43 protein-coding genes are annotated in these 45,584 nt (G+C 69.3%); 22 read left to right on the top strand and 21 right to left on the bottom strand.

Features of this window, described 5'->3' with window-relative positions; all coding sequences use genetic code 11:
* The first annotated feature begins 161 nt into the window (after positions 1-161).
* Complete coding sequence (locus ACZ6D7_RS11540; protein WP_469487418.1) at positions 162-890, top strand: aggregation-promoting factor C-terminal-like domain-containing protein; 729 nt, start codon at positions 162-164, stop codon at positions 888-890.
* 132 nt (positions 891-1,022) lie between these two features.
* Positions 1,023-2,384 (top strand): AI-2E family transporter, encoded by a 1,362-nt coding sequence (locus ACZ6D7_RS11535; RefSeq protein WP_469487415.1) that lies wholly within the window; start codon positions 1,023-1,025, stop codon positions 2,382-2,384.
* 54 nt (positions 2,385-2,438) lie between these two features.
* Here ACZ6D7_RS11535 and ACZ6D7_RS11530 read toward each other — a convergent pair whose 3' ends face one another.
* Both ACZ6D7_RS11530 and ACZ6D7_RS11525 read right to left on the bottom strand, forming a co-directional pair.
* A complete protein-coding gene (locus ACZ6D7_RS11530) occupies positions 2,439-2,972 on the bottom strand; it encodes an alkyl hydroperoxide reductase (RefSeq protein WP_469487412.1) in 534 nt (177 codons plus the stop codon).
* 6 nt (positions 2,973-2,978) lie between these two features.
* A complete protein-coding gene (locus ACZ6D7_RS11525; protein WP_469487409.1) occupies positions 2,979-3,533 on the bottom strand; it encodes a peroxiredoxin in 555 nt (184 codons plus the stop codon).
* Between the two features lie 163 nt (positions 3,534-3,696).
* Between ACZ6D7_RS11525 and ACZ6D7_RS11520 the strand changes: the two genes are divergently transcribed.
* From ACZ6D7_RS11520 to ACZ6D7_RS11505, 4 genes are all read left to right on the top strand, one after another.
* A complete protein-coding gene (locus ACZ6D7_RS11520; protein WP_469487952.1) occupies positions 3,697-4,641 on the top strand; it encodes a LysR substrate-binding domain-containing protein in 945 nt (314 codons plus the stop codon).
* A 189-nt stretch (positions 4,642-4,830) separates the two neighbouring features.
* The gene (locus ACZ6D7_RS11515) at positions 4,831-5,787 is read left to right on the top strand and encodes a MarR family transcriptional regulator (RefSeq protein WP_469487407.1); all 957 of its coding nucleotides are present in this window, start codon (positions 4,831-4,833) and stop codon (positions 5,785-5,787) included.
* 113 nt (positions 5,788-5,900) lie between these two features.
* A complete protein-coding gene (locus ACZ6D7_RS11510) occupies positions 5,901-6,296 on the top strand; it encodes a roadblock/LC7 domain-containing protein (protein WP_469487402.1) in 396 nt (131 codons plus the stop codon).
* A 4-nt stretch (positions 6,297-6,300) separates the two neighbouring features.
* Positions 6,301-6,729, top strand: a complete 429-nt coding sequence (locus tag ACZ6D7_RS11505) for a hypothetical protein (protein WP_469487399.1) — start codon at positions 6,301-6,303, stop codon at positions 6,727-6,729.
* A 78-nt stretch (positions 6,730-6,807) separates the two neighbouring features.
* On the opposite strand, the gene ACZ6D7_RS11500 is transcribed toward ACZ6D7_RS11505, so the two are convergent.
* The 5 genes from ACZ6D7_RS11500 to ACZ6D7_RS11480 all read right to left on the bottom strand — a co-directional run bounded on the left by ACZ6D7_RS11500 (position 6,808) and on the right by ACZ6D7_RS11480 (position 11,728).
* Positions 6,808-9,147: an ABC transporter permease gene (locus tag ACZ6D7_RS11500; protein ID WP_469487396.1), complete on the bottom strand. Its 2,340-nt coding sequence runs from the start codon at positions 9,145-9,147 to the stop codon at positions 6,808-6,810.
* Positions 9,144-9,833: an ABC transporter ATP-binding protein gene (locus ACZ6D7_RS11495; protein WP_469487394.1), complete on the bottom strand. Its 690-nt coding sequence runs from the start codon at positions 9,831-9,833 to the stop codon at positions 9,144-9,146. The genes ACZ6D7_RS11500 and ACZ6D7_RS11495 overlap by 4 nt, the downstream gene beginning before the upstream one ends.
* Positions 9,830-10,354, bottom strand: coding sequence for a PadR family transcriptional regulator (locus ACZ6D7_RS11490; RefSeq protein WP_469487392.1), 525 nt, complete (start codon positions 10,352-10,354; stop codon positions 9,830-9,832). Before ACZ6D7_RS11490 ends, ACZ6D7_RS11495 begins: the two co-directional genes overlap by 4 nt.
* A gap of 193 nt (positions 10,355-10,547) precedes the next feature.
* Positions 10,548-10,802: a type II toxin-antitoxin system antitoxin gene (locus ACZ6D7_RS11485; RefSeq protein WP_469487388.1), complete on the bottom strand. Its 255-nt coding sequence runs from the start codon at positions 10,800-10,802 to the stop codon at positions 10,548-10,550.
* A complete protein-coding gene (locus ACZ6D7_RS11480) occupies positions 10,799-11,728 on the bottom strand; it encodes an SPFH domain-containing protein (protein ID WP_469487385.1) in 930 nt (309 codons plus the stop codon). The genes ACZ6D7_RS11485 and ACZ6D7_RS11480 overlap by 4 nt, the downstream gene beginning before the upstream one ends.
* Before the next feature lie 290 nt (positions 11,729-12,018).
* Between ACZ6D7_RS11480 and ACZ6D7_RS11475 the strand changes: the two genes are divergently transcribed.
* Positions 12,019-14,466, top strand: a complete 2,448-nt coding sequence (locus ACZ6D7_RS11475) for a transglycosylase domain-containing protein (RefSeq protein WP_469487383.1) — start codon at positions 12,019-12,021, stop codon at positions 14,464-14,466.
* Between the two features lie 101 nt (positions 14,467-14,567).
* Here the strand turns inward: ACZ6D7_RS11475 and ACZ6D7_RS11470 are convergent, their stop codons facing one another.
* The 4 genes from ACZ6D7_RS11470 to ACZ6D7_RS11455 form a co-directional block, all read right to left on the bottom strand.
* Positions 14,568-16,658, bottom strand: coding sequence for a SpoIIE family protein phosphatase (locus ACZ6D7_RS11470; RefSeq protein ID WP_469487380.1), 2,091 nt, complete (start codon positions 16,656-16,658; stop codon positions 14,568-14,570).
* Between the two features lie 286 nt (positions 16,659-16,944).
* Positions 16,945-17,637 carry a cytidylyl-2-hydroxypropylphosphonate hydrolase gene (gene fomD, locus ACZ6D7_RS11465; RefSeq protein WP_469487376.1) on the bottom strand — a complete coding sequence of 231 codons (693 nt, stop codon included), beginning with the start codon at positions 17,635-17,637 and terminating at the stop codon, positions 16,945-16,947.
* Between the two features lie 73 nt (positions 17,638-17,710).
* Positions 17,711-19,096, bottom strand: a complete 1,386-nt coding sequence (locus ACZ6D7_RS11460; protein WP_469487372.1) for a class II fumarate hydratase — start codon at positions 19,094-19,096, stop codon at positions 17,711-17,713.
* Between the two features lie 254 nt (positions 19,097-19,350).
* The gene (locus ACZ6D7_RS11455) at positions 19,351-21,018 is read right to left on the bottom strand and encodes a fumarate hydratase (protein ID WP_469487369.1); all 1,668 of its coding nucleotides are present in this window, start codon (positions 21,016-21,018) and stop codon (positions 19,351-19,353) included.
* A gap of 167 nt (positions 21,019-21,185) precedes the next feature.
* Here ACZ6D7_RS11455 and ACZ6D7_RS11450 point away from each other — a divergent pair, with 167 nt between their 5' ends.
* Together ACZ6D7_RS11450 and ACZ6D7_RS11445 are read left to right on the top strand one after the other, a co-directional pair.
* A complete protein-coding gene (locus tag ACZ6D7_RS11450) occupies positions 21,186-21,875 on the top strand; it encodes a DUF1707 SHOCT-like domain-containing protein (RefSeq protein WP_469487365.1) in 690 nt (229 codons plus the stop codon).
* Positions 21,876-22,038: 163 nt separating this feature from the next.
* Positions 22,039-22,416 (top strand): WhiB family transcriptional regulator, encoded by a 378-nt coding sequence (locus ACZ6D7_RS11445; protein ID WP_469487360.1) that lies wholly within the window; start codon positions 22,039-22,041, stop codon positions 22,414-22,416.
* Between the two features lie 133 nt (positions 22,417-22,549).
* Here ACZ6D7_RS11445 and glpX read toward each other — a convergent pair whose 3' ends face one another.
* Entirely contained in the window at positions 22,550-23,584 is a 1,035-nt protein-coding gene (gene glpX / locus ACZ6D7_RS11440) for a class II fructose-bisphosphatase (protein WP_469487357.1), read from the bottom strand.
* 127 nt (positions 23,585-23,711) lie between these two features.
* On the opposite strand from glpX, the gene ACZ6D7_RS11435 reads away from it, so the two are divergent.
* Positions 23,712-24,236 (top strand): DUF4245 domain-containing protein, encoded by a 525-nt coding sequence (locus ACZ6D7_RS11435; RefSeq protein ID WP_469487354.1) that lies wholly within the window; start codon positions 23,712-23,714, stop codon positions 24,234-24,236.
* 80 nt (positions 24,237-24,316) lie between these two features.
* On the opposite strand, the gene ACZ6D7_RS11430 is transcribed toward ACZ6D7_RS11435, so the two are convergent.
* The 3 genes from ACZ6D7_RS11430 to xseA form a co-directional block, all read right to left on the bottom strand.
* The gene (locus ACZ6D7_RS11430) at positions 24,317-24,907 is read right to left on the bottom strand and encodes a malonic semialdehyde reductase (protein ID WP_469487352.1); all 591 of its coding nucleotides are present in this window, start codon (positions 24,905-24,907) and stop codon (positions 24,317-24,319) included.
* A 133-nt stretch (positions 24,908-25,040) separates the two neighbouring features.
* Complete coding sequence (locus ACZ6D7_RS11425) at positions 25,041-25,259, bottom strand: exodeoxyribonuclease VII small subunit (protein WP_469487350.1); 219 nt, start codon at positions 25,257-25,259, stop codon at positions 25,041-25,043.
* A 10-nt stretch (positions 25,260-25,269) separates the two neighbouring features.
* Positions 25,270-26,478, bottom strand: coding sequence for an exodeoxyribonuclease VII large subunit (xseA, locus tag ACZ6D7_RS11420; protein ID WP_469487347.1), 1,209 nt, complete (start codon positions 26,476-26,478; stop codon positions 25,270-25,272).
* A gap of 103 nt (positions 26,479-26,581) precedes the next feature.
* Between xseA and ACZ6D7_RS11415 the strand changes: the two genes are divergently transcribed.
* Both ACZ6D7_RS11415 and ppgK read left to right on the top strand, forming a co-directional pair.
* A complete protein-coding gene (locus ACZ6D7_RS11415; protein WP_469487344.1) occupies positions 26,582-27,610 on the top strand; it encodes a 4-hydroxy-3-methylbut-2-enyl diphosphate reductase in 1,029 nt (342 codons plus the stop codon).
* Positions 27,611-27,639: 29 nt separating this feature from the next.
* Entirely contained in the window at positions 27,640-28,386 is a 747-nt protein-coding gene (gene ppgK, locus ACZ6D7_RS11410; RefSeq protein ID WP_469487340.1) for a polyphosphate--glucose phosphotransferase, read from the top strand.
* Between the two features lie 81 nt (positions 28,387-28,467).
* On the opposite strand, the gene ACZ6D7_RS11405 is transcribed toward ppgK, so the two are convergent.
* A complete protein-coding gene (locus tag ACZ6D7_RS11405) occupies positions 28,468-29,025 on the bottom strand; it encodes a DUF6542 domain-containing protein (protein WP_469487338.1) in 558 nt (185 codons plus the stop codon).
* Between the two features lie 268 nt (positions 29,026-29,293).
* Here ACZ6D7_RS11405 and ychF point away from each other — a divergent pair, with 268 nt between their 5' ends.
* From ychF to ACZ6D7_RS11370, 7 genes are all read left to right on the top strand, one after another.
* Positions 29,294-30,382, top strand: a complete 1,089-nt coding sequence (gene ychF / locus ACZ6D7_RS11400; RefSeq protein WP_469487334.1) for a redox-regulated ATPase YchF — start codon at positions 29,294-29,296, stop codon at positions 30,380-30,382.
* Between the two features lie 369 nt (positions 30,383-30,751).
* Complete coding sequence (locus ACZ6D7_RS11395; protein WP_469487331.1) at positions 30,752-30,967, top strand: hypothetical protein; 216 nt, start codon at positions 30,752-30,754, stop codon at positions 30,965-30,967.
* On the top strand, positions 30,954-31,463 hold the full coding sequence (locus ACZ6D7_RS11390; protein WP_469487328.1) for a DUF6879 family protein: 510 nt from the start codon (positions 30,954-30,956) through the stop codon (positions 31,461-31,463). The genes ACZ6D7_RS11395 and ACZ6D7_RS11390 overlap by 14 nt, the downstream gene beginning before the upstream one ends.
* Positions 31,445-32,293, top strand: coding sequence for a helix-turn-helix domain-containing protein (locus ACZ6D7_RS11385; RefSeq protein WP_469487949.1), 849 nt, complete (start codon positions 31,445-31,447; stop codon positions 32,291-32,293). Before ACZ6D7_RS11390 ends, ACZ6D7_RS11385 begins: the two co-directional genes overlap by 19 nt.
* 260 nt (positions 32,294-32,553) lie before the next feature.
* The gene (locus ACZ6D7_RS11380; RefSeq protein ID WP_469487325.1) at positions 32,554-32,775 is read left to right on the top strand and encodes a hypothetical protein; all 222 of its coding nucleotides are present in this window, start codon (positions 32,554-32,556) and stop codon (positions 32,773-32,775) included.
* On the top strand, positions 32,772-33,014 hold the full coding sequence (locus ACZ6D7_RS11375; protein WP_469487322.1) for a DUF7848 domain-containing protein: 243 nt from the start codon (positions 32,772-32,774) through the stop codon (positions 33,012-33,014). The genes ACZ6D7_RS11380 and ACZ6D7_RS11375 overlap by 4 nt, the downstream gene beginning before the upstream one ends.
* 75 nt (positions 33,015-33,089) lie before the next feature.
* A complete protein-coding gene (locus tag ACZ6D7_RS11370; RefSeq protein ID WP_469487318.1) occupies positions 33,090-33,278 on the top strand; it encodes a hypothetical protein in 189 nt (62 codons plus the stop codon).
* A gap of 304 nt (positions 33,279-33,582) precedes the next feature.
* Here the strand turns inward: ACZ6D7_RS11370 and ACZ6D7_RS11365 are convergent, their stop codons facing one another.
* Positions 33,583-33,771, bottom strand: a complete 189-nt coding sequence (locus ACZ6D7_RS11365) for a hypothetical protein (RefSeq protein WP_469487316.1) — start codon at positions 33,769-33,771, stop codon at positions 33,583-33,585.
* A 214-nt stretch (positions 33,772-33,985) separates the two neighbouring features.
* Here ACZ6D7_RS11365 and ACZ6D7_RS11360 point away from each other — a divergent pair, with 214 nt between their 5' ends.
* Positions 33,986-38,851, top strand: a complete 4,866-nt coding sequence (locus ACZ6D7_RS11360) for a DEAD/DEAH box helicase (RefSeq protein ID WP_469487309.1) — start codon at positions 33,986-33,988, stop codon at positions 38,849-38,851.
* 471 nt (positions 38,852-39,322) lie between these two features.
* On the opposite strand, the gene ACZ6D7_RS11355 is transcribed toward ACZ6D7_RS11360, so the two are convergent.
* On the bottom strand, positions 39,323-40,270 hold the full coding sequence (locus ACZ6D7_RS11355; protein ID WP_469487306.1) for an AAA family ATPase: 948 nt from the start codon (positions 40,268-40,270) through the stop codon (positions 39,323-39,325).
* Positions 40,271-40,380: 110 nt separating this feature from the next.
* A complete protein-coding gene (locus tag ACZ6D7_RS11350) occupies positions 40,381-40,563 on the bottom strand; it encodes a helix-turn-helix domain-containing protein (protein WP_469487303.1) in 183 nt (60 codons plus the stop codon).
* Between the two features lie 126 nt (positions 40,564-40,689).
* On the opposite strand from ACZ6D7_RS11350, the gene ACZ6D7_RS11345 reads away from it, so the two are divergent.
* A complete protein-coding gene (locus ACZ6D7_RS11345; RefSeq protein ID WP_469487300.1) occupies positions 40,690-41,256 on the top strand; it encodes a hypothetical protein in 567 nt (188 codons plus the stop codon).
* The gene (locus tag ACZ6D7_RS11340; RefSeq protein WP_469487296.1) at positions 41,231-42,418 is read left to right on the top strand and encodes a tyrosine-type recombinase/integrase; all 1,188 of its coding nucleotides are present in this window, start codon (positions 41,231-41,233) and stop codon (positions 42,416-42,418) included. Before ACZ6D7_RS11345 ends, ACZ6D7_RS11340 begins: the two co-directional genes overlap by 26 nt.
* A gap of 220 nt (positions 42,419-42,638) precedes the next feature.
* Here ACZ6D7_RS11340 and ACZ6D7_RS11335 read toward each other — a convergent pair whose 3' ends face one another.
* Positions 42,639-43,220, bottom strand: coding sequence for a Uma2 family endonuclease (locus tag ACZ6D7_RS11335; RefSeq protein ID WP_469487293.1), 582 nt, complete (start codon positions 43,218-43,220; stop codon positions 42,639-42,641).
* Positions 43,221-43,303: 83 nt separating this feature from the next.
* Positions 43,304-45,388 (bottom strand): N-6 DNA methylase, encoded by a 2,085-nt coding sequence (locus ACZ6D7_RS11330; protein ID WP_469487288.1) that lies wholly within the window; start codon positions 45,386-45,388, stop codon positions 43,304-43,306.
* Between the last annotated feature and the right edge of the window lie 196 nt (positions 45,389-45,584).

Below are 45,584 nucleotides of genomic sequence, written 5' to 3'. Positions count from 1 at the left end.
GAAGGGGGGCCCGAAATAAAGGAAAGAATCGGGCGGGCTCGCGTGGGGCGTCTTGTTGTTGTGGAAGGAAAAACCGTGGGGGCGGGGAACCTTGAGGGCGGGCCCCCCCCCCCCCCCCCCCGCGCCTCCTTTTTCCCGACGACGGAACAGAAGGTATCGGTGTGAGCCGGAACTCGGCCCGGGGACTCGCGGTGGTCTCGGCCACCGCGGTCACCGCTGTCGGCAGTGTGGTGGGAGTCGCCCAGGCCGGCACCGCTCAGCCCGGTGACGCCCCTAGGGCGGCCGCGGGCGACTCGACCCTCCTCGCCGACTTACCCGTAGGCCAGCAGGCCCAGGTGCAGTCGGCCACCGTGGGGCAGCAGGCCGACGTCCAGGCCGTGGCCGCGGACGCCACCGCCAAGAAGTCCGCGGAGGAAGCCGCCCGGGTGCAGGCGGCCAAGGACGCCGTGGCCAAGCAGAAGGCCGCCGTGGACCGGGCCAAGGCCCGCCAGGAGGCAGCGGACCGCGCGAAGGCCGAGACCGAGGCGGAGACCAAGAGCGCCACGGCCGACAGCGGCCCGGTCGCGGGCGCCTCCGACTTCCCCCAGCAGGCGTCGTACACCGTCGCCGAGGTCCAGGCCATCGCACGGCAGATGGTGCCCAGCGGCCAGTTCCAGTGCTTCAGCAACATCGTGGACCACGAGTCCACCTGGAACTACCGGGCCGTCAACCCCACGTCGGGCGCCTACGGTCTGGTGCAGGCCTACCCCGGCTCGAAGATGTCGTCCGCCGGTGCCGACTGGCGCACCAACCCGGCGACGCAGATCAAGTGGGGTCTGAACTACATGAACGAACGGTACGGCAGCCCCTGCGACGCCTGGGCCTACTGGCAGGCCAACGGCTCCTACTGAGCGGCGCCGCCGCCGTCTCTCAACCCCGCGAGGCCCCTCCCCGTCCTTAGGTGAGGGGCTGTCGCCCTGTACGGTCGTAAGCCGACGACTCCAGGGGGAGTGGTGGGGAGAGACGGGGGAAGAGGACGGATCATGTCGCGAGTGCCAGGGTGGCTCGGCCGGCTCGGTGCCGGACTGACCGAGATGGGTGAGCGGCTCGACGAGCGCCGCGCCGAGGTCGAGCGGGAGAGCGCCACCCCCGAGCCGGAGTCGGCGCCGCCCGAGGTCGTCGTGGCGCCCCCGCGGGAGCTGTCACCGCCCGCCCCGCGCCCCGATCCCGCGCAGGTGGTGCCGTGGGGCGTCCGGGTGGCCGCGGAGGCCGGCTGGCGGCTGCTGGTGCTCGCCGGGACCGTCTGGGTGCTGATGCGGGTCATCAGCGCCGTCCAACTCGTCGTCCTCGCCTTCGTGGTGGCGCTGCTCCTGACCGCGCTCCTCGAACCCACCGTGGCCCGGCTCAAGCGGCTCGGGGTGCCCCGGGGGCCCGCGACCGCGCTGACCGCGATCCTCGGGTTCGTGGTCATCGGCCTGATGGGCTGGTTCGTGACCTGGCAGGTCATGGAGAACATCGACGACCTCTCCGACCAGGTCCAGGACGGTATCGAGGACCTGCGCCGCTGGCTGCTCAACAGCCCCTTCCACGTCACCGACAAGCAGATCAACGGCATCGCCAAGAACCTGCGCGAGGCGGTCGGCGCCAACACCGACTCGATCACCTCGGCGGGTCTGGAGGGCGTCACCGTCGTCGTCGAGGCGCTCACCGGCATCCTGCTGTCGTTCTTCTCGACGCTGTTCCTGCTCTACGACGGCAAGCGGATCTGGGAGTGGACCCTCAAGCTGGTCCCGGCCGCCGCCCGGCCCGGTGTGGCGGGCGCGGGGCCGCGGGCCTGGGCGACGCTCACGGCGTATGTGCGGGGCACGGTGGTGGTCGCGCTGATCGACGCGACCTTCATCGGCCTCGGCATCTACTTCCTCGACGTGCCGATGGCCGTCCCGCTCGCCGTCTTCATCTTCCTGTTCTCCTTCATCCCGCTCGTCGGCGCGGTGGCCTCCGGCGCGCTGGCCGTGGTGGTCGCGCTGGTGACGCAGGGCGTGTTCACGGCCGTGATGACCCTGGTGGTCGTGCTGGCCGTGCAGCAGATCGAGGGCCACATCCTCCAGCCCTTCATCCTCGGCCGCGCGGTTCGCGTCCACCCGCTCGCGGTGGTCCTGGCGGTGGCCTGCGGCGGCATGGTCGCGGGCATCGGCGGCGCGGTGGTCGCCGTACCGCTGGTCGCCGTCACGAACACGGTCGTCGGCTATCTGCGGGCGTACGCCCAGGAACCGGCCCTGCTGACGTCCCCGAAGCCGAGGGGGGCCACGGCGCTGGAGGTGGCGCCGGTCGCACCGGCGCCGGCCGGGAACGCCGGGGGAGCCGGGAATGCGGGGGGAGCCGGGGGAGACGACTCCTCCGCATAGCCGAAGGCCCCGTCCACCGGAAGGTGAACGGGGCCCGCTGCCGTACGGCGTGACCTACTCGGCGAGGATCGCCTCCGCGTCCAGCGTGACGCCCACGGCCTGGATCACCGAGGCGATCTTGAAGGCCTCCTGGACGACCTCGCGGTCGACGCCGGCCTTGCGCAGGACCTGCTCGTGGGAGTCGAGGCACAGCCCGCAGCCGTTGATGGCGGAGACCGCGAACGACCACAGCTCGAAGTCGACCTTGTCGACGCCGGGGTTGCCGATGACGTTCATCCGCAGACCGGCCCGCAGGCTGCCGTACTCGTGGTCGGACAGCAGGTGCCGGGTGCGGTAGAAGACGTTGTTCATCGCCATGACGGCCGCCGCGGACTTCGCCGCGGTGTACGCCTCGGGCGACAGGTTCGCCTTCGCCTCCGGGGCCAGCTCGCGCAGCACGATCGGGGAGCGCGAGGCGATCGCGGTCGCCAGGACCGTGCCCCACAGCTGCTGCGCCGGCAGGTCGGAGTTGCCGATGACCGAGCCCAGGTTGAGCCGCAGGTCCTTGGCGTAGTCCGGTATGGCGGACTTCAGGGTGTCCAGGGACATCTCAGGTCACTCCCCGGCCAGCAGCTTGACCGCGTCGAGGGTGTCCTCGCCCTTGGTCCAGTTGCAGGGGCACAGCTCGTCGGTCTGCAGGGCGTCCAGCACCCGCAGGACCTCCTTGGGGTTACGGCCGACGGAGCCCGCGGTGACCATCGTGAACTGGATCTCGTGGTTCGGGTCGACGATGAAGACGGCGCGCTGCGCGAAGCCGTCCTCGCCCTCGATGCCGAGGTCCCGCATCAGCTCGTGCCGGGAGTCGGCCAGCATCGGGAACGGCAGGTCCGTCAGGTCCGGGTGGTCCTTGCGCCAGGCGTGGTGGACGAACTCGGAGTCGCCGGAGAAGCCGAGGATCTGCGCGTCACGGTCGGCGAACTCGTCGTTCAGCTTGCCGAACGCGGCGATCTCGGTGGGGCAGACGAAGGTGAAGTCCTTGGGCCATGCGAAGACCACCAGCCACTTGCCCTCGTAGGACTTGTGGTGGATCCGCTCGAACTCCTTGCCCTTCTCCAGCGAGACACAGGCGGTCAGTTCGAAGGCGGGGAACTTGTCACCAACAGTGAGCACACGCTCTCCTTGCAGCGAGGGGGTGTCCGGATCGCGGACACCTCCCTTGGGTCGGACGGCTTCGATCGTGGCACAAGGTGCATTGATTCAGGAAATGGATACACTCGATTGTGTTGATCGGAGGGGTCTATCAGTGACCGTGAGTAATTCGGGCCCCAAGGGTCTGGGTGCCAAGCGGCGCCAGCCCAGTCTGGCCCAGCTGCGGGCCTTCGCGGCCGTCGCGGAGCATCTGCACTTCCGGGACGCGGCCGCCGCCATCGGCATGAGCCAGCCCGCCCTCTCCGGCGCCGTCTCCGCCCTGGAGGAGACCCTCGGCGTCACCCTGCTGGAGCGCACCACCCGCAAGGTGCTGCTCTCCCCGGCCGGCGAGCGCCTCGCCGTCCGGGCCCGGGCGGTGCTGGCCGAGGTCGGGGCGCTGCTGGAGGAGGCCGAGGCGGTCCGGGCGCCGTTCACCGGGGCGCTGCGCCTCGGCGTCATCCCGACCGTCGCGCCGTATCTGCTGCCCGCCGTGCTGCGGCTGGTCCACGACCGCTATCCGCTCCTCGACCTCCAGGTGCACGAGGAGCAGACCGCCACCCTGATCGACGGCCTGGCCAGCGGCCGGCTCGACCTGCTGCTGCTCGCCGTGCCCCTCGGTGTCCCCGGCGTCGTCGAACTCCCGCTGTTCGACGAGGACTTCGTGCTCGTCACGCCCCCCGATCACGCGCTCGGCGGCCGGACCGGCGTCCCGCGCGAGGCCCTCAGGGAACTGAACCTGCTCCTCCTGGACGAGGGGCACTGCCTGCGCGACCAGGCTCTCGACATCTGCCGCGAGGCCGGCCGCGCGGACGCCCCGGTGACCACCACGGCCGCCGGGCTGGCCACCCTCGTCCAGCTCGTCGCCGGCGGCCTCGGCTGCACCCTGCTGCCACGCACCGCCGTCACGGTCGAGACCAGCCGCAGCACCCAGCTGCGCACCGCCTCCTTCGCCGAACCCGCGCCCACCCGCCGGATCGCCTTCGCCCGGCGCACCGGCGCGGCGCGCGGCGCGGAGTACGAGGAGCTCGCGGGCGCGCTGCGGGAGGCGCTGCGACCGCTTCCGGTACGGGTCCTCGGAGGTGACGACTGACGTTCGCCAACCGGTCAAATGAGCACCCTGTAAAGAGAATTCGGCCCACCCGCGGAGCAAGTTCCGTCAGCTGAGAGCAGCTCGGAAATCCGTCGTTGGTATATGCGCCCCGGCTGATACACATTCCCTCCTCAGCGCTACGCGTCAGGCGTTTGTGCGATCCACGAGGACGACCTGCCAAGGGGAGTGATGTCGGGCTACGAGCTGCTGGCGCGCGACCTCGCCGCGTGCGGGCGTGACGGCTTCACGGGGGAGGTGCGGGTCTCGGGCACACCCGGCGGCACCTTCCACTTCCGGGGCGGGCTCGTCGTCGCCGTCGAGTCGCCGGGCGCGCCCGGACCGGAGGCCCTGCTGCTGCGCTCCGGGCGGATCGGGGGCGAGGAGTGGGCCGCCCTGGTGCGCGCGTCCGGCGGGGCGCGCTGGCCGGCCGAGGGGCTGATCGCCCATGGCTTCGCGGGGGCCGCACAGCTCCGGGTGGTCTGCGCGATGGCCCTCCAGGACGCCGTGTTCGCGATGGTCGCGGGCAGCGTCGACGGCTGTGAACGCGGTCCGTCCGTCGGGCCGCCGCCCGCCGCGGTCGCCGTCGGCGAACCCCCGAGCCGGCTGCTCCGGGAGGCCTCCCGCAAGCTCGCCGCGCTGCTCGCGCTGGACTTCCCGGTACGGCCGGAGCGCGAGCGTCCGGTGCCCGCCTCCCTCTCCTACGCGGCCGGCCGGCTCGGCCCGCTCCAGCGGGAGGTGCTCACCCACGCCGACGGCCGGCGCACCTCCCGCGACCTCGCCTTCCGCACCGGGCGCGGGGTCTACACCGTCACGGTCGAGGTGGCGCGGATGCTCGGCGACGGGCTCCTGGAGTGCGCGGGCGCGCCCGCCCCGATCCCGGTCCGGCTGCCGCCCGACGGACACGGCGTCCGCCCCCGGGAACCTGCCCCGCCCCCGCCCCCCGTCCCCGTCCCGCCGGCCGGCCCGCCCCCGCTGCCGGCGGCCCTGCCCCGCCGCCGCCCCGGGGCCAGCGGCATCAACGAGGCGCTCGCCCCGGATCACGGAAACAGTGCCGAGAACGGTGTCGACGTGATCCCCGGCGAGAACTCCGGAAGCCCGACCGGCTGGAAGGAGTTCTTCCGCCTGCGGAACCCGACGACGAAATAGAGATCACCGAAACCCTCGCCGAAGACCCCACCGAAACCCTCACCGATTAACCCATCGATACCCCCACGGACACCAGACGGTCATATGCGATCAGAAATAGGGGAGTTGCATTCATGGACCATAAAGCCCTCGCACGGGAGATGCGCGGCCTGCGCGAGCAGGTGAGCGGCATCACCGACACCGCGGTCGCCGCCGCGGACGGGCTGCTCATCGCCGCCGACACCGCCGATTCCATCGACCCGGAGGGCCTCGCCGCCCTCGCCGCGGCCGGCCTCGGCCTCGCCCGCCGCACAGCCGAGGCGACCGCCCGCGGCGCCCTGCACCGCACGGTGGCCTACGGCAGCCACGGCTGCGCCGCGTTCTACGCGGTCGGCGACACCGCGCTGATGGTCGTACTCGGAGACGAGGGCATGGACGTCGAGCGGCTGCACACGGCGACCCAGCCGGCCCTGCGCCGCATCGACCTGATCCTCACCGAGAAGACCGCGAAGACCGTCGAAGGAGTCTGAAGGGATGGCGACGAAGCGTATGACCCCAGGTTTCTCCGACCAGGTGATGGGCCTGGTCAAGTCACTGCGAACGGATGCCCCCGACTGCGTCGCCTCCGGCGTCGTCGACATGTCCACGGGCATGCTGCTCTCCTACGAGACCGTCGACAACCATCCGCCCGAGGTCCTCGACCTGCTGGCGGGCGCGACCCTCGACCTGTTCCAGGGCCGGACGGTCGTGATGATCGAGGACGTCTTCAAGGAGCGGCGCGGGATCCAGAGCGAGAACCACTTCTTCCAGGAGATCCTCGTCAACAGCGACAACCTCACTCACCTGTTCGTGAGGATGACCGAGCAGCAGGACGTCGTCGCGGTGGTCGTCTGCCGCAAGTCCGTCAACGTGGGCATGCTGTTCGCGCAGGTGCGGAGGGTGGTGCGGGAGTACCAGCTGTGAACACGGACGGTCCCTCCCCGAAGCGGGGAGGGACCGTGCGCCGTGCTCAGGGGACCGTGCGCCCAGGACGCGTGACGGCTATTCCGTGCGCAGCCCGTCCGGCCGCATCAGCCGGGCCAGAGGCGGCAGGCTCGCCACCGTCACCAGCAGGACGATCGCCCCGCCGATGCCGGTCATGGCCAGGACGCTCCACCAGTCCACGCCCACCGGGGTGTCCGTCATCTTCAGCAGCACCGCGCCCAGCGTGATGCCGACCACCGAGGCCAGCAGCAGACCCAGCGCGATCGGGATGGCCGTCTGCCACAGCACCGACATGCCCAGCGTCCGCCGCCGCGTGCCGAAGGCGACCAGGGACGACAGCAGCTTGCGGCGGTCGCGCAGCTGCTCCAGCTGGGTGACCAGCAGGCTCGCCCCGATCAGTGCCAGTACACAGAAGGCGCCGACGAGCAGTCCGGTGCGGATGGAGTCGTACTTCTCGGACGTCTGGGTGGACGACCACATCGACGTGCCGGCGAGTGGATCCACCTCAGCGGTGGTGTTGCGGGCGTACTCGTAGGCGTCCGGCACGGACTCGTCGATGGAGAGGTACAGCTGACCGCTGACCGTCTTCTCGAGGTTCTCGGGCATCGCACCCGGTGTCATCAGGAAGCCGCCGCGCATGCTGCCCGTCGGGTCCTTGATCGACCGGGCCTTGACGGCGCCCGCCGGGACCGTCCAGACGGCCTCCGTGCTGGTCCCCGAGGCGGACGACTCGATGTACAGCTTCTTGCCGGGCTTGTTCAGCTTCTGCCCGTCCGTGGAGTAGTCGGAGCCGTCGACGGCGAACAGGTCGCCGTCCTTGCAGGAGGGCAGCCTCGCCACCTCGCGCAGGGCCGCGCAGTCGCCGACGGTCAGCTCGGTGACGAGGCTCGGGCCGTTCTCTGCGCTCCAGGTGGAGTCACCGAAGTAGCCCTCCCACAGGGCCGTGACCTTCCCTACGCCCTTGGTGTCCTCGAACTTCTGCGCGGTCGCCGCCAGCGGGGCGCCGTCCGGCACGTTGACCGTCATCTGGGCCCGGGTGAGGTCCAGGCCGGTGTCCTTCGTGTACTGGCCGTCGACCCCGGCGAACAGCATCTGGAGCGCGATCGCCCCGGCCACCGCCACCGCGATGCCGTTGACCATCCGGGCCGCCGTACCGCTGCTCAGCTGGAGGCGTCGCACGGCCAGTTGCCAGGCGACCCCGCCCGCGCCGAGCCGGGCCACGGCCGTCTCGACGAGCCACGGCAGCAGCGCCGTGACGCCGACCAGCAGCAGCAGGACGCCGCCGACCACCAGGTACTGGTTGAAGTCCCCGTTGTCCCGCCCCTGGCCGATCATCGGGTAGAGCATGGCGAGGCCGGCCACCGGCAGCAGCAGCCGCCACCACAGACGGCGCCGCGAGGGCTTGGCCGTGCGCACCACGCCGAGCGGCTCGATCACCACACCGCGCAGCGCGAGCAGGGTGACCCCGACGGCGGCGGTGGGTACCGCCAGCGCGACCAGCGCGGCCAGCGCCGGGGAGGGGTCCAGGTAGCTGGGCCACACACTCACTCCCACCACCTCGACCGAGCCCGCGATCTGCCGCCCGATCAGGAAGAACCCGGTGCCGAGGACCAGGCCGAGCAGCGCGCCGGCCATCGCCTCGCCCGCCGCGATCCGCCGGGCCGTCCGGCCGTCGGCGCCGACCAGCCGCAGCGCCGCGAGCCGGCGGTCGCGCCGTTCGCCGCCGAACCGCACGGCCGCCGCGATGAACACCGCGACCGGCATCAGCAGCACCACGATCACGACGATGTTCAGCAGGATCAGGACCGGGTCGGCCCGCTCGGTCGTCGGGTTCACGTCCCCGAACCGGTCCAGCCGGGACACCCTCCCGCCGTCGACGCCGGCGGCGAGCCCGCTGCCGCCCGCGTAGTAGGCGAGTTCCTGCGAGCCGATCAGCCCGCTCTCCCCGATGGTCCCGACGATCCGGTACGGCAGCCGCTCACGCAGCAGCGCCGCCCCGTCCGAGGCGAGCAGCCGCTTCAGCGCGGGCGACACCAGCATCTCGCCCTTCGCCGGGTACGCGCTCACCCCGGGCGGCAGCGGTGCGCGCGGCCCCTCCGGCTCCACCAGCCGGCCGCGCACGTCCTTGTCGCGGAACGTGGTGTCGACGTGGGCGATCACCAGGGTGTCGTCGGCCTTGCGCAGCGGTTCAGCGCTGAACGAGTAGTCCATGCGGGCCTGTTCGCGCTCGTGCCGCACCGAGAGCGCGTTCGGCAGCGCGGTCGACAGCAGCAGCAGGGCCACACCGAGCCCGACGCCCACCGCCGTCAGCACGGCCCGGACCCAGCCCTCCCGCCCGCCGGCGAAGGCGAACCGGACCCCCATGGCCAGGTCTTTCGCCCATTGACGCAGGTTCATACGACCCGCTCCATGTCCCGCGACTTCCCGTCCCGTACGACGATCTCGCGGTCGGAGTACGCGGCCACCCGGGCCTCGTGCGTCACCAGCACCACGGCCGCGTTGGCCGAGCGGGCCGCCTCGGTGAGCAGCTCCATCACGCGCTCGCCGTTGAGCGAGTCCAGCGCGCCGGTCGGCTCGTCGGCGAAGACGACCCGGGGGCTGGTCACCAGCGAGCGGGCCACCGCCACCCGCTGCCCCTGCCCGCCGGAGACCTCCCCGGGCCGCTTCTTCGCGAGGTCGTCGACCTCCAGCCGGGCCATCCACCCGAGGGCGGTGTGCTCGGCCTGCTTGCGCGAGGTGCCGTTCAGCCGCAGCGGCAGGGCCACGTTCTCCACGCAGGTCAGCTCCGGCACCAGCTGCCCGAACTGGAACACGAACCCGAACTCCGAGCGCCGCAGGCGGCTGCGCCCGGCGTCGTTCATCGTCGCCAGCTCCCGCCCGTCGTAGGTGATCGAGCCGGAGTCGGGCGTCACGATGCCGGCGAGGCAGTGCAGCAGCGTCGACTTGCCGGAGCCGGACGGGCCCATCACGGCGACGACCTCGCCGGGGTGGATGGAGAACTCGGCGCCGTCCAGCGCCATCGTCGGGCCGTACGCCTTGCGCAGGTTCTCGGCGACGAGCAGGGATCCCCCGGGAGCGTTCATGCGGTCACCGTGGCCTTCAGCTTGTCGAGGCGCGCGGCGGCCAGCTCCAGCCAGCGCAGGTCGGCCTCGAGATGGAACAGGGCGTGGTCGCAGATCAGCTGGTCCGCCAGATCACCCTTGCGTTTGCGGTCGGTCAGGATCCGCATGCTGCGCAGGTGCTCCGCGCGCTGGGTGTCGAGGACGTCGGCTGCGTCGCGGTGCGTGAGCAGCGCCAGGACGACCTTGGTGTAGAGGGTCGACTGGAGGTACGGCTCGGGCTTCTCGGGCGTGGCGAGCCAGCGCTCGACGTCGGTGATCCCGGCGTCGGTGATCGCGTACCGCTTGCGCTCGGGCCCGCCGCCCGCCTCGATGCCGTCGACCTCGACGAGACCGTTCTTCAGCAGACGGGACATCGTCGAGTAGACCTGGCCGTAGTGCAGGGGCCGGTCGTGACCGAACTTCTCGTCGAAGGCCCGCTTCAGGTCGTAACCGTGTCGGGGCCCGGACTCCAGGAGTCCCAGGAGGGTGTGGCCGATGGACATGGGGAGGACTGTACATGCGGTGTATACGCCGTGTGTATACGCGGAGTGTGCAGTGGTCTGCGAGGGGTGGGAGTGCGCAGGTGGGCGCCCATTGTCACTGTTCTGCTACAGGCGACCGGCCCTGTCCGACCGGCTCTGTCCGACCGGTCCTGTCCGACGGCTCTGTCCGACCGGTCCTGTCCTGCCGAGCCCTTCAGGCCGGCGGGGGTCCCGAGGCGGAGCCCCCGGGGGGCCGGCCGCGGCGGGGCAGCGGCCCCGTGTCGCCGGGCAGTCGCCCCGCGTCCTTCAGGGCCTTCCGAAGCAGGAACTCGATCTGCGCGTTCGCGGACCGCAGCTCGTCCCCGGCCCACCGGGCCAGCGCCTCGTACACCGCGGGGTCCAGCCGCAGCAGCACCTGTTTGCGCTGCGGCCGGCCCTGAGGGGCTGCGCCCCCGGAGGGAACCGTCACTGGTAGAGGGTCCCGGTGTTGAGTACGGGCTGGGGTGCGCGGTCCCCGCAGAGGACCACCATCAGGTTGGACACCATCGCCGCCTTCCGCTCCTCGTCCAGTTCCACGATGTCCTGCTCGGCGATCCGGCTGAGCGCCGCCTCGACCATCCCGACGGCGCCGTCCACGATCTCCCGGCGGGCCGCGACGACGGCGCCCGCCTGCTGGCGCTGGAGCATCGCCGAGGCGATCTCCGGAGCGTACGCGAGATGCGTGAAGCGGGACTCGATGATCCGGACGCCGGCCGCCTCCACGCGCGCGTGCAGCTCAACCGCGAGCTTCTCGGTGATCTCCTCGGCGTTGCCGCGCAGCGAGAGCCCGTCCTCGTCGTGGGAGTCGTAGGGGTACTCGATGGCTATGTGCCGGACGGCGGCCTCGGTCTGGGTGGAGACGAACTCCAGGAAGTCGTCCACCTCGAAGCTGGCCTGCGCGGTGTCCTGCACCTTCCACACCACGACCGCGGCCAGTTCTATCGGGTTGCCGTAGGCGTCGTTGACCTTCAGGACGGCCGTCTCGTGGTTGCGCACGCGGGTGGAGATCTTCTCGCGGGAGGTGAAGGGGTTCACCCAGCGCAGGCCGTCCTCGCGGATCGTGCCCCGGTAGCGCCCGAAGAGCTGCACCACGCGCGCCTCGCCCGGCGCCACCGTGTTCAGCCCGCACATCGACAGGAACGCGGCGAGCCCGACGAGGATGCCGCCGGTGATCAGCCCGGCCTTGGCGCCGGTCGCGTCCGACCCGGCGCCCAGCGCGATCATCCCGGCGCCGGCCAGGAGTCCGACCAGGCCGAACAGCAGGGCGAGGCCGCCGCCGACGCTGTGCGCGGGGAACTCCTTCACGCGTGGGGAGGGCATCTCGGGCGCGGTCGCCGCGATGGTGTCTGCGGACATGGGTGGTTCCCCCGTTTCGTATCGGCTCGGGCCGTTTCGTACGGCCCTCGCGCTCACTTCGTTCTAGCTAAGTGATATCACTTTACGGCAGGACCGCAACCCCTGGCGTCTTCCGGACGTCGGTACTGGTGGAGAGGTGCGCCGGTTCCACCGGGCGGGGTGCTGATTCTCACCCCCTCCGAACGCCGGAGAGAGAACCCTTCGCCACAGCCGACGGTGTTAGCTTTCTGAGCTGACCTGCCTCCGGGCACTGGTGTGACTGCCGAGTAGGAAGCGGAGCGAGCGGACTCATGGGACGAGCGGAAGAGAGACGAGCGCGACAGCGCGGTGGCCGCCGCGCGGCGCCCAGGAACCGCTCGACGCGGGCGGAGGCACCGGCGTCGGAGAACGAGTCGGCGGCGACCCCCACCGAGACCGCCGACGGCGTCGCGGCCGGCGGGCGCGCCGCCGCCCGCCGCAGCGCCAAGGGCAAGGGAGCCGGCGCCAAGGGGGGGAAGAATGCCAAGGACGGGAAGAAGGAGAAGAGCCTCATACGCCGGATCTTCACCTGGAAGAAGGTCCTCGGCACCGTCCTCGGGCTGACCGTCGCCGTCTTCGGCGCCCTCCTCTGGCTCTACATGAGCACGCCGATCCCGGTCGGGAACCCCGACGCCAAACTCCAGAGCAACGTCTACAAGTACAAGGGCGGCGCGATCCTCGCCCGCGACGGTGAGGTCAACCGGGAGGTGGTCGACCTCGCGACCGTCCCCAAGCCGGTCCAGCGCACCTTCGTCGCCGCCGAGAACAAGTCCTTCTACAACGACGCCGGCGTCGACCTCAAGGGCACCACCCGCGGCATCCTCAACACCCTCATGGGCAAGGGCGCGCAGGGCGGTTCGACGATCACCCAGCAGTACGTCAAGAACTACTACCTGAGCCAGGAACAGACCGTCACGCGCAAGCTGAAGGAACTGGTCATCTCGATCAAGCTGGACCGTGAGGAGTCCAAGGAGTACATCCTGGCCGGCTACATCAACACCAGCTACTACGGCCGCGGCGCCTACGGCATCCAGGCCGCGGCCCAGGCCTACTACCGCGTCGACGCCGACAAGCTCAGCGTCGAACAGGGCGCCTACCTCGCCGCGCTGCTCCAGGCACCCAGCCAGTACGACTGGGCCGTCGCCTCCAAGACCGGCAAGAAGCTGGTGCAGAACCGCTGGAACTACGTCCTGGACAACATGGTCGAGCAGGACTGGCTGGACAAGTCCGAGCGCGAGACCATGAAGTTCCCGGTGCCCGAGGAGCCCAAGGCCGACCCGAGCCAGGAGGGCCAGATCGGCTACCTGGTCGACGCGGCCAACGCCGAACTGGCCCGCCAGCTCGTCTCCCAGGGGGTCGCCGACGACTACGAGTCGGCCGCGGCCCTGGTCAAGCGCGGCGGCTGGAACATCGAGCTGAACATCGACAAGAAGAAGCAGAAGGCGCTGGAGAAGTCGGTCAAGGACCAGCTGACCAGCAAGCTCGACAAGAAGAAGCGGTCCGTCGACGCCGACGTCCAGGCCGGCGCGGTCTCGGTGAACCCGCACACGGGCGCGGTCGAGGCGATGTACGGCGGTACGAGCTACACCGAGCACTACCTGAACAACGCGACCCGCACCGACTACCAGCCGGCCTCCACCTTCAAGCCCGTCATCCTCGCCGCGGCCCTCGACGAGGACGCCAGGACGCAGGACGGCGACCCGATCACCGCCAACACGATCTACGACGGCACCAGCGAGCGCCCGGTCGTCGGCAGCGACATCGCCTTCGCCCCGGAGAACGAGGACGACGGGAACTACGGCGACGTCACCGTCCAGACGGCGATGAACAAGTCCGTCAACTCCGTCTTCGCGCAGCTGGGCGTCGACGTCGGGATGGACGAGGTGCTGAAGGTCGCGGGCAACCTCGGCATGGACACCGAGGACCTCAAGGCCGTACCCGCGCAGACCCTGGGCACCATGGGCGCGAGCCCGCTCCAGATGGCCGGTGTCTACGCCACGCTCGACAACCACGGCAAGAAGGTCACCCCGGCGATCATCAAGTCGGCCGAGAACAGCGCCCACCCGGCGTTCAAGCCCACCAGCCCGATCGGCGAAGAGGTCATCAGCCGCGAGGCCGCCGACTCGGTCACCTCGGTCCTCACCGGCGTGGTCGACGACGGTACGGCCAAGACCTCCGTGCGGGACAACCCGCTGCGCAAGGGCCAGAAGGTCGCGGGCAAGACGGGTACCTCCGACGACAACAAGTCGGCCTGGTTCACCGCCTACACACCCGACCTGGTCACCTCGGTCGGCCTGTTCGGCGAGTCCGCGAAGGCCCCGCACCCCCAGGTCACCCTGACCGGCGCGACGACCGGCCTGTCCGGCGACGCGGGCCGGATCAACGGTGGTGGCTACCCGGCGCAGATCTGGGCGGCGTACACCTTCGGCGTCTCCACCGAGGTCACCAAGTTCGACCTGGAGACCGACCAGGGCGCGGCGGTCCAGACGTCGTCCCCGTCCCCGTCCACCTCGCCGTCGCCGCAGGACTCCCCGTCCCAGAGCCCGTCCGCCTCGACGACCCCGTCGCAGGAGCCGACCACGGACGAACCGACGACCGACGAACCGACCACGGACGAACCGACCACCGACGAACCGACGACCAGCACCCCGACGGCGCCGAGCACGGAGGAGCCGTCCACCGATCCGGAGAACCCACTGGACCCACAGAGCGGCCAGTAGGGGGACGGCACGAAGGGCGCCCGGTGATCACACCGGGCGCCCTTCGCGTGTCATCCGCCAGACCACGGGCCGGCGGTCAGCGGCAACCGCGGGTCAGCCGCTCACCCGCGGTTCAGCTCGAACCACACCACCTTGCCGGTGCTCAGCCGGGTGGCTCCCCACCGCCGGGCGAGACGGTTCACCAGATACAGGCCGCGCCCGCCCTCGTCGGTGTGCCGGGCCTGCCGCAGCCGGGGCAGCTGCGGCACGTCGTCGCCGACCTCGCAGCGCAGCACATCGGTCCGCAGCAGCCGCAGCGTGACGGGCCGCGAGGCGTACCGCACCGCGTTGGTCACGACCTCGCTGACCAGCAGCTCGACCGAGTCGGTCATGTCCTCCATGCCCCAGCGGGACAGCGCCCGCCGGGCCAGCCGCCGGGCCCGGCCCGGTGCCGCGTCCTCCGGTTCCAGGAACCAGTACGCCACATCGCTCGGCGCGATCCCTTCGAAGCGGGCGGCGAGCAGCGCGATGTCGTCGTCCCGGTCGCCCGGCCCGAGCATGTCGAGCACCTCGTCGCACAGGGCCTCCAGCGGCGGCGGGTGATCGGGCCCGGTGAGCTGCGCGGTCGCGGCCAGCTTCTCGCGGAGCTGCTCTATGCCGGTCGCCACGTCCCGCAGCCGGGACTCGACCAGGCCGTCGGTGTACAGGAGCAGGGTGGCGCCCGCCGGCGCGTCCAGCTCCACCGCCTCGAAGTCGACGCCGCCGACGCCGATCGGCGCGCCCGGCGGCACCCGCAGCACCTCGGCCCGGCCGCCCAGGTGCAGCAGGACGGGCGGGGGATGGCCGGCGTTGGCGATGGTGATGCGGTGCGAGACCGGGTCGTAGACGGCGTACAGGCACGTCGCCATGCGGTCGGTGCCCAGGCGCTGGGCCTGCTCGTCGAGGTGGTGCAGGACCTCCTGCGGGGGCAGGTCGAGCCCGGCCAGGGTCTGGGCGGTGGTGCGCAGCTGGCCCATGATCGCGGCCGAGGTCATGGAGTGCCCCATGACGTCGCCCACCACCAGCGCCACCCGGCTGCCGGGCAGCGGGATCGCGTCGTACCAGTCGCCGCCGACCCGGGCGGTCTCCGCGGCGGGCAGATAGCGGGACGCCAGCCGGACGCCCGTGGGGCGGGGCAGGGTCTCGGGGAGCATGGTGCGCTGCAACTCGTCGGCGATGTACGCCTCACGGTCGTACAGGACCGCCTTGTCGATGCCGAGGGCGCTGTGCGTGGCGAGCTGGGCGGCCACGAGCAGGTCGTCGCTCTCGAACGGGATACGCTCCGGGCGGCGCAGGAAGACCGCCGCGCCGATCACCCGCCGCCGGCCCCGCAGCGGGGCCAGGATGGCCCGCTGAGCGCCCGGAACCACCAACGTGCTGTCCTCGCCCAGGAGTTCGGGCAGCGCGGCGCGGGCCGCCGGATTGTCGGCGAACACCGGACGCACCCCGCGCAGCACCTCCGCGAGCGCCCCGCCGGGCCGCACCTCGCAGAGTTCGGCCACGGCGGCCGACAACTCGGCGTTCAGTTCGGCCGGTTCGGGCGGCGGCAGGGCCAGCGCGGCGAATCCGGTCTCGGTGTCCCGTTCGTCCGGGATGCGGTCGGTGCGCCGCAGCCGCAGCATGACGCGGTCGGCCACCGGCCGCTCGTCGCCGACCGGCAGCGGGTCGCGCAGATAGACCAGGATCGCGTCGGAGAAGGTGGGCACGGTGGCCCGGCACAGCCCCATCACGATCTCGTCGAGGTCCAGACCGCGGGCGATCCGCCGGGTCGCGGCACCCACGAAACGCAGCCGGTCGCCGTCCCGGCGCATCGGCGTGGGCCGGCCGGGCGTCACGCCCTGTCCCGTACGGCGCTCCGCGCGCGCCTCGCCGCCCGGCTGGGCCGGGATGGACTCGGGCGCCGGACGCGGCCGGTGGGCGTCCGGTTCGGCGCCCGCCGACGGCTGGGAGTGCTCGGGGTCCGAACCGGCCGGATCCTTTCCCTTGCCGCCCGTCTCATGGGGCGTCGTGGTCCCGGAGTTGTCCTCGGTGCGGCCCTGGGCCACGGCGGGGGGAGGTAAGGCGGCCGAGCCCGGTACCGGGGAACGCAGGAGCGCCCCGCGGGGGTCCGTGGGGTCGGCGCCCTGGGGGCGTTCGTAGCTGGTGGGCTGCTCCGTCACGCGTGTCGCATCCATCCGTCCGGGGCTGCGCGCCGCGCGCGCAGTTCGTCCCGCAGAAAACCCGATACCCGGAATACCTGTCCCCGGAACGGAATTCCCGCGTGGTCAGAGGCTGTTCCTGTGCCACCGGGGAACCGGGCGCGGCCCGCGGCCCCGCCGGTGGTGCGTTCGTACCCCTCGCTCACGTCCTGCCGCCCCTCGGTGACGTTCGGTCAGACCCGGCGCCTGCCCCGGGAGTTGCTGTTGCATGCTCTTGCGGAGGACGATCCTACGTTTCCCGCCCGGGGGTGCATCAAGGGTCTCATGTGGACACGTGCGCGGGCGTACGGTCCCAGTCCTCCGGAAGCAACGGTACGGCCCAGGACGGCTCCGGGCGCCAGTGCTGCCAGCCCTCGTCGAACGGCGGTCCCCAAGCGCGGATCACGTCCACCGCCGCCCGTCCCGCCGCCCGCACCCGTTCGGCGGGGGCCGCGTCCATCAGGCCGTCCTGCTGGGCCTGCGCGAACTCGTCCTCGTCGCGCCAGTCCCAAGTGCGGTCCGGATACACGCAGATGTCCAGGAAGTGGTCCTCCGAGTCCACTCCGCCGTCCCAACGGGCCAGCGGAGTCTCCAGGTTGACGTACCAGTTCTTGAACTGCCAGCCCGGTTCCCAGAACAGCCACACCGACCAGGGCTGACCGGGCCGGGCCAACTTCAGCACACCGGTGCCGAACCAGCGGTCGAGCTGGACGGTCCGCGGGCGGGTGTAGCGGGTGCGCAGCGGTTCCTGGTGCAAAGGGGTGCCGTCCGCGAGCACGGGCTTGACGACCTGGGTTCCCGGGGCGAGCCAGACGGCGAGCACGTCCTCGTCGTCACGGACCACGGTCACCGGGCGGGCGATGTGGAAGCCCGCGCCGCCATTCTCCCGGTACCGCCACAGGATCTGGTGCCCGGGCTCCCAGTAGGCCGCCGTACCACCCGTTCCCACGCGACTCACCACTCCACCGTCTGCCATGAACAGATATTAGGTGCCATGGGCATACGACGCTGTCGTCCCCGTCACGGTTCTCGCCGGGTGGCCCGAATGGTTACGGGTGCGTCATGCGCAGGACATCCAGCGCCTCGTCGAGCTGTTCGACCGTCAGATCGCCCCGCGCCACGTACCCGCCCTCCAGGACGACCTGCCGGATCGTCCTGCGCTCCGCCAGCGCCTTCTTGGCGACCTTCGCGGCCTCCTCGTAGCCGATGTACTTGTTGAGCGGGGTGACCACGGACGGGGAGGACTCGGCGTACTCGCGGGCGCGTTCGCGGTGCGCGACGATGCCGTCCACGGTCCGGTCGGCGAGCAGCCGGGACACGTTGGCGAGGAGCCGGACGGACTCGAGGACGTTCCTGGCGATGACCGGCAGCATGACGTTCAGCTCGAAGTTGCCGGCGGCGCCGGCCGTGGCGACGGTCGCGTCGTTCCCCACGACCTGCGCGGCGACCATCAGCACGGCCTCCGGGATCACCGGGTTGACCTTGCCGGGCATGATCGAGGAACCGGGCTGGAGGTCGGGCAGCGAGATCTCGGCGAGACCGGTGCGCGGCCCCGAGGCCATCCACCGCAGATCGTTGGCGATCTTGGTCAGCCCGACCGCGATGGTTCGCAGTTGCCCGCTGGTCTCGACGATCCCGTCCCGCGCGCCCTGCGCCTCGAAGTGGTCGCGCGCCTCGGTCAGCGGCAGCCCGGTGGTGCGGGCGACCTCCTCGATCACGGCGGCGGAGAACCCGGGCGGGGTGTTGATCCCGGTCCCCACCGCGGTGCCGCCCAGCGGCAGCTCGGCGAGCCGGGGCAGGGACGCCCGCAGCCGCTCGACGCCGTACCGCACCTGGGCGGCGTACCCGCCGAACTCCTGTCCCAGGGTGACGGGCGTGGCGTCCATCAGATGGGTCCGCCCCGACTTCACCACGTCGGCGAACTCCTCCGCCTTGCGGCCGAGGGAGCCGGCCAGGTGCTCCAGAGCGGGGATCAGGTCACGGGTGACGGCGGCGGTGGCGGCGATGTGGATCGAGGACGGGAAGACGTCGTTGGAGGACTGCGAGGCGTTGACGTGGTCGTTGGGGTGCACGTCCCGGCCCAGCCGCTCGGTGGCCAGGGTGGCGATGACCTCGTTGGCGTTCATGTTGGACGAGGTCCCGGAGCCCGTCTGGAACACGTCCACGGGGAAGTGCGCGTCCCATGTCCCGTCGGCCACCTCCCGGGCCGCCTCCTGGATCGCCTCGGCGATGTCCTTGTCGAGCACCCCGAGCCCGGCGTTGACCTTCGCCGCGGCCCCCTTGATCCGGGCCAGCGCCTCGATGTGCGCCCGCTCGATGCGCTGGCCGGAGACGGGGAAGTTCTCGACGGCACGCTGGGTCTGCGCCCGCCACTTGGCCTCGGCGGGGACCCGGACCTCGCCCATGGAGTCGTGCTCGATGCGGTAGTCGCTCATGCCCGGTACAGCGAACGGGATGCCGCGGATGTTCCGCGCACTGGGCCATCCGGATGCTCGTGAGCGTCGGCGCCGCTCAGCCCGTCCGGCGTTCGAGGGCGAGGCCGTTCAGGCCGAAGGGGGTCTGGGGCGCGGCCCTGCGGGGGCCGGGGGCGGAGCCTCTGGGACGGGAGGGGGCGGGAAGGGACGGGAAGGGACGGGAAGGGACGGGCAGAAGCGGCGGGGGCGCAATCCGTCCCCGCCGCCCCGAAGCACTACGCGAGCCCAGGGCCCCGCACCGGGATCGACGTGAACGTCGGCGCGGGTGCCGGGTCCTTGAAGAAGTCGTTGCCCTTGTCGTCGACGACGATGAACGCCGGGAAGTCCTCGACCTCGATCTTCCAGACGGCCTCCATGCCGAGTTCCTCGTACTCGACGACCTCGACCTTCTTGATGCAGTCCTGGGCGAGGCGGGCGGCCGGGCCGCCGATGGAGCCGAGGTAGAAGCCGCCGTGGCTGCCGCAGGCGTCCGTGACCTGCTGCGAGCGGTTGCCCTTGGCGAGCATCACCTTGGAGCCGCCCGCGGCCTGGAACTGCTCGACGTAGGAGTCCATCCGGCCGGCCGTGGTCGGGCCGAAGGAGCCGGAGGCGTAGCCCTCGGGGGTCTTCGCCGGGCCGGCGTAGTACACCGGGTGGTCCTTCAGGTACTGCGGCATCTCCTCGCCCGCGTCCAGCCGCTCCTTGATCTTGGCGTGCGCGATGTCACGGGCCACGACCAGGGGGCCGGACAGCGAGAGGCGGGTCTTCACCGGGTACTTCGTCAGCTCGGCGAGGATCGCGTCCATCGGCTGGTTCAGGTCGATCTTCACGACGTCCGACGACTCGTCGAGGTGCTCGTCCGTCGTGTCGGGCAGGAACCGCGCCGGGTCCGTCTCCAGCTGCTCCAGGAAGACGCCCTCCGCCGTGATCTTCGCGACGGCCTGACGGTCCGCCGAGCAGGAGACGGCGATGGCGACCGGGCAGGACGCGCCGTGCCGGGGCAGACGGACCACGCGCACGTCGTGGCAGAAGTACTTGCCGCCGAACTGCGCGCCGATGCCGATCTTCTGCGTCAGCTCGAAGACCTTCTCCTCCAGCTCCTTGTCCCGGAAGCCGTGCCCGAGCGGGGAGCCTTCGGCCGGGATCTCGTCCAGGTAGTGCGCGGAGGCGTACTTGGCGGTCTTCAGCGCGTACTCGGCGGACGTACCGCCGACGACGATCGCCAGGTGGTACGGCGGGCAGGCGGCCGTACCGAGCGAACGGATCTTCTCCTCCAGGAACTTCATCATGGAGGCCTCGTTGAGGACCGCCTTCGTCTCCTGGTAGAGGAACGACTTGTTGGCCGAGCCGCCGCCCTTCGCCATGAACAGGAACTTGTAGGCGCCGCCGTCGGTCGCGTACAGCTCGATCTGGGCCGGGAGGTTGGAGCCGGTGTTCTTCTCCTCCCACATGGTGAGCGGAGCCATCTGCGAGTAGCGCAGGTTGAGGTTCAGGTACGCGTCGTAGATGCCGCGGCTGAGGGCCGCCTCGTCGCCGCCCTCGGTGAGCACGTTCTGCCCGCGCTTGCCCATGACGATCGCGGTGCCCGTGTCCTGGCACATCGGCAGCACGCCCGCCGCCGCGATGTTCGCGTTCTTCAGCAGGTCCAGCGCCACGAACTTGTCGTTGCTCGACGCCTCGGGGTCGTCGATGATCCGGCGCAGCTGCGCGAGGTGGGCCGGGCGCAGATAGTGCTGGATGTCGTGGATGGCCTCCGCGGCGAGTTGGCGCAGCGCCTCCGGCTCGACCTTGAGGAACGTCCGCCCGTCGGCCTCGAAGGTGGAGACACCCTCGGAGGTCACCAGCCGGTAGGGGGTGGTGTCCTCTCCCATGGGGAGCAGATCGGTGTACGCGAACTCAGGCATCGTCGCCCATTCCTCACTCGACAGACTGCGGCCTGCCGACAGAGGCAGGCTTCACCAGCGTAGAACCTGCCTCTGACGGCGAGCTTGTGAGGTAAGGCTCAGTTCGGCCTCGCCCGTCACTCCTGCGGGGGCTATCGCGATCTATCGTGTTTGGGTACGCTGCTCCCGTGGACCTTCAGAAGCAGACCGCTGCCGCCCCCACGCCCCCCGCCGAGCTGCGCGCCTCGGACGCGGACCGGGACCGGGTCGCCGACATCCTGCGCGAGGCCCTGGCCGAGGGCCGGCTCACCGCCGAGGAGCACGCCGAGCGCGTCGAGGGCGTCCTGGCCGCCAAGACGGTGGGCGAGCTGGAGCTCTTCATACGGGATCTGCCGGCCGCGCACGAGCGGCGCGCGAGCCCCCTGTCCGCCCCGCCGCGCCCCACCGCCGGAGCGATCCCCGCCGACCCCGACGACAATGTGGTCGCGGTGTTCAGCAGCGCCGTCCGCCGGGGCCGCTGGCGCGCGGGCCGCCGGATCCACGCGTACGCGATCTTCGGCAGCGTCGAGATCGACCTCAGCGAGGCGCTCTTCGAGTACCAGCAGGTCGTCGTCAAGGCCTTCGCGGTCTTCGGGAACGTCGAGATCCGCGTCCCGGAGAACGTGTCGCTGCACGGCACCGGCGCCGGAGTCCTCGGCAACTTCGAGGTGCACACGCTCGAGGCGACCTCCCCCGAGGCGCCCGTGGTCTACGTCGACGGCTGGGCGGTGCTGGGCAACATCGAGGGCCGGCCGAAGCGCGGCAAGCTCGTCGAGGACATCCTCGACCGGGTGCAGCGCAAGGTCGACAGAGGTTTGCGCAAGCATCTGGACCGTTGACGGTCGTGAATCCGCCCGGGTCGAAACGAACCGATCCGCGCACGGTGGCGCACCGGAGTCCCCGAAAGCCGGTGGTTCGGAACTCAGTGCATAGGCGCGCGCACAGCGGGTAGGCCTTGCTGCATCGCCTCTCGCTCGCGAAGCCGTCGTCAGGAGTAGACCCGTGCTGCAACCGCCGCATTCGTCCCTGAAGGTCGCCGCCGTTCCGGCCCAGCGGGTGCCAGCGCGTGACAGGGACCAAGACGCTCCCTGGCACACCGAGGCGGTGTGCCGGCGCGACGAGGCAGGACTGTTCTTCGCACCGTCCAAGGAACCCACCGCCGCCCGCCTCTCCCGCGAGGAGGCCGCCAAGCGGGTCTGCGCGCGCTGTCCGGTGATGGTCGAGTGCCGCGAGCACGCACTGGTCCAGCCCGAGCCCTACGGCGTCTGGGGCGGCCTCACCGCCGCCGAGCGCCGCGTGGTCCTGGCCCGGCGCCGGCGCCGGGACATGGAACTGAAGAAGGCGACGCGGACGGCCGACCGCATAGCGCAGGCGGGCTGACGGGCCCGCCGACCGGCCTGGGGACGGGCTTCTCGACGCCTTTCGACGGGCCCTTCACGCAAGAACGGCGGGCCCTTCACGCAGGAATGGGGCGCCCCCTCCGCACCGGGGACGCCCCACCTGCCCGTAGGGGCTACTTCGCGCGGTCGAAGTCGATCGCGCTGTACGCCCGCAGCTTGCTCAGCCGGTGCTCGGAGTCGATGCGCCGCACCGTCCCGGACTTCGACCGCATCACGATCGAGTCGGTGGTCGCGGTCTCCGGCCGGTAGCGCACCCCGCGCAGCAGCTCACCGTCGGTGATCCCGGTGGCGACGAAGAACACGTTCTCGCCCTTGACCAGGTCCTCGGTGGTCAGCACCCGGTCCAGGTCGTGGCCCGCGTCGAGCGCCCGCTGCCGCTCCTCGTCGTCCTTGGGCCACAGCTTGCCCTGGATGGTGCCGCCCAGGCACTTCACCGCGCAGGCCGAGATGATGCCCTCGGGCGTGCCGCCGACGCCGAGCAGCAGGTCGATGCCGGTGCCCTCGCGCAGCGCCAGGATCGAGCCGGCCACATCGCCGTCGGAGATCAGCTTGATGCGTGCCCCGGTCGCCCGGATCTCCTCGATGAGGCCTTCGTGACGCGGCCGGTCCAGGATGACGACGGTGACGTCCTCCGGGGTGACCCGCTTGGCCTTGGCGACCCGGCGGATGTTGACCTCGACGGGCGCGTCGATGTCGACGAACTCGGCGGCTTCGGGGCCGGTGACCAGCTTGTCCATGTAGAACACGGCGGACGGGTCGAACATCGCGCCCCGCTCGGTCGCCGCGAGGACGGCGATCGCGTTCGGCATGCCCTTGGCCGTCAGCGTGGTGCCGTCGATCGGGTCCACGGCGATGTCGACCTCGGGACCGGTCCCGTCGCCGACGCGCTCGCCGTTGAAGAGCATCGGCGCCTCGTCCTTCTCGCCCTCGCCGATGACGACGACGCCGTTCATCGAGACGGTGGAGACGAGGGTCCGCATGGCGCGCACCGCGGCACCGTCGGCGCCGTTCTTGTCACCGCGCCCCACCCAGCGGCCCGCGGCCATCGCGGCGGCTTCGGTCACCCGGACCAGTTCCAGGGCGAGGTTGCGGTCGGGGGCCTCGGAGGGGACATCGAGTTCGGACGGCAGATGATGATTCTCGGTCATCGGAGCGCACCTTTCTGATACGACGACGGCCGGATGAGGGTTCGATCCCCGACTCTATCGTCAGTCCGACAAAATGAGCAGGGGACCCCACGGATGAGCGGCCCGGGCACCTGCGACGATAGGGGACGTGGCAGGTTCGAACGGCAAGCAGAAGTCGGCCCGGGACATGATCCTCTCCCTGGGCCTCATCGTGATCGCGGCGTGGGTGATCTACCTCTTCGTGCCGCACGACGATCACGCTCCCGACATCAAGCGGGTCGACTACCGGGTCGAACTGCTCACCGCACGCCGTGCGGCGTCCTACCCGGTGGCCGCGCCCGAGGGCCTGCCCGAGACATGGAAGGCGACGTCCGTACGGTTCGACGGCGCCGACTTCGACTCCTGGCACCTCGGCTTCCACGCCCCCGACGGGGAGTACGTCACCGTCGAGCAGTCCACTCAGAAGCGCTCGGAGTTCATCGACGAGGCCAGCCAGGGCTCGACGGCGACCAAGTCCACCGAGGAGCTCGACGGCCGTACCTGGACCCGCTACACCGGCGGCCGCTACGACGCGCTCGTGCTGGAGGGCACCGACGGTTCGACGACGGTCGTGGCGGGGACGGCGTCCTTCGAGCGTCTCACGGAGATGGCGAAGGCGCTCAAGACGGCGTGAGGGTCCCGCCCCCACACGCCCCACACGCACGAGAGAGGCCCCCGGCGTATGCCGGGGGCCTCTCTCGTGCGTCACCGCTCTCAGACGGTGGTGACGACCTCGTCGTACGCCAGCCGCGGGGAGCGCGGGAACCAGGCGTCCTCGCCGGGCCTGCCGATGTTGACGACCATCAGCGGGGTGTGGTCGTCGTCCAGGAACTCCTTGCGGACGCCCTCGAAGTCCAGGCCGGTCATCGGGCCGGCGGCCAGACCGGCGGCGCGCACGCCGATGATGAAGTACGCGGCCTGGAGGGCGGCGTTCAGCGTGGCGGCGCTCTCGCGGACCGGGCGCTCGGCGAAGAACATGTCCTTGGCCTGCGGGAAGTGCGGGAGCAGCTGCGGCAGCTCCTCGTGGAACTCGTTGTCCGCGGAGAGGATCGCGACCAGCGGGGCGGCGGCCGTCTTGGCCTGGTTGCCCTCGGCCAGGTGCCGCACCAGGCGCTCGCGGGCCTCGGCCGAGCGGACCAGGGTGATGCGCAGCGGGGTCTGGTTGAAGGCGGTCGGGCCGAACTTGACCAGGTCGTAGATGGCCTGGACCTGCTCGTCGGTCACCGGCTCGTCGGTGAAGGTGTTCGCGGTGCGGGCCTCGCGGAACAGCAGGTCCTGGGCGGCGGGGTCAAGAACGAGAGACATCGTCGGACTTTCTCGGGTACGCGTCCGGATCCGGAACGCCGGACCGGCTGACGTCCATGACCGTACGCCAATGAAGTTCAAGGTTCAACAAAACGCGGAGTGTGGTGATCCGCTTCACAGCCTCTCGTTTCTTCTAGCCCTCCCCCTTCTCCTCCTCGGCCAGCGCCGCGTCCAGCCGTGCCCGCGCGCCCTCCAGCCAGCGCCGGCACACCTTGGCCAGCTCCTCGCCCCGCTCCCACAGGGCGAGGGACTCCTCCAGCGTCGTACCCCCCGCCTCCAGGCGGCGGACGACCTCGACCAGCTCGTCGCGGGCCTGCTCGTACCCCAGGGCTTCCTCGGTCTTGCTCGTCATGCGTCCAGTCCTAGTTGTCGACTCGAACAGTGAACTCGCCCTCGGCGACCCGCGCGCGCAGCGCCTCGTCCGCCGCCACCTCGGCCGGATCCCGGACCACGTGCCCGTCGGCCCGCTGGAGCACCGCGTACCCCCGCTTCAGCGTGGCGGCCGGCGAGAGGGCCACCACCCGCGCGTGCGTGTGCGTCAGCTCGGAGTCCGCGCGGTCCAGGAGATGCCGCAGACAGCGCCGGGAACGATCGGTCAGCGAGGCGACCTGGTCGGCGCGCTCGTCGATCATCCGGTGCGGATCCTGGATCACCGGCCGCGCGAGCGCGTGGGCCAGCCCGCGCTCCTCCCGCTCCATGAACGCCTCCACGCACCGCCGCGCCCGCCCGCGCAGCATCCGCACCCGCTCCAGCTCCTCGCCCACGTCCGGGACGACCTTCTTCGCGGCGTCGGTCGGGGTGGAGGCCCGCAGGTCGGCCACATGGTCCAGCAGCGGGTTGTCCGGCTCGTGCCCGATCGCCGAGACCACCGGCGTACGGCAGGCCGCGACCGCGCGGACCAGCTGCTCGTCGGAGAACGGCAGCAGATCCTCCACGCTGCCGCCGCCCCGGGCGACGATGATCACGTCGACCTCGTCGAGCGCGTCCAGCTCCTTCACGGCCTGGACGACCTGGGTCACCGCGTGCACCCCCTGCACCGCGACGTTGCGCACCTCGAAGCGGACGGCGGGCCAGCGGTGCCGGGCGTTCTCCAGGACGTCCCGCTCGGCGGCCGAGGCCCGGCCGCACACCAGCCCGATGAGCTGCGGCAGGAAGGGCAGCGGCTGCTTGCGCCCGGGAGCGAAGAGGCCCTCCGCCGCCAGGGACTTCTTCAGCTGCTCCAGCCGCGCCAGCAGCTCCCCGACCCCCACCGGCCGTATCTCCACGGCCCGCAGCGACAGCTGCCCGCGCGGCGCGTACCACTCCGGTTTCGCGTGGACGACGACCCGGGCGCCCTCCCCGACGACGTCCGCCACCGCGTCGAACACCTGCCGGTAGCACGTCACGCCCACGGAGATGTCGTGCGAGGGATCGCGCAGGGTCAGAAAGACGACGCCCGCACCCGGGCGCCGCGACAACTGGGTGATCTGACCCTCGACCCACACGGCGCCGAGCCGGTCGATCCACCCCCCGATGAGCCGCGACACCTCGCCGACGGGCAGCGGGGCGTCCGCGGACGTGTTCACAGCCATGCGACCGAGCGTAACGGCCGCCACCGACAATGCCGCTCAGCCCGACTCGGACCGTCCGCTCCACCCCGGAGGGGAACTCCGGCGCTCAGGGCACGGCCTTACGATGGGACGCATGACTGCTTCGTCTGGCCGCCGCCGTGTCCTGCTCGCCGCTCCCCGGGGCTACTGCGCGGGCGTCGACCGCGCCGTGATCGCCGTGGAGAAGGCCCTGGAGCAGTACGGGGCCCCGGTCTACGTCCGGCACGAGATCGTCCACAACAAGTACGTCGTGCAGACCCTGGAGAAGAAGGGCGCCATCTTCGTCGAACGCACGGAGGAGGTGCCGCCGGGCAACATCGTGATGTTCTCGGCGCACGGCGTCGCGCCGGTCGTCCACGAGGAGGCCGCGCGCGGGCGGCTCGCCACCATCGACGCGACCTGCCCGCTGGTCACCAAGGTCCACAAGGAAGCCGTCCGTTTCGCGAACGACGACTACGACATCCTCCTGATCGGTCACGAGGGCCACGAGGAGGTCATCGGCACCTCCGGCGAGGCACCGGACCACATCCAGCTGGTCGACGGCCCGGCCGACGTCGCCAAGGTCGAGGTCCGTGACGAGTCGAAGGTCGTCTGGCTCTCCCAGACCACCCTCTCCGTCGACGAGACCATGGAGACCGTCGACGCACTGAAGGAGAAGTTCCCGCAGCTCATCTCCCCGCCCAGCGACGACATCTGCTACGCCACGCAGAACCGTCAGCTCGCGGTGAAGCAGATGGGCGCCGAGGCCGAGCTGGTCATCGTGGTCGGCTCGCGCAACTCCTCCAACTCCAAGCGGCTCGTCGAGGTCGCCAAGCTCGCCGGGTCGCGCGAGGCGTACCTGGTGGACTTCGCCAGCGAGATCGACGAGGCCTGGCTGGAGGGCGTGACCACGGTCGGTGTCACCTCCGGCGCCTCCGTCCCCGAGGTCCTCGTCGAGGAGGTCCTGGCCTGGCTCGGCGAGCGCGGCTACGGGGACGTGGAGCTGGTCAAGGCGGCCGACGAGCACATCACCTTCTCGCTGCCGAAGGAACTGCGCCGGGACCTGCGCGAGGAAGCGGCGGCGCTGGTGGCGGAGCGCGGCGGCAGCGGTGCCGCGGCCGCCTCGACTGAGTGACTGTCAGTCGATCGTCGTAACGTAGGGCCATGCAGATCTTCGGCGTGGACATCGGCGGTTCCGGGATCAAGGGCGCCCCTGTGGATTTGGACAGGGGCGACCTGGCTCAGGAACGCTGCAAAGTGCTCACACCGCAACCGGCGACGCCCGAGGGTGTCGCCGACGGCGTGAAGCAGGTCGTGGAGCACTTCGGCTGGACCGGCCCGGTCGGTCTCACCTTCCCCGGCGTGGTCACCGGCGGATCGACCATCCGCACGGCGGCCAATGTCGACAAGAGCTGGATCGACACGGACGCGCGCGCGTTGTTCAGCGAGCGGCTCGGCGGGCTGCCCGTGACCGTCGTCAACGACGCGGACGCGGCGGGCGTCGCCGAGGTCGCCTTCGGCGCGGGCCGCGACCGCAGCGGGACGGTCATCCTGCTGACGTTCGGCACGGGCATCGGCAGTGCGCTGTTCGTCGACGGCGTGCTCGTCCCCAACACCGAGCTGGGCCACCTCGAGCTGCACGGGCACGACGCGGAGAAGCGCGCCAGCAGCAAGGCCAAGGAGGACGGCGAGCTGACGTGGGAGCACTGGGCGCACCGCGTCCAGAAGTACCTCGCCCACGTCGAGATGCTGTTCTCGCCCGAGCTGTTCATCATCGGCGGCGGGGTCAGCCGCAAGGCCGAGAAGTTCCTGCACTTCATCGAGGACATCAAGGCGGAGATCGTCCCGGCACAGCTCCAGAACAACGCGGGGATCGTGGGCGCGGCGATGCGGGCGGCGAAGGAGAGCTGACGCCTGCGGGCGGGACGACGCGGCTCTCGCGGCGCCCCGCCCGGCCTGGGCGACGCCTTCGTGGCGCCGGCCGGACAGGCCCTAGCCTCGTCGGGCGGGTCGGGTCGTCGCTCGGCGGCGGGCCCTCGCCCGGCATACGCCGCGGGCGAGGATGGTCACGGTCGCGGCGAGTGTGCCCGCGTACAGCCAGCCGGCCTGGGTGGCCAGCGCTGTGACCAGGCCCATCAGCCGGGCCCCGATGCCGTCGCCGTCGTCGACCACGGGCAGCAGGCCCACGGCGAAGGCGATCGGTACGACCACGGGCGGTGACAGCAGGTCGACGGGGCGCACCCAGAGGGCGGTCAGGACGCACACCGGCAGGAACAGCACGCCGTACACCGTCAGTGACGCCCCGAAGAGCAGGCCGTCCAGCCACCCCAGCGCGCTCATCACCGCCATGCTGAACAGCCCGCTGCCGAGACCGGTGAGCCGGGGGTTCGGCAGCCGGCGGGCGCCGGTGGGGGAGGGGCGGGGGACACGGGGTGGCCGGGGGGCCGCGGGGGAGCGGGTGGAGGCACCGGACGCGGCGGGGCCCCGTGCGGCACGGGGGACGGCGCGCGGCTCCTGACGTTCGCGCCCGCCCGCACGCTCTCTGTCCACCTGCGGCGGAAGGGTGCCGCGTCGCGGGCCGGGGTGCGGGGGACGCGTCCTGTGTTGCTCCACTCCACCAAGTTAGGTCGTTTTATGTGGCGAATCGGGCGTCGGACACGCCGGGGCGCGGACCTTGGCCATGCGTTCGACAGGTCCGCGAGGCCGGCGCCGGGTACGCCGTAAACTGGTGGATCGGCCGGCCCTCTGCCCCCTGGTCCCCACGGCGGGAAGCCCCGGGAACCGGCCCCCTGGCCCTCTGACTACGGGAAGTCGCAACGTGTCGCTCACGATCGGAATCGTCGGTCTGCCGAATGTCGGCAAGTCGACCCTGTTCAACGCCCTGACCAAGAACGACGTGCTGGCGGCCAACTACCCGTTCGCCACGATCGAGCCGAATGTCGGTGTCGTGGGCGTCCCGGACGCCCGGCTGACCAAGCTGGCCGAGATCTTCGGCTCCCAGCGCATCCTCCCCGCCACCGTCGACTTCGTCGACATCGCGGGTATCGTGCGCGGCGCCTCCGAGGGCGAGGGGCTGGGCAACAAGTTCCTGGCGAACATCCGTGAGTCCGACGCGATCTGCCAGGTCATCCGCGCCTTCAAGGACGAGAACGTCGTGCACGTCGACGGCAAGGTCTCGCCGAAGGACGACATCGAGACGATCAACACCGAGCTGATCCTCGCCGACCTCCAGACCATCGAGAAGGTCCTGCCCCGCCTCCAGAAGGAGTCGCGGATCAAGAAGGACATCGCGCCCAAGGTCGCGGCCGTCGAGGCGGCGAAGGAGATCCTGGAGAAGGGCGACACCCTCTTCTCGGCGGGCATCGTCCAGGGCTCCGGCAACGAGGAGCTCCTGCACGACCTGCACCTGCTCACCACCAAGCCCTTCCTGTACGTCTTCAACGTCGACGAGGACGAGCTGATGGACGACACCTTCAAGGACGAGCAGCGCGCCCTGGTCGCCCCCGCCGAGGCGATCTTCCTCAACGCCAAGCTGGAGCAGGACCTCGCCGAGCTGGACGAGGCGGACGCGATGGAGCTGCTGGAGTCGGTCGGCGCCGAGGAGCCCGGCCTGGCCACCCTGGCCCGCGTCGGCTTCAACACCCTCGGCCTGCAGACCTACCTCACGGCCGGCCCCAAGGAGTCCCGCGCCTGGACGATCAAGAAGGGCGCCACCGCCCCCGAGGCCGCCGGCGTGATCCACACCGACTTCCAGAAGGGCTTCATCAAGGCGGAGGTCATCTCCTTCGCCGACCTCGTCGAGACCGGCTCGGTAGCCGAGGCCCGCGCCAAGGGCAAGGCGCGCATGGAGGGCAAGGAGTACGTCATGCAGGACGGGGACGTCGTGGAGTTCCGCTTCAACGTGTAGTGGCTTATCCCTCGATCTGCTGAGATGCAGGTCAGAGGGTAAAACCCCAGGTCAGGGGCCAGATTTCACGGTCTGGCCCCTTCTTGTTTTCTCCTGCTGTTTCCGGCCTTTTCCGGGTCCTGTGCTGACTTGGTGCTGACTCGCCGAGGGACGCGAGGGCCCGCTCTGATCTGGGGTAACAGCGAGGCCGTAAGAACAGGGCGAGTGCCTGCGAACGTCTCTCGGCCGGGGCTGCTCCGGAGATGCCGGGTCCTTGATGAACGAATGCCTGCCGGGTTTCCTGTTCTGGAAAGCCGGGGAGCTTGACCCGGAAGTTGGCAGGTCGGGAGCATCGCCTTGACCAAGCCTGTCGACAGGAGGGGGAAAGCCGTGGGCGCACCGCTGCGGAAGCTCTCGGGAGACCCGGACTGCAAGAATGGCACCTGCCCCACCCTGTGGGGCACGGCCGACGGCAAGGAGTACGTCGTACAGGGTTACGTGATCAACGACCCTGAGCAGCTGGCGCAGCTCGACCTGCCCGAGGGCGAGACTGCTGTCATGATCCCCGCGGCCGTGCTGGAGGAGCACTTCCGTGCTCACCGGTGAGGAGTTCGGGCGCCTCTTCGAAACGTTCGAGCGGACCGCGTTCCGGCTGGAGACGCTGGCCGAGTACGACGTGGAGGAGGAGCGCGAGGAGATCGCGCGCTTCCTGGCCGGCGAGGCCATGGGGTCGGAGTGGGACGACAACCCGTGGGTGCGGTCCATGACCGACAAGGGCAAACAGGTGTCCCGAGTCCACGTCCTGCGCTCTCCGCTGACCGACTACCTGCGCTACGAGTTGGCGGCCTACCCCGGCAACATCAAGGCCAGGGAGTCGATCGGCATCATCGACCTCGCCGAACAGGACGTGGAAGGTCTACCCGACCACGACTTCTGGCTCTTCGACGACCGCGACGTGTACCGAATGCACTACACCCCCGAGGGCCGGTTCCTCGGCGGCAAACTCCTGCCTGCCAACCGGCTCGCGGAATACCAGGGCTACCGCGACGTGGCGCTCACGCACGCCGTTCCGTTCGCGGCCTACTGGGAGCGGCACCACTGACCACGGAGTCGATCGGGAGAGCTCTGCGGGCACTGCGGGAGGCATCGGGGCTGACCGGTGACGCAGTGGCCCGCAGAGCCTCCATGTCCGCGGGCAAGTTGTCCAAGATCGAGAACGGTCGAACCCTGCCCACTGTGCAGGACGTTGACCTGATCCTGTCCGCGCTCGGCGTCTCGGAAGAGGTGAAGGAACAGTTCCTCGCCACCGCCAGGGCCGAGGTCACGGAGGCCACAGCGTGGCGCCTGCTGCGCCGCATGGGCCCGTGGAAGCACCAGAACACCATCAAGGCCATCGAGGCCAACACGAAGGCGCTCAGGTTGTTCCAGGGACAACTCATCCCCGGACTCCTCCAAACGCCGGAGTACGCCTCGGCGGTGTTCTCTCTGCCGCCCGCGCTCCCGGATGAAACCAGGGCCCGGACAGTGGCGGCGAGGATGGAGCGACAAGCGACGCTCTACGAAGACGGCCGCTCGTTCCACTTCGTGATCTGTGAGCACGTCCTTCGGTGGTTGGTCTGCGAGCCGGCCGTCATGGCAGTACAGCTCGATCGGCTCGTGTCCCTGTCCCGGCTCCCCAGCGTGACGGTCGGGACGGTGCCCCTGACGGGTCGGATGCCAGACTTCCCGATGACGTGCTTCAGCGTCCACGATGACCGGCTGGTGATCGTCGAGACGTTCCACTCGGAGATCACGACACGCGACCCCAGGGACATACAGACGTACGTCGACACCTTCCAGCGCTTCGCCGACGTAGCGGTCTACGGCGAGGAGATGCGAGCTCTCGTCGAAAGCATCCGAGACGAGTTCTTGCCGCAACGGGAAAGAGGGTAGGGACGCTCGGCCGGAGCCCCAAAGATGGATTGCAGCGAGATCCAAGCCGGGGAGTAGCCATGCCAGCGACCATGACCACAGTCAGGACCCGTGCACCTGCCACTTCCGCCGACGCCTCCGGAACCGGTGCTGGGGTGCGATGTATGCGCCGCACTCGCGAGGCAACGGCAGACAGCGAGAGACCGGGGAGACCTGTCCGCGGCGACGGACGCCGACATCGAGATCCGAAGCCACCCGCACAAGACGCGAGGGCGCCGGTGATGGACATGCAGACGTGGCGGGACAGCCGAGCAAGGGCCACCGAGGCAGCCGAGGCACTGCGGGCGGCTCTTGCCGCCCTCGGCACCCCTCAGAGCGTGTGTGGCAGCGTCCGCCCGATGGTCACCCACAAGGGCACGGCGTACGTGCACGTCGGCATGGTGCGAGCGGACGTGGCGGAACAGATGGTCAAGGCCATGAGGGCGCCGGAGAGCGCTCCGTGACCCGCTCCGTCCTGCGATTCGTGAAGCACCGGATCACACAGCAGCCAGGCACTGACGTCACCTTCGCGGCCGAGTGCATGGCGTGCGAGTGGAAGGCGACGCCGTCGGCCGATGGCGCAGCGGTGGACATCGAGTGCATGAGCCATACCGGTCGGACAGGACACCCGGAGTTTCGGCGCACCTGTACCTCCTTCGCCATGGTGACCAGGGTCGGTACGGAAGCCGCCTCGGCTCGTTGAACACCGGCGAGGTGCGAGTGCTGGACGAAGCCCCGCACGTAACGATGGACGAGCGGAAATACGGGAGGCTGGCTCATGGCCCAGACGCCGGTAACAGAGCACGATGAGCCCGAAGGCGAGCCGCTGGGCGAGCAGCCTCGGGTCATCAGCTACCGGTCGACGACCAATCCGCAGGTGACGGTGGAGTGGCGCTTGGTCAAGTGGTCGAAGGAGCAGCGGCTTGAGCTTGCTCGCATCCTCTTCAAGGAGCCACCCGTTCGTTGACGTCATGCAGTGCCTGGCAGGGGTCGCCATCCGGTGCCCTGGGAGGCAAGGTCGGCGAAGGGGGTGGGGGATGACCCCTTGGGGTGTGGTTTGCTCACCGCCACGTCTTACCGGTCAAGAATGCGCCACGGTTTCAGGGCCGATCAGGAGGAGCGCCAGCGGGCGCCCCGGTGGCAAAGAGAAACGGCCCTCGGAGAAAGCGAGGGCCGTTTCGCACCGGCCTACTCAAGTGTCAGCGAGAGAAGGGGAAGGTGCGGCGCCGACAGTAGCACCCTGTCTGACCAGGGACAATGCGCCAGCGAGGTCAGAGGAGGCCGAGCTTGGCCAGGTCGAAGTGCTCGTCGGTCAGAGACTCGTACCCATGCTCAGCGGCGTAGGCCAGAATGCGGCCGAGAGGAGTGTCTGGGGCCGGCGGTTCGGTGGCCAGCTCGAACCCGGTGACCTGGAGGGCGAAGCCGAGGCCGGTGTCGAAGGCGTCGTGATCGTTGGACATCGCTCCACGGTAACGCCGCTTTCCGGGCCCCTTGGGGTAATCCGCGTGGCCAAGGTTCCTTACCGCAGTGTCTTACCGGCCGAGATCGCGTCGCGGTTTCAGGGCCGATCTGGTCCCTCGTTCTGGGGCTGACCAGTAGGGTTGTGAAGATTCTGGTGTGAGCCATGCGGCGTGCGGACGGGCGCGCTACTGAGTGTGATGGGGTGCGAAGCGCGTGACTGCGACCACGACGTCGGTGCACGACGTTCTCAAGGCGATCCGTGACGGCTCCACCGGGAACCGAGACCGGGGAACCCGCTTCGAGGAGTTCATGGTCCAGTACCTGAGCACCGACCCGCAGTGGACCGAGCAGTTCAGCCGCGTGTGGATGTGGGCCGACTGGCCGGGGGCCGATCACGACAAGCGGGACACGGGCATCGACCTGGTTGCGCAGGACCGGGAGACGGGTGGCTTCTGTGCCATCCAGTGCAAGTTCTACGAGCCGCACCACACGATCCGCAAGGAGGACATCGACTCCTTCTTCACGGCCTCTGGCAAGGGCGCTTTTACTCGCCGGATGATCGTCTCCACCACCGACAAGTGGAGTGATCACGCCGAGTCGGCCCTGGACGACCAGCAGATCCCCGTCACCCGGCTCGGCCTGTCGGACATTGCGAACAGCCCGGTGGAGTGGCACATGCCCTCTCCAAACCTGCACGTCGAGTTCGAGGTGACGCTGCGGGGGAAGAAGAAGCCGCGCCCGCACCAGCGCGATGCGATCGACGATGTCTTTGCCGGCTTCGCCGAGCACGACCGCGGCAAGCTCATCATGGCCTGCGGTACTGGCAAGACCTTCACCAGCTTGAAAATCGCGGAGCGCTTCCAGCGTCAGCGGGCCGAGGCAGGGCAGGGCGACCACACCACCGTTCTGTTCCTGGTTCCCTCCATCGCTCTCCTCTCGCAGACGCTGCGTGAGTGGTCGTACGAGGCCGCAGTACCGCTGCGGGCCTTCGCCGTCTGCTCGGACACCAAGGTCGGTAAGCAGAAGGCCCAGGGCGACGATAAGGACATGGCCGCCCATGACCTGGCCCTGCCCGCCACCACCGACCCGAACCGACTGGTCGCCCAGATGGCGAGTGTCGAGGCCACGCCGGGGCTGACGGTCGTGTTCTCCACTTACCAGTCGATCGCTACCGTTGCCGCTGCCCAGCAGCAGGGGTTGGCCCGATTCGACCTGATCCTGTGCGACGAAGCCCACCGCACCACCGGCGTTACGCTGTCCGGACACGACGAGTCCGCGTTCGTCCGCGTCCACGACGACAGCTTCATCGGCGCGGACCGCCGCCTGTACATGACTGCCACCCCGCGTGTGTACAGCGACGACACCAAGCAGGACGCCAAGGGCGCAGACGCGGTCGTTGCCTCAATGGACGACGAGTCGAAGTACGGCCCCGAGTTCCACCGCCTCGGCTTCGGCAAAGCCGTGGAGCAGGGCCTGCTCACCGACTACAAGGTCCTCATACTCACCGTCGACGAGGGCGTTGTCGCCAAGACCCTCCAGGAGGGTTTCGCCGGCGGCGCCTCCGAGCTGAACCTCGATGACGCCGCAAAGATCATCGGCTGCTGGAACGCGATGGCCAAGCGCACCGGTACCTTCACCGACGGCTCCGGTTTCGGTGAGGACGAGGCCCCGATGAAGCGCGCTGTAGCTTTTGCTCGCTCCATCAACGACTCCAAGAAAATCGCCACCCACTTCAACGAGATCGTTGACGCCTACGACGACGGCGACGACGAGGTGCTTCGCTGCGACGTCGACCACGTCGACGGCAACTTCAACACCCTCCAGCGCAACCGGCTCCTCGACTGGCTCAAGCAGGATCCCGGTCCGGCCAGCGCCCGCATCCTTTCCAATGCCCGTTGTCTGTCCGAGGGCGTGGACGTGCCGAGTCTGGACGCGGTGTTGTTCTTGCACCCGCGCAACTCTGTGGTCGATGTGATCCAGTCGGTCGGCCGAGTGATGCGCATCGCGCCGGGCAAGAACTACGGCTACATCATCCTGCCGGTGGCCGTCCCGGCGGGGATGCCGCCGGAGCAGGCGCTCTCGAAGAACGAACGGTTCAAGACGGTCTGGCAGGTCCTCCAGGCACTGCGTGCCCACGACGACCGCTTCAACGCGACCGTCAACCAGATCAAGCTGAACAACAAGGCCCCTGAGAACATCGGCGTGGGCCACATCGGGCCGGGCGACGAGACCGTCGGCGACCAGGATGGCTCCAGCACCTCCGACCACGCGGCCCAGGAAGCCAAGAGCGCCCAGCACGTCCAAGAGGCCTTGTTCAAGGTCGAAGACTGGCGTGACGCGATCTACGCCCGCATCGTGGACAAGGTCGGCGAGCGCAAGTACCTGGAGGACTGGGCCAAGGACATCGCCGAGATCGCCCAGGCCCACGTTACGCGGATCAAGGCCGCCCTCGCCCTCCCCGACAAGCGGGCCGCGTTCGAGCAGTTTCTTGCCGAACTGCGCACGACCATCAACCCCGGCGTCACCGAACCTGACGCCATCGACATGCTCGCCCAGCACATCGTCACCAAGCCTGTCTTCGATGCGCTGTTCAGCAGCTACGCCTTCGCCGAGCACAACCCGGTGTCCAAGGCCATGCAGCGGATGCTCGACGTCCTGGACGATCAGGGTTTGGAGACCGAAGCCAGGACTCTGGAGGAGTTCTACCGGTCGGTGCGGGTGCGTGCCGAGGGCGTCGACAACCACGAGGGCCGCCAGCAGTTCATCGTCGAGCTCTACGACAAGTTCTTCAAGACGGCCACGAAGAAGGCAGCCGACGCGCTCGGTATCGTCTACACCCCTGTCGAGGTCGTCGACTTCATCATCCGCTCCACCGAGCAGGCCCTGGCCAAGCACTTCGGACGGTCGCTTTCGGATCAGAAGGTCCACGTCATCGACCCGTTCGTCGGCACCGGCACGTTCCCCGTGCGGCTGCTCCAGTCCGGCCTGATCAAGCCAGAGGACCTGCTACGCAAGTACACCAGCGAAATGCACGCCAACGAGATCGTGCTGCTGGCCTACTACATCGCAGCCGTCAACATCGAGGCGGCCTTCCACGATCTGACCAGCGGCGAGTATCAGCCGTTCGAGGGCATCGTCCTGACCGACACGTTCCAGCTCGCCGAAGGCGGCACGGCCAAGCTCGACGGTATGGACGTGCTGGAGGGCAACAGCGAGCGGGCCAGGAAGCAGCGCAAGCAGCCCATCACTGTCGTGATCGGCAACCCGCCGTACTCGGTGGGGCAGGACAGTGTCAACGACAACAACCAGAACCTCAAGTACGAGGTGCTGGACGCCCGCATCGCCGAGACGTACGTGGCCGAGTCCGCGGTCGGCAACAAAAACAAGCTGTACGACTCCTACATCCGAGCCATCCGCTGGGCATCGGACCGCATCACGGGTGAAGGCGTCGTCGCGTTTGTCTCCAACGGCGGTTACATCGACGGCACCAGTGCGGATGGCCTGCGCAAGTCTCTGGTCAGCGAGTTCGACGCGATCTACTGCTACAACCTGCGGGGCAACCAGCGCACCGCCGGTGAGCAGGCCCGGAAGGAAGGCGGCAAGATCTTCGGCTCGGGCAGCCGCAACACTGTCGCCATCCTGATTCTCGTCAAGGGCAGCAAGAACGGCAGTCCCGCGTCCAGCTGCGAGCTGCACTACCACGAGGTCGACGACTACCTCACCCGTGAGGACAAGCTGAACAAGCTCCGCGCCCAGAGCTTGGACACCGTGGAGTGGAAGAAGATCACGCCGAACGTCGAGGGCGACTGGATCAACCAGCGAGACGAGAGTTACGCGGCATTCCAGGCGATCGGCGACAAGGACAAGATCCTCGCCAGCCAGTCTGTCTTCGCGCTCTACTCCAGCGGCCTGAACTCCGCCCGTGACTCCTGGGTCTACAACTTCTCCGAGGAGAAGGTCCGCACCAACATGGAGTCGATGATCGACTTCTACAACGATCAGGTGCAGGGATTCCACGCCCATTGCAAGGCCAGCGAAGAGACCGCTCCCAGTGTGAAGGACGTGGAGCAGTGGATCGACACCGACGGGAAGAAGATCAGCTGGAACCGCGCTGACAAAACCAGGCTCGCCAAGGGCGAGAAGTACGTCTACGACGCCGCCTGCGTAGTCACCTCCTCCTACCGACCTTTCACCAAGCAGAAGCTGTACTTCCACTCGCGGCTGAACGACATGACGTATCAGCTGCCTCGACTGTTCCCTACGGCCGAGCACGAGAACTTCGGCTTCTACAGCAACGGTGTGCACGCCACGACTGTGCCGGCCGTGCTCATGGTGAGGCACGTGCCCAACCTTGATGTCTTCGGCAAGGGCGGGTACTTCTTCCCGCGGTACACCTACCGGGAGCTGGCAGTCGACGGCGGCTTCGACTTCGGGGAGGGCGAAGGTTACGAGCGTGTCGACAACATCACCGACGCCGCCCTCGCGGGGTACCGCGATGCTTACGAGGACCCGGCCATCGCGAAGGACGACATCTTCTACTACACCTACGCTCTGCTCCACTCTCTGGATTTCCGGGAGCGCTTTGCTGCCGACTTGAAGAAGTCCTTGCCCCGCATCCCCAAGGTCCAGGACTTCCACGGCTTCGCCGCGGCCGGCCGCGCGCTCGCCAAGCTGCACTTGGACTACGAGCAGGCCAAGCCGTACAAGGGCATCGTCGAGACGGTGAGTGGTGACGCGACTGCCACGCCCGCGACCGAGCTGTACCGGGTCACCAAGATGAAGATCCCGAAGGTGAAGGGTGAGGCTGACCGGTCCACGATCGTCTACAACACCCGGGTCAAGCTGACCAACATCCCGGAGGAGGCGTACCGCTACCAGCTCGGTGCCCGCTCTGCGATCGAGTGGATCATCGACCGCTACCAGGTCAAGGTCGACAAGGCATCGGAGATCGTCAACGACCCCAACGACTGGTCCGACGACCCGAGGTACATCATCGACCTGCTCAAGCGGATCGTCACGGTCAGCCTGGAGACGATGAAGATCGTGGACGCTCTTCCGGCGCTGGACATCCTGGAGTAGCCCGACAGTCGGCTCGATGGCGAAGAGCATCGAAGGAAGTTGACCAAGAAGTCTGACCAGGTGGGCCGCCAAAGGCGGCCTCCTGGCAGGCACCGGCGGAAGCAGTAGAGGGCAACGCTCAAGCGGCCGCGCAGCGGCCCAACAACAAGAGAGCTCTTTGCCTCCGGATGTGCGGCCCTGCCGGGGCCGCCCGGCCGTTTTCCATGATGTCTTCGCCAGGTGGGGCGCGGCAGCGCCCCCTTGAACCCTTCCCTTGGCGGCCCCGGCAGGGCCGCACTGGTGCTCCCTGCCTTCCGCTGGCTCCTACAACTGAGGGCCGCGAAGGCGGCCCTCTTGAGCTTGTCCCAGTTCAGTACGTACTTGCACTCGTGCACGTACAAGTACGACAGAGCGGAGCGAGGCTTGCCGAGCGGAGCGAGGTAGCTGTTGATGATGCTGGTCTCTGTAAGAGGGTGCGTCATCATCAGCAGCTCATCCTGCCGCGGCCCATCCCTCGCTGGTGTGCTTGAGTCTCTTCGCGAGCTCTGCTCTCACGGTGTTGCTGCTCTTGTCGACGCTGTCGGCGTAGCGTTTGGCGAGCGCAGCGAAGGTTGTCTCTGATGGCTGCTCGTCGATGACCTGCTCGACGAGGTGATCCAACCAGAACCGTGCCTGCGGCATGCCCGGCTCACGCTGGGCCTTCGTGTGCAGGCGCTCCCAGACAGGCACCTCGGAGTCGCTGCCGGTTGGCCCGACGGTGACCCCGATGTCGAGGTCGGTCCTGGCCCGGTTGATCGCGGTCTGGATGCTCCGGCCCTTCTTGGACCTCCGGAGGGCGACGACGCCTCGGACGCCTCCAGCCATCGCTCGCCCGCCGATGGGGGCGGAGGCCGTGGTGAGGCCCTCGCTGTTGCCCTTTGGGGTGTGCGTGACGGCCAGTACGGGGATGCCCGCGCTGCTGATCGGCTTGAGTTTGTCGATGATGCGCCGGGCCGTTACGGGGGAGGAGATGTCCTCGCCGTCGCCGAGGGCTCCCAGGACGTTGTCGAGGATGAAGAGGTCGGCCCCCAGGTCCATGAGGTCATCGTGGATGCCCTCCCAGTAGTCGGCCTGCCCGGTGTTCTCGACGGGGAAGACGGTGACGGAATCCTTGGGTACCGCGCCGTGAAGGCGCTCGCGGAGCTCTTCCTGAGCGCCGTCATCGGTGAGGCCAAAGACGATGTGCCGGCAGGGGCGGAGAACGGGGAGGCCGAGGAAATCGTCGGCTCCGTTCAGAAGGGCGATGGACATCCCAGCGGTCAGAAGCGTCTTCCCGGCCTTGGGTTCGCCGGCGAGCATGGTGATGTTGCTGGTGAGCAGGTCTCCGATGAGGAACGCCTTCTCGTACGGGACGTGCTGGATCTCGTGGAGCTTGCGCCCCTTGGTGGTGATGGCTCCCACGGGTGGTGGTCCGTCCTTTCGGTGGCGGCGCTGCGAGCGCCGTGGTCCCCGTCGATGCGGGGGTCATGTGCTCCTTTCGCTCGGGGGCATGTGGGCGGTGGTCGGGCCGGTCAGGCGGAGGCGGGACAGTTCCGGTCGATCCAGCGGTCGACTTCCGACCTGCGGAATCGCAGGTGTCCGCCGATCTTGCGGGACGGGATGCCGAGTGCGCGGTGGTTGTTGTAGATCCACGCGGGCTTCATCGCCAGGTAGTCGGCCACGTCGTTGACGCTCATCAGTCGGTTCGGTTCCAAAGGCGGTCTCCCAGAGAAGGCGGTATCAGGTGATCGCCATCGTGCGGTTTCAGTCCTGTTCTGTCAAGTCCGGATCTGTCGTGTCTGGACTTGACGATTCAGGTGCTGTCTCCTACGTTCTGACCCATGGCGATCATTCACGGCCCAAACGACGACGCTCCACGGCGCGAGGGGATTGAGCAGGAGCTGCGTATCGGCTCATGGAAGGTGACCTTGTGGCGACCGCTGCTCGGCTACTCGGGCGGCCCCCAGGAGATCCGGATCGAGCCGCACGAGGCTGGCGATCCACAGGAGATCGCCCGTGGTGTATCCACCACGGTGCTGCGGCAGATCGACACCGCCGCTTTCGCTGCGGACGTTGCCGCGGTGGCAGAAACCGCTGTCTCGGCCAAGACGGCGGTGGAGAAGCTTCGGGAAGAACTCGAAGCTCTACCTCGCGGGCTCTCTGACGAGTACCTGGCGGTGCTCTCCGGCCTGTATGTGCGGAGCGTTGACGCCGGACGGCGGGCCCCCATCCACGATCTGGAGCTGTGGACCGGGACCAAGCAGGCCACATTGAAGGGCCACTTGCGGGCAGCTCGGCAGAGGGGATTCCTGACCAAGGTGGAGGGCAAGGCCGGCGGGCGGCTCACCAACAAGACGATCGAGATTCTGAGGGGGCTGGACGTTGGCCAAGGTTCTGAAGAAGTGTGACTGCCGCAACCAGGCACGCTGCGCGCACATGTGGACCGTCCGGTACCGCGAGCCCGGCGGGCGTAGCGCTCGGCAGCGGGAGAAGTCTTTCCCGACCAAGCGGGAGGCCGAGGACTTCGGTATCAAGGCGGAGAACGACAAGCGCGAGGGCGTCTACATCGACCACCAGCTCGGCCGGGTCTCGCTCCGCAAGTGGGCCGAGGAGTGGCTGGAGCAGCACCCCGTGAACGAGTCCACTCGGCGCAACTACCAGGGCTTCCTCTCCAACCACCTGATCCCCGAGCTGGGCTCCCGAACGCTCGCTGGCCTCACCGTCGCGGACGTGAAGAAGCTCCAGGCCGCCATGGTGGCCCGAGGGCTGACGGCCGCGACGGTCAACGACCGCATGAACATCCTGCGCAGCATGATGACGGCAGCCGTGAAGGAGCGCCGGATACCGGGCAGCCCGTGTGATGAGGTGCCGCCGCTCAAGACGGCGGGCGCTGCGGTCGACCCGGACGAGATCCCGACGCTCGCCGAGGTGTACGCCATCGCCGCCGCCATGTCCGATCAGTACCGGCTCACCGTGTGGCTCCAGGCAGGCGCGGGGCTGCGCATCAGCGAGGCGCTCGGCTTCTCGGTCGACTGCCAGCGGGACGGCTTCCTCCGGCTGCGTCGGCAGATCAGCGCCAAGGCAAACCAGGGCGACTGTGTCACGCGCTTCGTCCCGCTGAAGCACCGCACGGCGGAGGAGTTCCGCGACGTACCCACGTCACTCTTCCTCGATCAGGAGATCGGGTTGCACCTGAAGCGCTGGGGGACGGTCGAGCTCGACGGCCTGGAAGTGCTGTTCGCCCCGCGTGAGCGAGGCAAGGGCAAGATGCCCACGGCCTCGACCTACGGCTACCACTGGCGTAAGGCGCTGAAGGCGGCCGGTGTGGTGACGCCGGACGGGAAGCCGAAGTACACGCCGCACTCACTGCGACACTTCTTCGCCTCGACGGCGCTGGCGAACGGGGTGCCGATCCATGAGGTGAGCCGCTGGCTCGGCCACCGCAACATCAAGACGACCGTCGACACGTACGGGCACCTGGTGCCGGAGGCGTGGGACCGCTGCCGGGATGTCATGCAGGAGGCGCTGCGCCCGTCGGTACCCCGTCAGGCGTCGGCGCTGGCGGCGTGAGGTGCTGACCTTGCGACATGGTGCTGACTTGGTGCTGACCCGACACGGGGTCGAGAGGGCAGAACCCTTGGGAACACTGGAGAGGAGGGGGATTCTTGAACGTTCCGCTTCAACGTGTAGTTGAATCGTTACGGCATGTTGGCAGTACCGTCAAATGTGCAGGCCAGAAGGGGTCGGACTACGAGGAGTCCGACCCCTTCCGCGTTCCCGTGCTGACGTTTCAGTGGCTGCGGGGAGGTGTGAGCTTGTCGAGGTCCAGGCTGATCTCGAAGGGCACCGGGCGCTGGAGCGATCCGCGGAAGATGCCGGCGGGCGCGTATCCGCCGGTCGGTTCGTCGAGCTCATAGACGTGCACGACGGGTGCCCCGTCCTCGTCCTCGATGCACCAGTAGTGCGGGATGCCGGCCTCCGCGTACTTCCGGAGTTTGACCGTGCGGTCCCGGTGGGCGGATTCGGGGGAGACGACCTCCACAACGAGCTTCACGTCATCGGGGGCGTACCAGGTGCGGTCGGGGTCGTAGGGCAGGTCCGTCAGTAGGAGGTCCGGCTCGGGGCGGTTGCGGGCATCGAGGCGGATCGTCATCTCCCGCTCGACCTCGACGCCGGTCGGCGCCTGCGCCATGAGCGTGGTGGTCAGAGCGGTGACGAGACGGCCGTGCCAGGACCGCTGGGGCGACATCATGAATACGAGGGCTCCGTCGATCAGCTCGGTGTGGCGCGGGGCCTCGGGGAGGTGGTCCAGGTCCTCCGCGAACCAGCCTTCCGCGCGGGGCGGGCGCATCCAGTCGGGCAGTGCGGTCATGGCTTCACGGTAGCGGGTACGGCTGCGGCGAGCCGGGTGCTCCCCGGAGCCCTGGCTCCCCACCTCGCCACGGCCGCGAGTGCCTACGGCGTGGGGATGATGCCTCCGTCCAGCGCGTCATGACGGATGCGTTGCGTCAGGTCGAGCTGCCTGCGCAGCAGGCGCTCGTGTTCGTCCAGCCGCTTCATCGTGTCGGCGATCGCCTGCTGGGTTGCCAGGCTGGGCAGTACCACGGGCAGATCGCCGAGCACGTTGAGGGAGATGGTCTTCATCTTCATGCTCCCCGTGGAGTGGGCTTCCAGCCACGTGCGTGCCTCCGGACCGCGTAGGTACGCGGCGAAGTAGTCGGCGTCGAGCCCGGCAGGGGGACGCAGCAGGAAGCACCCTGTGCCGCACACCCAGCCGTGCTGTTCCTCGCGGACGACGGCGGCTCGTCCAAGTTCTCCGCGGCGTGCCAGGACGACGTCGCCGAGGCGGAGGTGGAAGCGCTCCAGCCCCCTGGCCTGTCGCTCGCTGATGTGCCGGATGCTCGCCGCGCTGAAGCCGCTTCCCGTCAGGTCTTTGGGCATCACGACGGGGATGCCACCGACGTCGACGTAGTGGTCGGCGCGGATCAGGCTTCCCGACGGTCCCGCGAGCAGCAGGCCAGGGGCCTCGGGTACCCCTTCCGCGGTGCCCTCCAGCACGCGCCGGAGCGGCACACGCGGGGCTTCGCTTTCGCCGCGCGCCACCCGCTCGCTCCGGTCGAAGCTCTTGCAGAGGTGGGCCGTCGCGCCGACTGTCGATTCGGCCTGCTTCACCAGATGGTCGAGCAGGCGGCGCGTGTCCAGGGCCGCGGGCGGCTGCTCCCGGGCAGGCGCCACGTACAGCCGGGGGTCAAGGGGGCAGCCGTCGTTCTCGAGGATCTCGTCGTACGAGACCGAGCAGGAGAATCCGGGTTCGTCGGGGGTCGAGCGGGGAGACCGCAGCCAGGCGTGAAGCCGGCCGCTGATGCGGCTCCTGTCCGCCGGGCCGAGCACACGCGCTTGGCGCGGAGCCTGCGTGCCGAGTCGGCTCGCGTCGATGAAGAGGACGGACTCGGTTTCCCCGGCGGGGACATGGTGGGACTTGTCACGGGCGAGTAGCCAGAGGTGTACAGGGACGGTCGTGTGGGAGAACAGATCGGCTGGTAGTGCGACAACGGCGAGAAGCGCGTCGTTGGCCAGCATGTGCTGGCGGATCTCCGCTGCGCGACCGCGTGTGGAGGCGGCGCCCGACGGCATGATCAGGGCCGCCTTCCCCTTCTCGCTGAGTCGGGACCAGGCGAGTTGGATCCAGGCGAAGTTTGCGTTCGACTCGGGCGGCGGCCCGAAGGGCCAGTCGAGGTGTTCCAGGCCCTGGACGCGCTGGTTGAACGGCGGATTGCAGAGCACGAATTCGGCCATGCTATTGGCCAGGTTCCGGAAGAGCGACCCGGGATCGGAGGCACGCACCAGGGGCCGGTCGATGCCGTGCAGGGCCAGGTTCAGCATGGCCAGGTGGGGGTTGCGGTGATCCATGGCGTAGCCCTCGAACGAGGCTCCGCCACCGGGACCCTGCTGTGCGATGTGCTGCGCGGCGGCGGTGAGGAACCCCCCGGTGCCGCAGGCGGGGTCGAGTACACGATCGCCGGGCTCGGGGGACAGGGCTTCCACAAGCAGTCGCGTGAGCGTGCGAGGAGTGTGGTACTCGCCCGACAGAGCGGTGCTCTCCGCGACGTACCGTTCCAGGAGCAGGTCGCTGACTTCTTCGAGTCCGGCCGCGGCGGCCGTAGGGGGCTGTTGGAGCGCAGTGAGGAAGGCCGCCGCCCATGGCAGGTCGTCCACCTCACCCTTGCCGGCGAAGACGTTCTCCGGATTCCAGGGTGCGAGCACGGGAAACCGGTCGTGTCTGGAGGCGAGGAGGAGCACGTCATTCAGGTCCCGCAGCGGTGGGTACCCGGTCCGTGCCTCCGCAACGGCTCTGGACCACCGTTTCACGAGTTCGTCACCCGGGTCGTTCGCGGAGTCGATGAACCCCGCGAGCACCAGGACGGCGAGCATCGCGGTGAGGTCGCGGTCCGTGCCGCGACCCCGCTGGAAGGGTGCGTACGCTCGCCACAGTCGGTCGACGACCTCTGCGGCGGGGCCGCCTGCATCCGTACTCTCCATGGGGAACTCCTCTTTCGGGCGTTTCACTTCGACCGGCTGATTACGTGCGCGGCTGCAGGTACGAGCCATGCGCAGTTGTTCTGCGCAGTTCTCACGTGCCGCTGGCCCGGCGTAACTTCTCTGGCATCGTCTGTGGAGCTGTCAGAAAACTAGCAGTGAGCGACGGTTGATGTGAGGCGCCGACGGTGCCGCACGC

The organism is Streptomyces sp. NPDC041784 (assembly GCF_055591025.1).
This window is presented reverse-complemented; position numbering and strand designations above follow the sequence as displayed.

Excerpts from the sequence above, each read along its gene's own strand:
- ACZ6D7_RS11460 (WP_469487372.1), bottom strand. The coding sequence starts at position 19,096 with ATGAGCGACTACCGCATCGAGCACGACTCCATGGGCGAGGTCCGGGTC.
- ACZ6D7_RS11380 (WP_469487325.1), top strand. The coding sequence starts at position 32,554 with ATGGACATGCAGACGTGGCGGGACAGCCGAGCAAGGGCCACCGAGGCA.
- ACZ6D7_RS11335 (WP_469487293.1), bottom strand. The coding sequence starts at position 43,220 with ATGACCGCACTGCCCGACTGGATGCGCCCGCCCCGCGCGGAAGGCTGG.
- ACZ6D7_RS11345 (WP_469487300.1), top strand. The coding sequence starts at position 40,690 with ATGGCGATCATTCACGGCCCAAACGACGACGCTCCACGGCGCGAGGGG.
- glpX (WP_469487357.1), bottom strand. The coding sequence starts at position 23,584 with ATGACCGAGAATCATCATCTGCCGTCCGAACTCGATGTCCCCTCCGAG.
- ACZ6D7_RS11475 (WP_469487383.1), top strand. The coding sequence starts at position 12,019 with ATGGGACGAGCGGAAGAGAGACGAGCGCGACAGCGCGGTGGCCGCCGC.
- ppgK (WP_469487340.1), top strand. The coding sequence starts at position 27,640 with ATGCAGATCTTCGGCGTGGACATCGGCGGTTCCGGGATCAAGGGCGCC.
- ACZ6D7_RS11505 (WP_469487399.1), top strand. The coding sequence starts at position 6,301 with ATGGCGACGAAGCGTATGACCCCAGGTTTCTCCGACCAGGTGATGGGC.
- ACZ6D7_RS11455 (WP_469487369.1), bottom strand. The coding sequence starts at position 21,018 with ATGCCTGAGTTCGCGTACACCGATCTGCTCCCCATGGGAGAGGACACC.
- ACZ6D7_RS11535 (WP_469487415.1), top strand. The coding sequence starts at position 1,023 with ATGTCGCGAGTGCCAGGGTGGCTCGGCCGGCTCGGTGCCGGACTGACC.
- ACZ6D7_RS11330 (WP_469487288.1), bottom strand. The coding sequence starts at position 45,388 with ATGGAGAGTACGGATGCAGGCGGCCCCGCCGCAGAGGTCGTCGACCGA.
- ACZ6D7_RS11480 (WP_469487385.1), bottom strand. The coding sequence starts at position 11,728 with ATGTCCGCAGACACCATCGCGGCGACCGCGCCCGAGATGCCCTCCCCA.
- ACZ6D7_RS11430 (WP_469487352.1), bottom strand. The coding sequence starts at position 24,907 with ATGTCTCTCGTTCTTGACCCCGCCGCCCAGGACCTGCTGTTCCGCGAG.
- ACZ6D7_RS11500 (WP_469487396.1), bottom strand. The coding sequence starts at position 9,147 with ATGAACCTGCGTCAATGGGCGAAAGACCTGGCCATGGGGGTCCGGTTC.
- ACZ6D7_RS11515 (WP_469487407.1), top strand. The coding sequence starts at position 4,831 with ATGTCGGGCTACGAGCTGCTGGCGCGCGACCTCGCCGCGTGCGGGCGT.
- xseA (WP_469487347.1), bottom strand. The coding sequence starts at position 26,478 with ATGGCTGTGAACACGTCCGCGGACGCCCCGCTGCCCGTCGGCGAGGTG.
- ACZ6D7_RS11370 (WP_469487318.1), top strand. The coding sequence starts at position 33,090 with ATGGCCCAGACGCCGGTAACAGAGCACGATGAGCCCGAAGGCGAGCCG.
- fomD (WP_469487376.1), bottom strand. The coding sequence starts at position 17,637 with ATGGCAGACGGTGGAGTGGTGAGTCGCGTGGGAACGGGTGGTACGGCG.
- ACZ6D7_RS11425 (WP_469487350.1), bottom strand. The coding sequence starts at position 25,259 with ATGACGAGCAAGACCGAGGAAGCCCTGGGGTACGAGCAGGCCCGCGAC.
- ACZ6D7_RS11490 (WP_469487392.1), bottom strand. The coding sequence starts at position 10,354 with ATGTCCATCGGCCACACCCTCCTGGGACTCCTGGAGTCCGGGCCCCGA.
- ACZ6D7_RS11530 (WP_469487412.1), bottom strand. The coding sequence starts at position 2,972 with ATGTCCCTGGACACCCTGAAGTCCGCCATACCGGACTACGCCAAGGAC.
- ACZ6D7_RS11365 (WP_469487316.1), bottom strand. The coding sequence starts at position 33,771 with ATGTCCAACGATCACGACGCCTTCGACACCGGCCTCGGCTTCGCCCTC.
- ACZ6D7_RS11510 (WP_469487402.1), top strand. The coding sequence starts at position 5,901 with ATGGACCATAAAGCCCTCGCACGGGAGATGCGCGGCCTGCGCGAGCAG.
- ACZ6D7_RS11470 (WP_469487380.1), bottom strand. The coding sequence starts at position 16,658 with ATGGATGCGACACGCGTGACGGAGCAGCCCACCAGCTACGAACGCCCC.
- ACZ6D7_RS11495 (WP_469487394.1), bottom strand. The coding sequence starts at position 9,833 with ATGAACGCTCCCGGGGGATCCCTGCTCGTCGCCGAGAACCTGCGCAAG.
- ACZ6D7_RS11415 (WP_469487344.1), top strand. The coding sequence starts at position 26,582 with ATGGGACGCATGACTGCTTCGTCTGGCCGCCGCCGTGTCCTGCTCGCC.